We start from the raw sequence: 56929 nt of genomic DNA, 5'->3' as shown, positions 1-56929 counted from the left end.
GGACAAGGCCGGCGAGCGCGTCATGGAGGCGGCCGCGCGGCATGTGGCCAGCGTGCCCGGAGCGGTCAAGCTGCAGCTCTACAAGAACAACGTGGACGGTAAGGGGGCCTCCTACGGCACCCACGAGAACTACCTGATGAGTCGGCACACGCCGTTCTCTTCGGTGATCGCCGGACTCACACCGTTTTTCGTGTCCCGCCAGGTGATCACCGGCTCAGGCCGGGTCGGTATCGGCCCGTCAGGGGACGAACCGGGTTTCCAACTCTCCCAGCGCGCCGACTACATCGAGGTCGAGGTCGGCCTGGAGACCACGCTCAAGCGCGGCATCATCAACACCCGGGACGAGCCGCACGCCGACGCCGACAAGTACCGCAGGCTGCACGTCATCATCGGGGACGCCAACCTCGCCGAGACGTCCACCTACCTCAAGGTGGGCACCGCCTCCCTGGTGCTCGACCTCATCGAAGAGGGCCCGCGCCACGGTCTCGACCTGTCCGACCTGGCGCTGGCCCGGCCGGTGCACGCCGTGCACGTCATCAGCCGCGACCCGTCGCTGCGCGCGACCGTCGCACTGGCCGACGGTCGCGAACTGACCGCTCTTGCGCTGCAACGTATCTACCTCGAGCGGGTGGCCAAGCTGCTGGAGCACCGCGATCCGGATCCGCGCGCGAACCATGTCGTGCAGACCTGGGCCGAGGTGCTCGACCTGCTGGAGCGCGACCCGATGGAATGCGCGGAGATCCTGGACTGGCCGGCCAAGCTGCGCCTGCTGGAGGGTTTCCGGAACCGGGAGAACCTGTCCTGGTCGGCTCCACGGCTGCATCTGGTCGACCTGCAGTACTCCGACGTGCGCCTGGACAAGGGCCTGTACAACCGGCTGGTGGCCCGCGGCTCGATGAAACGCCTGGTCAGCGAGCAACAGGTGCTCGATGCGGTGGACAATCCACCGACCGATACCCGGGCCTACTTCCGCGGTGAATGCCTGCGCCGTTTCGGGGCCGATATCGCCGCGGCGAGTTGGGACTCGGTGATCTTCGATCTGGGCGGGGATTCGCTCGTCCGGATTCCCACCCTGGAGCCGCTGCGGGGAAGCAAGGCGCACGTGGGCGCGTTGCTGGATTCGGTGGACAGCGCCGCCGAATTGGTGGAACAGCTCACCACGTAAGGCCTTGCTATACCGGGCAGGAAGCGTGTTGACCGGTAGTGTGAAAGAACCGATCGTGCAATCAGGAGGCGGCGATGGCTCAGGAACAGACCAAGCGTGGCGGTGGTGGCGGTGAGGATGAAGAGCTCACCGGTACGACGGCCGCCGGCCAAGAGCGTCGCGAGAAGCTGACCGAGGAGACCGACGACCTCCTCGACGAGATCGATGACGTACTGGAAGAGAACGCTGAGGACTTCGTGCGTGCGTATGTCCAAAAGGGCGGCCAGTGACGGCCCGGTTCGACAAATCCTTCACCGACCGTCTGGATCTCACTTCACCTCATTTCAACCTGTCGTCGTTCAGCGAGTTCCTGAGCCACCAGGCTCCGCACCTGCTGCCGACGGCGGGTGCCGGTGACCGCGTGATCAACGGCGGGGCGGACCTGCCGCACGGCACCACCATCGTGGCGCTGAAATTCCCCGGCGGCGTCTTGATCGCCGGCGACCGGCGCGCCACCCAGGGCAACATGATCGCCAGCCGCGACGTGCAGAAGGTGCACATCGCCGACGAGTTCACCGCCACCGGTATCGCCGGAACGGCGGCCATCGCCGTCGAGTTCGCCAGGCTCTACGCGGTGGAGCTGGAGCACTACGAGAAGGTCGAGGGCGTGCCGCTGACCTTCCGGGGCAAGGTGAACCGGTTGGCCACCATGGTGCGCGGCAATCTCGGTGCGGCACTCCAGGGTTTCGTCGCGCTGCCGCTGCTCGTCGGCTACGACGTCGACGACCCCGATCCGGTGAACGCGGGCCGCATCGTGTCCTTCGACGCGGCCGGCGGCTGGAACCTCGAGCAGGAGGGCTACCAGTCGGTGGGCTCCGGATCGCTGTTTGCCAAGTCTTCGGTCAAGAAGCTCTATCCCCATGTGACGGATGCGGATTCGGCCCTCAAGGTGGCCATCGAGGCGCTCTATGACGCCGCCGACGATGATTCGGCCACCGGCGGTCCCGATCTGGCCCGGGGTATCTACCCGACCGCGGTGGTGCTGCGCGCCGAGGGTGCCGAGGAAGTCAGCGAGGAACGTATCGCCGGCCTGGCGCGCGAGGTCATCGCCGCGCGGACCCGTGAAGGTGGTGTGGGCTGATGAGCTTCCCGTATTTCATCTCGCCCGAGCAGGCCATGCGCGAGCGCTCCGAGCTTGCGCGCAAAGGCATTTCGCGGGGCCGCAGCGTGGTGGTGCTGACCTATGACGGTGGTGTGCTGTTCGTCGCCGAGAATCCTTCGCGCTCGTTGCAGAAGGTCAGCGAGCTCTATGACCGGGTCGGGTTCGCCGCGGTGGGCCGGTTCAACGAATTCGACAAGCTGCGGGTGGGCGGTATCCAGTTCGCCGACACCCGCGGTTACGCCTACGACCGCCGCGACGTGACGGGCCGGCAGCTGGCCAATGTGTACGCCCAGACGCTGGGCGCCATCTTCACCGAGCAGGCCAAACCGTATGAGGTGGAACTCTGTGTGGCCGAGGTCGAGCACTTCGGCGAGCGCAAAGCCCCCGAGCTGTACCGGATCACCTACGACGGGTCCATCGCCGATGAGCCGCATTTCGTGGTGATGGGTGGCACCACCGAGCCGATCTCGACCGCGCTCAACGAGTCCTTCACCGAGAACGCCGCTTTGGCCGATGCCGTGACGATCGCCGTCGAGGCACTGCACGCCGGCGGCGACGAGCAACGCGTGCTCGACCCGTCGACCCTGGAGGTGGCAGTGCTGGACGCCAAACGTCCGCGCCGCGCGTTCCGGCGGATCACCGGCACAGCGCTGGAGGCGTTGCTTCCGTCGGCAAGCACTTCGGAATAGCGGGTCACCCACACCGGCCATATCGCCTGCGAGCGGCCGGTTTCGCGGTGATAATCACTTTCGACCCCGCAGGGTCGTAGTGACCTCGAAAAGGGGACCCGCACCGATGAGCACCACACGTACGCAGGCATCGGCGTCGTGGGTGCGGCGGTTCGCCCGCACCACGCCCGGCGCCGTCAGCCTCATCGTGATCGTGGTGGTCGTCGGAGCACTGGTAGCCGCGGCGATCTCGGCGGCTCAGCTCGACGGCCGGATCGCCGAGCGCAACGCGATCCTGGAACGCTCCGAGCCGCTGGCCTACGCGGCGCACAACCTCTACGCGGCGCTGTCGGCGGCCGATGCGGCCGCGGTGTCGGCCTTTTTGTCCAGCGAGATCGACACCGGTCCGATGCGCAAGCGCTACCAGCAGGCGCTGGCCGACGCCTCGTCGGCGCTGGCCGACGCGACCGCCGGAGTCACCGACGCCGACACCAGGAAATCGATGGCCGAGATCTCCGCGCAGTTGTCGGCCTATACCGGGTTGGTCGAGGCGGCACGCGCCAACGATCGGCAGGGGTTCCCGGTCGGTTCCGGTTATCTGCGTGAGGCGTCGTCATTGATGCAGACCGGCCTGCTGCCGGCCGCCGAGCGCATTTACCGCAACGATGCGGCGACCGTCGACGACGATCAACGCGCCGTCGGGTCGCTGCCGGTACTCGGCCTGGTGCTGATGGCGCTGGGACTGTTGGCCATCGTGGCCGGGTCGGTGATCCTGTACCGCCGGACGAACCGGGTGTTCAACATCGGACTGGTGGTCGCGGCCGTCGCGGTGCTGGCGGCGGCCGGCTGGCTGGTGGTGGCCACCCAACTGGCCGCGGTGGACATCGGACAGAGCCGATCGGCCGGCACGGCGAGATTCGCCGCGCTGGCCAAGGCCCGGATCCTGGCCCTGCAGACCAGGACCGGTGAAACCCTGCAATTGGTCGCGCGCGGCGATATCAACGCAAGCAACACCGCCTTCGACAAGAACATCGCCGAGCTGACGGATCTGCTCCACGACGGGCCGGCCGCAACCGTCGACGGCGTCACGAAATGGACTGCCAGCCACCGCAAGCACACCGACCGCTATGCCGCCGGTGACTATCCCGGAGCGGTGGCCCAGGCCATCGGCGGTGATTCGGTGGCCTCGGCGGCGCAGTTCGACATCGTGGACACCAGCCTGCGTGCCGAACTGGAGAACACCCGCGCCACCCTGCGCGGCGAGGTCACCAGTGCCGGTCAACGGCTGGCGTGGAGCCCGACCGGAACACTGGTCCTGCTGATCGTCGCGGCGACCGCCGCGATCATCGGTCTGTGGCCGCGCCTCAAGGAGTTCCTGTGAATCCGCGAATGATGCTGGCGCTGACGGTAATCGGCCTGGCCGTCGGGTGCGGGACGGTCAGCGAGCCGGTGTCGGTCGGCGTCGCGCCGGTCGATGCCCGCCCGGCCGGTGTCACGCAGGTCGACGCCGCGCCGGCGGCCGGCAGCAACGACTGCGACAAGGAAGCCAGCCTGCGCCCGCGAGGCGAGCCCGCGCCCGGCGCGATGCCCCCGGGTTCGACCATGGCCGCCATCGCGGCCCGCGGCCGACTCATCGCCGGGGTGGACCAGAACCAGTTCCTGTTCGGATTCCGTGACCCGGCCACCGGCAGGCTCGAGGGCTTCGACATCGACATCGCCCGCGAGATCGCCCGCGCCATCTTCGGCGACCCGAACCGCGTCGAATTCCGTGTCGTGGAAGCCGGCCAACGGGAATCGGTGCTGCAGTCCGGCGAGGTGGACGTCGTGGCGCGCACGTTCTCGATCAACTGCGCGCGCAAACAGAACGTCGCGTTTTCCACCGTGTACTTCAACGCCGACCAACGCATCCTGGTGCGCAAGGGTTCCGGAATCGATTCCGCTGCAGCGCTCGCCGGTAAGCGGGCGTGCGCGGTGTCGGGTACCACGTCCTTGGCCAAGCTCTACGGCCTCGATCCCCGGCCGATCGTGCTGGGGGCACCCACCTGGACCGACTGTCTGGTGATGCTGCAGCAGGGTCAGACCGATGCGATAGGCACCGATGGTGTGGTGCTGGCCGGCTTGGCCGAGCAGGATCCCAATGTCGAGATCGTCGGCGCCAGCCTCGGCGTCGAACCGTATGGCGTCGGGATCAAGAAGGAGAACGAGGATCTGGTCCGGTTCGTCAACGCCGTGCTCGAGCAGATTCGCGCCGACGGAACCTGGCAGCGCATGTACGAGGCCGGCCTGCAGCCCTTGGGGCCCTCACCCGGACCACCCCCGGCGCGGTATCAGGATTGACATGGCCGCACTGACCACCGAGGCGATCGACAACGAACTTGCCATGCGCACAACCGAAATCGCCGCGATATCGGCGACCATGGTCGAGCTCGACAGTCATCCGGGGTTGGCGCATGTGCGGCTGTATCCACCGACCGGGGCGACCGCGCGCCGGTGGACGCCGGTGCGGGACTCGGTCGCCCTGCTGTGGGAGGAGCTGGGCCGGATGACCTCGATCCTGGACTCCGCGCGAGCGGTCCGGGCCCGCCGGTCCAAACCGTCGGACGCCGATCGCGAGGAGCTCACCCATTGGCTGCGGGAGCGGCCGCTGGAGGTGTCGCGCCAACGCGTCCCGTTGGCGCAGCGCTCGCTCACCGGTGCGGGCGAGTCGGTGCAGTACGCCGGTCTGGCCGACACGGCGGAGCGGATGCGTGCGGCCTATCCGGCGGTCGCCGAGTTCCTCGACGAGGTGGACCGGGTCAACACCCTGGTCGTGGAACGCCTTGCGCCGGTCCGGGACCGGGTGCAGGCTGTGGGTGCGCCCGAGCCCGACGGTATCGCCGAGCTGCTGGCGATCGCCGCAACCGATCCACTGTCGCTGACCGCCGACATCATCGACGCCAGGGTGCGCGCCATCACCGTCGCCGTTGAGGCCTGCGCCACCGAATGGGCCGATCTGGCCGACCTGCGCGCGAACTGGGCTGCGGCGGTGCAGGAGACGATCGCCATGCTGGACGCGCTCCGCGACGCGACGACCGGCCTGCGCCAGGTGCGTGAGCGCGCCCAGCGGCACGTGCTGTCCGCTCCGCTGCCCGTGCACCCGGATGCCGAGCCGGGATTGCGGGCCGAGTTGGCGGCGCTGAGCGCCGCCGACGCCGGTGCATTGCGGTCCTTGCGGCACCGGATCGCCTTGGCACAGCGCACCGTCGACTCCGACGAGCGGATGGCCCAGGGTCTGCTGGACCGCCGCGCCGAACTGGCCGGGCGGCTCGAGGTGTATCAGAGCAAGGCCGCCCGGCTGGGTCTGGGGGAGGATCGCGAGCTGCTCGCGTCCGGCCGGGTCGCCGCGGATCTGCTGTCCATGCGGCCCTGCGACCTGCGCCGGCTGACCCGGGCGATCTCCGACTACCAACAGATGCTCGTCCAGAAGCGGGAGGCGGCCAGATGAATTGCGCCGAACCGGGTTGCGCCGGCACCGTCGTCGACGGTTACTGCGACACGTGCGGCACCGCCCCCGAGCCCGCCCCGGCAGCTCGGGAACCGGCGGCGACCGCCGCGGTAGCGCCGGGCGGCACCGCCGCGGTAGCGCCGGGCGGCACCGCCGCGGTAGCGCCGGGCGGCACCGCCGCCGCGACCCGGGGAAGTACCTCCACCCGGTCGGCACGCACGGCCCGCACCGGGTCATCGCGATCGGCGAGCGCGCGTGGCCGGTTGGGTGCCGGTGTGGTCGCCATGCCCCGGATCCCCAAGGGTGATCCCGCGGCGGCCATCATGGTCGACCCGAAGGTGCCCGAAGGCAGCCGATTCTGCGGAAACCCCGACTGCCACAAGCCCGTCGGGCGGGGGCGCGACGGCGCTCCGGGCCGGCCGCAGGGTTTCTGCACCGGCTGCGGGGCGCGGTACTCCTTCGTGCCGATGCTGTCCCGCGGCGATCTGGTGGCCGGGCAGTACGAGGTGCAGGGCTGCCTGGCGCACGGCGGGCTGGGCTGGATCTACCTGGCGATCGACCGCAATGTGCACAACCGCTGGGTCGTGCTCAAGGGCCTGCTGAATTCCGGCGACAAGGACGCGATGGCCGCCGCGGCCGCCGAAGTCCTGGCGCTGGCCGAGGTCGAGCACCCCAGCATCGTGCGTATCTACAACTTCGTCCAGCATCCCGATCCGTCCGGAGTGCCCGTCGGATTCATCGTGATGGAATACGTCGGCGGCACCTCACTGAAACAGATCCGCAAGGCCCGCAACGGGCCGCTGCCACCGGACCAGGCGGTGGCCTACATCGTCGAGATTGCGCCCGCACTGGATTTCCTGCACGGCCAGGGGCTGGCCTATTGCGACTTCAAGCCCGACAACGTGATGCAGACCGATGAGCAGCTCAAGCTCATCGACCTCGGCGCGGTCATCGCCATGGATGACCAGGAGAGCGCGATCTACGGCACCGTCGGCTACCAAGCGCCCGAGATCGCCCACACCGGACCGACCGTGGCCAGTGACGTCTACACCGTGGGCCGCACGCTGGCCGTGCTGGTGATGGACGTGCCGCAGCAGAACGGGCATTTCGTCGCCGACCTGCCCGGCGCCGACACCGTACCGGTGCTGGCCGAACACGAGTCGCTGCACCGGGCGATCCTGCGCGCCACCGACACCGATCCGGACCGCCGGTTCTCGTCGATGGCCGAGCTGGCCGACCAGCTCACCGGGGTACTGCATGAGATCGCCGCCGCCGAGGGACAGGGCGCCGCGCCGAGGGTGTCGCTGAACTTCAGCCAGCAACGCGGCGCGTTCGGGATCGGCCGGGACGCCCTGACCGACCGCTCGGAGGTGATCGCGGCGCTGCCGGTACCCATCGTCGATCCGGCCGATCCCGGCGCCGCCGTGCTGGCCACCACCAGCGGCACCCCGCCCGCTCAGCTGGAGCAGGCGCTCGCGCTGGCCGGCGGCGGCGCAGCCTCGGTCGAGATCCCGCTGCGGCTGGCCCGCGCGAACCTGGAGATGCGTGCGCCCGCGGCCGCACGCAAGCGCCTGGCCAAGCTGGAAGCGCTCATCCCCGGTGATTGGCGGCTGTCGTGGTACCGCGGCCAGGCCGCCTTGCTGGAGGGCAACTTCGACCATGCCGTGGCCGAATTCGACACCGTGCTGGCAACGCTTCCCGGAGAGCTGGCACCCAAGCTGGCGCTGGCCGCGGTCGCCGAGCTGAGCGGCGCACTCGACGGCACCGCGGCCCGGTATTACGACACGGTCTGGCGCACCGATCACGGCTACGTGAGCGCCGCCTTCGGCCTGGCCCGCCGCCGGGCCCGCGCCGGGGACCGGGCCGGGGCCATCCGCGCGCTCGACGAAGTCCCTTCGGCCTCGGCATATTTCACCGCCGCCCGGGCGACGGCCATCGAGATTCTGCTGGACGGGCGGACCGCCGAAAAGCTGGACGAGCAGACCCTGGTCGACGCGGGCGACCGCGCGTCGGCATGTGCGGTGGAGTCGTCGACCAAGCGCGCGCTGATCGACCTGCAGGTGCTCGGCAATGCCCTGGACTGGCTGGCGGCCGGGAACTCACCGGCCGCACCCAAGCTGCTCGGGCATCCGTTCGACATGCCCGGGGTACGAACCGGGATGGAGCGCTGTTACCGGGACCTGGCGCAGGCCACTCACGATATGTGGGAGCGAATAGAGTTGGTGGAGAAGGCGAACACGATCCGGCCCAGGACGCGGGTATGACCACCTGCCCGCGCTGCGCGCAACCCGTCCAGACCGCCGACCGGTTCTGCGAGAGCTGCGGTGCGGCGCTGGCCGGCATGTCCACCGTCGCGATCCCGCGTCCCGGCCGGGGCGGAGGTCCCTGCGCCGACTGCGGCGGCCCGGTGGCCGCCGACGGGTATTGCTCGGTGTGCGGGCACCTGCGGCCCGAACCGGATCGCGACGAGGCGCAGCTGGGTGAGATCGCCGTGGTGACCGATCGCGGTCTCGAGCACGCCGGCAACGAAGACGCCGCCGCTGCGGGCGTTCTCGCCGCTGCGGACGGTCGGCCACACGCCATCGCCGTTGTGGTGTGCGACGGCGTGTCGTCATCGATCAACCCCGAAGTGGCGTCCGCGGCCGCAGCGCAAGCGGGGGTGGCCGCCATCCTGGGTGCTCTGTCGGTTTCCCGTGATCCCGCCGCCGCCATGTACACCGGGCTGGCAGAAGCGACCCGGGCGGCCGCGCAACCCGAACCGCGATCCGGTATTGCGGGATCCTGCACACTCACCGCGCTCATCGTGATCCCGACGGGTGTCGACACTGCCCAGGTCACCGTCGGCAATGTCGGGGACAGCAGGTCCTACTGGCTGCCCGACCCGCCCGCGGTCGCACACCAGCTGACCATCGACGACTCCCTGGCCCAGGAACTGATCAGCGCCGGCGCAGCACCGCAGTCCGAGGCGGTGCGGCGTGGCGCCCACACGCTGACCCGCTGGCTGGGCGCGGACTCCGAGCCCACGCCGTGGGCCGAGAACAGTGTGCGCACCCTCACGGTGACCGGACCGGGAGCGCTGGTGGTGTGCAGCGACGGACTGTGGAACTACCTGCCCGACGCCGGCGCCATCCGGGAATTCTGCACCGGGACCGACGCGGTGTCAGCGGCACGGGCGCTCACCGAGTACGCATTGCGGTCCGGCGGCCAGGACAACATCACCGTCGCGGTGATCCCGATCGGAGGTACCCCATGAGTTCGGCTGAGCAGCAACAGATCACCGTGGACGTCGACCACAACCACTACATCGCCGAGGGTTCCGGACTGGTGGACGCCATCGTCAGCGTGACGGTGCCCGAGAACATCTCGGTGACCGGTGCCACCGACCGGGTCGAGGCCATCATCATCGACTGCTCCACCTCGATGCGGTCCCCGGCGAGCAAGTTCGACGAGGCCAAGCGCGCCACCGCGGCCGCCATCGGCGAACTCGTCGACGGCACCTACTTCACCATCATCGCCGGAACCGAACGGGCCACCTACGCCTACCCGGTGGACGGCTGGCCGGTCCCGGCGTCGGCGGCGACCAGGGCCGAGGCACTACGGGCGGTCGACGCGCTGCGACCCAAGGGCGGCACCGCAATGGGCACCTGGCTGGCCCACGTGCGCGGTGTGGTGGTGCAGCATCCCGGCGCCCTCATCCACGCGATCCTGCTCACCGACGGCAAGAACGAGCACGAGACACCGGAGGCGCTCGGTGAGCAGATCGGCTTGGCCGAAGGCGAATTCACCTGTGACTGCCGAGGTGTCGGCACCGATTGGCACGTCGAGGAACTGCGCGCGATCTCATCGGCATTACTGGGCAGCGTCGACATCGTGGCCGATCCGGGGGATCTGGCCGATGATTTCGCGTCGATGATGCGTTCCTCGATGAGCAAGTCGATTCCCGGGCTGACCCTGCGGTTGTGGACACCGGCCGGCGCCAGGGTCGTCTTCGTCAAACAGGTGGCGCCCACCGTGGCGGACCTCACCGAGCGCAGGGTCGCGGCCGGCCCGCAGATCGGTGAGTATCCACTGGGATCATGGGGCGCCGAGGAGCGCGATTATCACATCCAGGTGGAGGTCGAACCCGCGGACGCCGGCCGGGAGAAACTCGCCGCGCGGGTGAGTGTGGTTGCCGGCGAAGATATTTTGGGGCAGGGCTTGGTCAAGGCGGTGTGGACGGCGGACACCGCGCTGTCGGCGGTGATCAGCCGGCGGGTGGCGCACTACACCGGCCAGGCCGAACTGGCCCAGGCCGTGCAAGAGGGGTTGACCGCCCGCAAGGAGGGTGACTTGTTGACGGCCACCGCACGGTTGCAGCGCGCCATGGATCTCGCGGTGGAGTCGGGTAACACCGGGACGGCGAAACTGTTGCGGGGCGTGGTCGAGGTGGACCAGCGCACCGGCACCGTGGCGCTGCGCCGCGAGGTGGCCGCGGCGGACGAGATGGCCCTCGATGCGCGGTCCACCAAGACCGCCCGGGTGCGTAAAGATGCGGGGGAGAGCTGATGCCGATCTGCGTGGACGGGCATCCCTCCGTGGCCGCCGACTTCTGCGATGTGTGCGGCTCGCCCATCGGTGACCCGATTGCCCCTGCGGCCCCGGCGCAGCAGTGCCCGGCGTGTGCGGCGCCCATCAGCGGCCGGTTCTGTGAAGCGTGCGGGCACGATTCGGCTCTGCCACCACCGGCGGAGGTGCCCGCACCGGCTGCGACCTGGACCGCCGTGGTCGCCGCGGATCGCGAGTTCCATCAGCGGGTGCTGGCCCGGGAAGGTCCTGACACCGTGGACTTTCCGGAGTACTTCCCGGAACGCCGCATCGCGCTCGATCAGGAGGTCACGCTGATCGGCCGGCGCAACCCCGACAAGGGGGTGGATCCGCAGATCGACCTCGCCCTACACCCCAGCGATCGCGGAGTGTCCACCCAGCACGCGGTGTTGCGCCTGCGTAACGCCGGTCTGACCATCACCGATATCGGGTCCACCAACGGCACCAGCCTCAACGGCAGCGACGACCGGTTACCCGAGGGCCAGGAGACCCCGCTGTCCGACGGTGACCGCGTCCACATCGGCGCGTGGACGACGATCACCGTCGTGCGGGGTTAGCCGTTCAGCGCGTTCACCACTGCCTCGGCCTCCGTGCCGCCGCCGAGTTGTTCGCCGAACGCGGTGTCGACGTCCCACTGGAGGAGATGCCCGCCGGGCGGGCGTCAGCATCGGCCCGTTGTACAACAGTTTCCCAACCGCGGGGCCCTGCTGGACGCCGTGCTGCGGGCCGATTTCGGCCCTGCCGACCTGGCCACCCTGGTCGGGGCGATGGCCCTGTCATCGCCGGCTCCGGGGGCGATGACACGGTGTGGCGACGCCACCTGGGCTTCGTGCTGGACGGCCTGCGGGTGAGCTGACACCGCTGGACACGTCGATATCTGCGCCGGCTTGCCCACCGATACCGATACCCAACCCGTAAGCTCGACTGTGTGCAGCGACGAATCATGGGTATCGAGACCGAATTCGGCGTGACCTGCACCTTCCATGGTCACCGTCGACTGAGCCCGGACGAGGTCGCCCGCTATCTGTTCCGGCGGGTGGTGTCGTGGGGCCGCAGTTCCAACGTCTTTCTCCGCAACGGCGCCCGGTTGTACCTGGACGTGGGGTCACACCCCGAGTACGCCACCGCCGAGTGCGACAACCTCGCGCAGTTGGTCACCCACGACCGCGCCGGCGAGCGGGTGCTCGAAGATCTGCTGATCGACGCCGAGCAGCGGCTGACCGACGAGGGCATCGGCGGTGACATCTACCTGTTCAAGAACAACACCGACTCCGCCGGTAACTCCTACGGCTGCCATGAGAACTACCTGATCGTGCGCGCGGGGGAGTTCTCCCGGATCTCCGATGTGCTGCTGCCCTTCCTGGTCACCCGCCAGCTCATCTGCGGTGCGGGCAAGGTGCTGCAGACCCCCAAGGCGGCGACGTTCTGCCTCAGTCAGCGCGCCGAGCACATCTGGGAGGGTGTCTCCAGCGCGACCACCCGGTCACGCCCGATCATCAACACCCGCGACGAGCCGCACGCCGACGCCGAGAAGTACCGTCGCCTGCACGTCATCGTCGGCGACTCGAACATGAGCGAGACCACCACCATGCTCAAGGTGGGTACCGCATCGCTGGTGCTGGAGATGATCGAGGCGGGTGTGGCCTTCCGGGATTTCTCCCTGGACAACCCGATCCGGGCCATCCGCGAGGTCAGCCACGACCTGACCGGGCGCCGGGCGGTGCGACTGGCCGGCGGTCGTCAGGCCAGCGCGCTCGATATCCAGCGCGAGTATTACGGCCGAGCCGTGGAATACCTGCAGACGCGCGAATCCAACCCGCAGATCGAGCAGGTCGTCGACCTCTGGGGCCGCCAACTCGACGCGGTGGAGAGCCAGGATTTCGCGAAGGTGGACACCGAGATCGACTGGGTGATCAAGCGCAAGCTGTTCCAGCGCTACCAGGATCGCTACGACATGGAGCTGTCCGACCCCAAGATCGCCCAGCTGGACCTCGCCTACCACGACATCAAGCGTGGCCGCGGCGTGTTCGACCTGCTCCAGCGCAAGGGTCTGGCCACCCGCATCACCACCGACGAGGAGATCGAGGCCGCGGTGAACACCCCGCCGCAGACCACCAGGGCCAAGCTGCGCGGCGAATTCATCAGTGCCGCACAGGAAGCCGGCCGCGACTTCACCGTCGACTGGGTGCACCTCAAGCTCAATGACCAGGCGCAGCGCACGGTGCTGTGCAAAGACCCGTTCCGGTCCGTCGACGAGCGGGTCAAGCGGTTGATCGCGAGTATGTGAGCCCTGCCGGTTCGCTGTGAATCGGCCGGCTGGTGTTAGCGCCTGGTCCACGCCGGGTACATAGGTTGGGTCAATCCAACCGAGAGGATCCCGCCATGTTGCACTCAGTGATTCTGGCCAGTGCTGACGTTCCGATGGCAGCGGGATTCATCCTGCGGGGTATCAAGGGGATCTTCGTCCTGATCGGCAGCGTGATCGCGGCCATCATCTGCGCGGTCATCGCAGGCACCAAGGGGCGCAGCGCAATCGGCTGGGGCATACTCGGGTTGTTCTTCTCCCTCCTGACGTTGATCGTCGTGATCGTCATTCCCAGCAAGAAATAACGCGCGCGCCGCGACTCGGACGGGCGGTGACGGGATCGAGCCGCGTGACCGCTTAAGCTCGGTCGGTGGCTACGTCCAAGGTCGAGCGATTGATGAATCTCGTCATCGCACTGCTGGCCACCCGCAATTACCTCACCGCGGAAAAGATCCGCAGCTCAGTGGCCGGCTACGCCGACAGCCCCAGTGACGAAGCGTTCTCCCGGATGTTCGAGCGGGACAAGAACGAACTGCGCGATCTGGGCATCCCGTTGGAGACCGGCCGGGTGTCCGCACTCGACGGCGTCGAGGGCTACCGCATCAACCGGGAGGCCTACGCGTTGCCGCCGGTTCAGTTGACCGCCGACGAAGCCGCCGCCGTGGCGGTCGCCACCCAGCTGTGGCAGTCCCCGGAGTTGGTCACGGCCACCCAGAGCGCCCTGCTCAAACTGCGGGCCGCCGGTGTGGACGTCGACGCCGATGCCGATGTGGCGATCACCTCGACGGCCAGCCTGCCCGGGCTGCGCGGTTCCGAGGAGGTGCTGCGAGTTCTGTTGTCCGCCATCGATTCCGGGCATGCGGTCCAATTCGAGCACCGGCCGGCGCGCAGCGAGCCGTTCCGGATCCGCACCGTCGAGCCCTGGGGCGTGGTGACACACCGGGGCCGCTGGTATCTGGTGGGGCACGACCGCGACCGCGACGACACCCGGACCTTCCGACTGTCCCGGATCGGTGGCTTACCCGCGCTGGTCGGCCCGGCCGGTGCGGTGCACAAACCCGGTGGGGTGAATCTTCGCGCGGTGGTGGCTCGAGTGGTCGCCGAGGTTCCGACGGGGGAGCAGGCCCGGATCTGGATCGCCGACGGCCGGGCCACCGCACTGCGCCGCCAGGCCTCGGGCACCCGGGCGCAGATGATGGACGGCCGCGCGGGCGAGGTGATCACCGTGGACATCGGCATGTCCGATCGGCTGGCCCGGGAGATCGCCGGCTACGGCGCCGACGCGGTGGCACTGGAACCGGCCGCCCTGCGCGAGGACGTGGTGGCCAGGCTGCGGGCGCAGGCGGTGCCATCGTGACCCAGGTTTCCGACCGATTGGTCCGGCTGCTCAACATGGTCCCGTATTTCAAGGCCAACCCGAAGGTCACCCGCTCGGAGGCCGCGGCCGCGCTCGGTGTGACACGTAAACAACTCGACGCCGACATCGCGCAACTGTGGATGTGCGGCCTGCCCGGTTACAGCCCGGGTGACCTCATCGACTTCGACTTCACCGATGACACCGTCGAGGTGACGTTCTCGGCAGGGGTCGACCAACCGTTGCGGTTGACCTCCCCGGAAGCCACCGGCGTGCTGGTCGCCCTGCGGTCGCTGCTCGACGTGCCCGGCATGGTCGACCCGCAGGCGGCCCGCAGCGCGATCGCCAAGATCGAATCGGCCGCCGGGGCGCAACTCGCGGGACCGGACGAGCACGCGGACCCCGCACCGGTCGAGAGCGCCACGGCCGCGGCGGTCCGCTCGGCGACGCGCGACGGGCGCGCCCTGTCGCTGGAGTACCACTCCGCGTCGCACGACGCCGTGTCGGTACGCGTCGTCGACCCCATCCGGGTCGTCCTGGTCGGCGACAACAGCTATCTGGAGGCCTGGTGCCGGGCCGCCGAAGGGGTGCGGCTGTTCCGGTTCGACCGGATCGTCAGCGCCGAAGTCCTCGACGAACCATCCACCCCACCCGAGCCCGCCGTGGCGGCCGAACCCGACACGTCGCTGTTCGACGCCGACCCGGCCCTGCCCGCGGCGACGCTGCTGATCGACCGCTCGGCGTCCTGGATGTTCGACTACTACCCGTTGCGGGTGCTGCGCGAACTGCCCGGCGGGGCGTTCGAGGCCGCGATGACCTACGCCTCCGAGGCCTGGATGGCCCGGTTCGTGCTGGGCTTCGGTGCGGCGGTCCGGGTGCTGGAACCGGCGGCTCTGGCGGCGCGGGTGCGCGAGTCGGCGACGGCCGCCCTGCGCGCCTACGAAGACGGGTAGACTCGGGCTCAATCTTTCGGAGGTGACTGAATGGGCGGTCTTCAACCCTGGCATTGGTTGATCGTCATCGCGGTGTTCGTCCTGCTGTTCGGCGCCAAGAAGCTGCCGGACGCGGCGCGTTCGCTGGGCAAGTCGATGCGGATCTTCAAGTCGGAGATCAAGGAAATGCAGGCCGAGTCGCATGGCGACTCCGCCGAAGCGGCCAAGCCGATCACGTCGGAGCGCGTCGACACCCCCGCGCCCGAGCAGACCTCCGACAAACGGCCGGCCTGACATCACCGAGCCCGTTCGCCGCGGCGTGATGCCGCGGCGTTAGGGCGCGTCCAGACACATGCCCGGAATCTTCAAGAAGCTCGACCCGCGGCGACGCCGCGCCCGAGTCAATCCCGACGGCACCATGTCGCTCGTCGACCACCTGGCCGAACTGCGCAACCGGCTGCTGATCGCGATGCTCGCCGTCGTGCTCACCACCACCCTGGGCTTCTTCTGGTACACCAACGGCTTCTTCGGTTTTCACAGCCTGGGCGAGTGGTTGCGCGGACCGTACTGCGCGCTGCCACCGTCGGCGCGGGCCTCGATCTCCGCGGACGGCGCCTGCCGGCTGCTGGCGACGGCACCCTTCGATCAGTTCATGCTGCGGCTCAAGGTCGCGCTGACCGCCGGTGTCGTGCTGGCCTGCCCGGTGTGGCTGTACCAGGTGTGGGCGTTCATCACCCCGGGCCTGTACCGGAAGGAACGCCGCTTCGCGATGCTGTTCGCGGGGTTCGGCGCGACCCTGTTCATCACCGGCGCGGTGCTGGCCTACGTGGTGCTGGCCAAGGCGCTGAGCTTCCTGCTCACGGTCGGCAGCGACGTCCAGGTGACCGCCCTGTCGGGCGACCAGTACTTCAGCTTCCTGATCAACCTGCTGCTGGTGTTCGGCATCAGCTTCGAATTCCCGCTGCTGATCATCATGCTGAACCTGATCGGGGTGCTCACGTATGCACGGCTCAAGGCGTGGCGGCGCGGGCTGATCTTCGGCCTGTTCGTCTTCGCCGCGTTCGCGACGCCGGGGTCGGACCCGTTCTCGATGCTGGCGCTGTCCTGCGCGCTGACGCTGCTGCTGGAGTTCTCCATCCAGATATCGCGCCTGCACGACATCCGCAAAGCCCGGCGCAGTGCCCTCGAGGACGTCCCCGACGACGAGGCGGCCCCCATCGGTGCCACCGAACCGATCGAGCCGCCGGCCGCGGTGTCGTCGGGAACCTCAGATACCCCGTCGCTTCGCTCACCCTCACCGGTCGATGACGACGCCACCTGAGCTGAGTGCGTTCGCCGCACAGTTGCCGTTCCCACTCGACGGTTTTCAGATCAAGGCCTGCACCGCCCTGGAGGCGGGGCACGGTGTGCTGGTGTGCGCACCGACCGGCGCGGGCAAGACGGTGGTCGGTGAGTTCGCCGTGCATCTCGCGCTGGCCTCCGGTCACAAATGCTTCTACACGACGCCGATCAAGGCGCTGAGCAACCAGAAACACGCCGACCTGGTGCACCGGTACGGGCCGGAGAAGATCGGACTGCTCACCGGGGACCAGTCGATCAACGGCGACGCGCCGGTGGTGGTGATGACCACCGAGGTGCTGCGCAACATGTTGTACGCGAATTCTTCGGCGCTGCACGGTCTTTCCCACGTGGTGATGGACGAGGTGCACTTCCTGGCCGACCGGATGCGCGGCGCGGTGTGGGAGGAGGTGATCCTGCACCTGCCGGAGGAGGTCCGGCTGGTCAGCCTGTCGGCGACGGTCAGCAATGCCGAGGAGTTCGGCGGCTGGATCCAGACGGTGCGGGGCGACACCACCGTGGTGGTCGACGAGCACCGGCCGGTCCCGTTGTCGCAGCACATGATGGTCGGCAAGCGTCTGTTCGATCTGTTCGAGGGCACCAACCACACCCTCGTGGCTCCGGAACTGCTGCGGCATATCGCGCACCGCCGCGAAGCGGACCGGCTGACCGACTGGCAGCCCCGCGGGCGGGAGCACCGGTCGGGCGGCGGCAGAGGACGGCCACAGAGCCGGTCCAGTCTCAGCCGGCCGCCGACCCGTCCCGAGGTGATCAGCACGCTGGACGCCGAAGGCCTTTTGCCGGCAATCACTTTCGTGTTCTCCCGGGCAGGTTGCGATGCCGCGGTGAAGCAGTGCCTGCGCTCATCGCTTCGGCTCACCGACGACGAGCAGCGGGACCGCATCGCCGAGGTCATCGACCGCCGGTGTGCTGATCTGGCCGAGGCCGATCTGGTGGTGCTCGGCTACCACGAGTGGCGCGAGGGGCTGCTTCGCGGCCTGGCCGCCCATCATGCCGGCATGCTCCCGGTGTTCCGGCACACCGTCGAGGAATTGTTCACCGCCGGCCTGGTCAAGGCGGTGTTCGCCACGGAGACACTGGCATTGGGCATCAACATGCCGGCCCGCACCGTCGTGCTGGAACGACTGGTCAAGTTCAACGGCGAGCAGCACGCGCCGCTGACGCCGGGGGAGTACACCCAACTGACCGGCCGGGCCGGGCGACGCGGCATCGATGTCGAGGGGCATGCGGTGGTGTTGTGGGACCCCCGGGACAGCTCGGCCGAACCCGCCGAGGTGGCCGGGCTGGCCTCCACCCGCACCTTCCCGCTCAAGAGTTCGTTCGCACCGTCCTACAACATGACCATCAACCTGGTCGGTCAGCTCGGCCCGGCCCAGGCCCGCAAGCTGCTAGAACGGTCCTTCGCGCAGTTCCAGGCCGACCGCTCGGTGGTCGGGCTGGTGCGCGGGATCAGCCGCGGGGAGAAGATGCTCGGCGAGATCGCCAAGGAGCTCGGTGGACCGGACGCGCCCATTCTGGAATATGCCCGGTTGCGGGCGGACATCTCGGCCAGGGAACGCGCCCAGACCCGAGCATCTCGGCTGCAGCGCCGCAGGGCCGCCGACGAGGCGCTGGCCGACCTGCGCCGCGGGGACATCATCACCATCAGCCAGGGTCGGCGCGGCGGCCTGGCCGTCGTCCTGGAGCCGGCCCAGGACAGCGATGACCCGCGGCCGCTGATTCTCACCGAACACCGCTGGGCCGGCCGCATTTCGTCATCCGACTACTCGGGTGCCTCCGAGCCGCTGGGCTCGATGAGCCTGCCCAAACGCGTCGAACACCGCCAGCCCCGGGTGCGCCGGGATCTCGCGTCGGCGCTGCGTTCGGCCGCCGCGAACCTGCGGGTGCCCTCCGGCCGGCGGACACCGCCGGGGGAACGCGATGTCGATCCCGAATTGGCCGGGTTGCGCGACGAACTGCGCCGCCACCCCGTGCACTCGGCCTCCGATCGGGAGGACCGGGTCCGGGTGGCCGAGCGCTACCTGCGCATCGAACGGGAGAACGCGCAGCTGCAACAGAAGGTCTCTGCCGCGACGAACTCGCTGGCGCGCACCTTCGACCGGATCCTGGTGCTGCTCACCGAACGCGGTTTCATCAAAGGCCGCGACGAGCAGACCACCGTCACCGACGACGGCCGGCTGCTGGCCCGGATCTACAGCGAGAGCGACCTGCTGGTGGCCGAATGCCTGCGCAGCGGGACGTGGGCCGGGCTGGATGCCGCCGAACTGGCCGGCGTGCTCTCGGCGGTGCAATTCGAGACCAGGGGTGACGGCCCGACACCGCAAGGGTTCGCCGTGCCGACGGCCGCGCTGCGCCGAGCCCTGACCGCCACCCGTCGCATCTCCTCGACCCTGCGCGCCGACGAGACCCGGCACCGGATCGCGCCCAGCCGGGAAACCGACGAAGGATTCGTCGCCGCGATCCACCGCTGGGCCACCACCGGCGATCTGGCCGCCGCGCTGATGGCCTCCGACGTGAACGGCAACGGATCGCCATTGTCGGCGGGCGATTTCGTGCGGTGGTGCCGCCAGGTGCTCGACCTGCTGGACCAGGTGCGCAACGCGGCGCCGGATGCGGCACTGCGCACCGTCGCCAAACGCGCCATCGGTGATATCAGGCGCGGCGTCGTTGCGGTGGATTCGGCGTGACGTCAGGGCAGATCGGGCGGCCGCGCTCTCTGCCGGTTCCGCCTGCTCACCGACCCGGAACGGTACTCTGTTGCCAACGGACCTCAACCAAGGAGAACAATGAGCGGACCGCAGGGATCTGACCCGACGCAGGCGTGGCCGGGTCAGCCGCCGCAGTCCGGCGGAGCGCAGCCGCCGAGCGAGCAGCATGCTTGGCAGCCGCCGTCCACGCCCGAGCAACAACCCACCACCGAGGCACCGGCCTGGCAGCCGCCGGCCTACCAGGCGCCGCAGTACCCGCAGTATCAGCAGCCGGTACCACCGCAGTACAACCCGCAGCAGTACCCGCCCCAGCCCGACCAGTACGGTCAGCCCGCGGCGTACGCCCCGCAGGGCTACCCGCAGCAGTACGGGCAACCGCAGCAGTACGACCCGTCGGCCCAGCAGTACGGGCAGCCGCAGCAGTACGGACAGCATCCCGGACAGTACGACCCGAACAATCAGCAGTTCTCGCCGTACGGCGCGCCGGTCCCGGCCGAGGCGGGTTCGAAGAAATCGCTGGCCGTCATCGGCGGCGTCGTCGGCTTGCTCGCTGCCATCATCGTCGCCGTGGTCCTGGTCCTGGGCTTCTGGAAGCCGGGCTGGTTCGTCACCACCAAGCTCGATGTGAGCGCGGCGCAGACCGGTGTCCAGCAGATCCTCACCGACGAGGCCAACGGCTACGGCGCCAAGAATGTCAAGGACGTCACCTGCAATGACGGCAACAGCCCGACGGTGAAGAAGGGCGACAGCTTCAACTGTGTCGTCAGCATCGACGGCACCAAGCGTCAGGTCACCGTGACCTTCCAGGACGACAAGGGCACCTACGAGGTCGGTCGACCCAAGTAGCGAGTACCCCGCCAGCAGACGCAGACTGCCGCATTCCCGCCCCGGGTATGCGGCAGTCCGCGTCTGGTCGCCTAGAGCAAGTCCAGGGCCTTCTGCAGCCTGGCGATCGACGACGTCACCCCGAACTCCCCGGCCAGTTCGGCCACCCGGGCGGGGTCGGCCGCGGCCAGCGGCAACGCGTCGGTCGGGGTGGACATCCTGACGTCCGCATCGGTGGCCACCCGCACCACCGGCTCCGCCGCGATGATGTAGTCCGCCGCCGCGAGCAGTTTCTTGCGCTGGGCGCCCGGCAGTTTCGACGACGGGTCCGCCGCGGCGGCCACGATCTCGGCCAGCGAGCCGTACTGGCCCAGCAGTGTGGCCGCGGTCTTCTCGCCAATGCCCGCCACCCCCGGCAGCCCGTCGGAGGCGTCACCGCGCAGCAGGGCGAGTTCGGCGTACGCAGGCCCGGCCCGATCGATCGGCACTCCATAGCTGTCGGCCACCTCGGCCGGACCGAACAGGGTCGCCTTCGCCAGACCGCGGCCGATGTAGAACACCCGCACCGGCACCGGGTCGTCACCGACGAGTTGCAGAAGGTCGCGGTCGCCGCTGACCACGATCACCGGGTCGCGCCGTTCCCGGGTGGCCAGGGTGCCCAGCACGTCATCGGCTTCGAAACCGGTCGCACCGGCGGTGGCGATGCCGAACGCGTCCAGCATCGCCATGATCATGTCGACCTGGGGGGTGAGGTCGTCGGGGACTTCCTCGATGTCGGGCTCACCCACCGGCTCCTCGACCGCCACCCGGTGCGCCTTGTAGGACGGGATGAGATCCACCCGCCATTGCGGTCGCCAGTCGTCGTCGCGGCACACCACCAGTCGGCCCGGCCGGTGGGCGGTGACCAGGGCGGCGATGTTGTCCAGAAAGCCGCGCAGGGCGTTGACCGGCCTGCCGTCGGGAGCGGTGATCGAGGACGGCACCCCGAAGTACGACCGGAACCACATGCTGGCTCCGTCGAGCAGCAGAACCGGGCCGTTACCGTCGTCGCGCAGCATGGCCCGACAGTAGCGTGAGGTATGACTTTCGCCGTCGATCGCATCGACCACATCGTGTTGAACTGCCGCGACACCGAAGCCACCGTCGACTGGTACGTGCGGGTGCTGGGCATGCGCCGCGAGGAGTTCGGTGCCGGCCGGACCGCGCTGACCTTCGGCGGGCAGAAGCTCAATGTGCGCCCCACCGGGGCGCCGAACTGGGTGACCGCGGCCGCCGATGTGCCGGGCTCGCAGGACCTTTGCTTCATCGTCGACGCCGAGGCGGCTGCGATCGGCGCGCATCTGCGGGCGTGCGGGGTCGAGGTCACCGAGGGACCGGTCACCAAGACCGGAGCGCTGGGCCCGATGACTTCGCACTATTGCCGGGACCCCGAAGGCAACCTGGTCGAGGTCGCCACCTACCGGGGGCACGGTTAATCTCGGTCCCATGCAGACCAGCCGATTCAGCACCGACGTGTACGCGCGACGCCTGCGGACTGCCGCCACCGGCGCCGCCGAGGCGGGGCTGGCCGGTCTGGTCATCACGCCGGGGTACGACCTGCGCTACCTGGTGGGGTCACGGGCGCAGACCTTCGAACGGCTCACCGCCCTGGTGGTGCCCGCGGACGGATCGGCGCCGACGGTGGTGGTGCCACGCCTGGAGCTGGCCGCGCTGAAGGAATCCGCGGTGACCGAAATCGGTGCGGCGGTCCGGGATTGGGTGGACGGTGAGAATCCGTACCAGCTGGTCGCGCAGGCACTGCGGGGATCGGGCACGGCACCGGTGACGGTGGCCGTCACCGATTCGATGACGGCCCTGCACCTGCTTCCGCTGGCCGACGTCCTGGGTGCGGTGCCGGTGCTGGCCACCGACGTGCTGCGCAGGCTGCGGATGATCAAGGACCCCGCCGAGATCGACGCCCTGCGCAAAGCGGGTGCGGCCATCGACCGGGTCCACGCCCGGGTGCCGGAGTTCCTGGTGCCCGGACGTACCGAAGCCGACGTCGCCGCCGATATCGCAGAAGCCATTGTCGCCGAAGGGCATTCGGAGGTGGCCTTCATCATCGTCGGTTCCGGGCCCAACGGCGCCGACCCGCACCACGAATGCTCCGACCGGGAACTGCGGGCCGGGGACATCGTCGTGGTGGATATCGGCGGGCCGTACGAGCCGGGCTACAACTCGGACTCCACCCGCACCTACAGCATCGGGGAACCGGATCCCGAGGTCGCCCGGCGGTACGCGGTGCTGGAGCGGGCGCAGGCCGAGGCGGTGGCCGCGATCCGGCCCGGGATGAGCGCCGGGGCGGTCGACGCGGTGGCCCGCGACGTGCTGGCCGCGCAGGGTCTGGCCGAGGTGTTCGTGCACCGCACAGGGCACGGGATCGGCCTGTCGGTACACGAGGAGCCCTATATCGTCGCGGGCAATGACCTGACCCTGGAGCCGGGGATGGCGTTCTCGGTGGAGCCGGGCATCTATTTCCCGGGCCAGTGGGGCGCCCGCATCGAGGACATCGTGATCGTCACCGCGGACGGGGCCGAGTCGGTCAACAACCGCCCGCATGGACTCGTGGTGGTGCCGGCCTGACCCGACACGCCCGTCGAGAAGCCGGCCGCCGATACTGGCCGAAGGTCTAGGCGGTCTCGCCGCGGTCCAACAGCCCGGAGGAACCGAGCACCCGCTGCACGCGTACCTCGATGACCACCCGGCGCGGATTCACCCGCGGGGTCCGGTAGCGCTGGGCGTACCGCAGCTCGGCGTCGCGCACATCGTCGGGGTCGGCGCTGACGGTGGCCGCACCTTCCAGCGAGAGCCAGCGCGCGCCGTCGACCTGGCTGAGCACCGCGACACCCCGCTCGCCGGCGTTCACGGCCTTCTGTGAACCGCCGGTGGTGATGACGCGCGCGATATGCGTCTTGGGGTCGAAGGTGAAGCCGACGGCCACCACGTGCGGCGAATTGTCGCCGCGCAGGGTGGTCAGCATGGCCAGATGCCGTTCCGTGAGGAACGCCATTGCGTCGTTGGTCAGCCGGGTGGTCGCCTTGCGACCCGATGTAGCCATCGGGGTCCACGCTAGCGCAGGACATAATCGCTGCCATGAAGGACACACCGGGGGGCCGGAGCGCAGCGACCGGGGGGAGCACACCCGGCCCCGTGGTGATCTTCGGTGGGCGCAGCGAGATCGGCCTGGCCTTGGCCGAACGGCTGGCACCCGGGAACACGGTGGTGCTGGCCGCCCGGCGGGCCGACCGGCTGAGCGCGCAGGTCGCGGCGCTGCGGGCCGCGGGTGCGGCCGACGTGTTGGTCCGCGAGTTCGACGCCGACGACACCGCCGCGCACCCGGCGCTGATCGCCGCCATCGAGGCGCAGGCCGGTCCCATCGGGACGGCGGTGCTGGCGTTCGGCATCCTCGGTGACCAGGAGCGTGCCGAAGCCGATCCGGCGCACGCCGTCGCCGTGGTGCACACCGACTACGTCGCCCAGGTCAGTCTGCTCACGGTGCTCGCCGCGTCCATGCGGACCCGCGACAGCGGGCGGCTGGTGGTGTTCTCCTCGATCGCCGGCGCCCGGGTACGTCGGGCCAATTATGTGTACGGGTCGGCCAAGGCGGGCCTGGACGGGTTCGCGTGCGGTCTGGCCGATGCGCTGCACGGCACCGGGGTCCGGCTGCTGATCGTCCGGCCGGGATTCGTCATCGGCCACATGACCGAAGGCATGGATCCGGCACCGTTGTCCAGCACCCCCGACCAGGTGGCCGAAGCGGCGGCGCGGGCGCTGGCCCGCGGTAGATCGGCAGTGTGGGTGCCGTGGCCGATCCGGCCGTTGATCTTCGCGACCAGGTTTGTGCCGCAGGCGATCTGGCGGAGGATGCCGCGATGAGCAGAGGACCGGGCGGGATCGTGGTGGTGGGCATCGGCGCCGACGGCATGGCCGGCCTGTCGCCGCGCTCGGCCGACGAATTGCGCAGCGCCACAGTGATCTACGGTTCGCCGCGGCAGCTCGCGTTGCTCGACGACAGCGTGACCGCGCAGCGCCGGGAGTGGCCGTCGCCCATGCTGGCGGCTCTGCCGAAGCTGTTCGACGAATTGCCCACCGTGCACGTGGTGGCCTCCGGGGACCCGATGCTGCACGGCATCGGCGCCACCCTGGTCCGGGTCTTCGGCACCGACGCGGTCCGGGTGCTCCCGCACGTGTCGTCGGTCGCGCTGGCATGCGCCCGGCTGGGCTGGTCGGTGCAGGACACCGAGGTGATCAGCCTGGTGATCGCCGACCCGGTGAGCGCGGTGCGCCGAGGTGGGCAGGCAGTGGTGCTGTCCCGCGACGGTGGCACGCCGGCGACGCTGGCCCGGCTGCTCGCCGAAACCGGGCGCGGCTCCTCGGAATTCACGGTGCTCGAGCACCTCGGCGGCCCGGGGGAACGGGTGCGACGAGGTCGTGCCGATGAGTTCGATGAGGCCGTCGACGATCTCAACGTCATCGCGGTGCGCTACCTCCCCGACGACCGACGCTCGCACGCGCTGCCCGACGCCGAGTTCGCCCACGACGGACAGATCACCAAGCAGGGCATTCGGGCCGTCACGCTGGCTGCACTCGGGCCACGGCCGGGGGAGTTCCTGTGGGATGTGGGCTCGGGGTCCGGCAGCGTCGCGATCGAGTGGTGCCGCAGTGCGCCGGGCTGCGGGGCGGTCGCGTTCGAGCGTGACGCGGAACGTCGGCTGCGGATCGCCGACAACGCGCGCGCGTTCGGCGTCCGGGTGGACGTCCAGTTCGACGCCCCGGAGTCCTTCGACTTCACACCGCCGCCGTCGGCGATCTTCGTCGGTGGCGGCGTGACCCAGCCCGGCCTGTTGCAATCCTGTTTCGACCGGCTGCCCGCGGGCGGGCGGATGGTCGTCAACGCCGTCACGGTGGAATCGGAAGCTCTTTTGACTCAGTGGTATTCGGAGAAAGGCGGCGAGTTGCGGCGCTATCAGCACTACCAGGGCGGCGCAGTGGGCGGGTTCACCGCGTTCCGCCCGGCCTACCCGGTGACGCAGTGGTCGGTGAGCAAGCCGTGACGGTCTATTTCATCGGTGCCGGGCCAGGGGCCGCCGACCTGATCACCGTGCGGGGCCAGAATCTGCTGCAGCGCTGCCCGGTCTGCCTGTATGCGGGTTCGATCATGCCGCAGGATCTGCTCGCACTCTGCCCGCCGGACGCGAAGATCATCGACACCGGCCCACTCACCCTGGCCCAGATCATCGACGAACTGGTCGCGGCCGACCGCTCCGGCCTGGACGTGGCTCGGCTGCATTCCGGCGATCCCTCGATCTACAGTGCCCTGGCCGAGCAGTCCCGACACCTGGACGCACACGGCGTGCGTTACGAGATCGTGCCGGGGGTACCGGCTTTCGCCGCCGCCGCGGCGGCGCTGGGGCGTGAACTGACCGTGCCCGGGGTCGCACAGACGGTCACGCTGACGCGGGTGTCGACGCTGTCGACGGCGATGCCCGAGAAGGAAACGCTGACGGCATTGTCGATGCCCGGCAACACGCTGGTGCTGCACCTGGCCGCGGCGCAGATCGACACGATCGTCGAGGATCTGACCGCCGGCGGGTTCACCACCGAAACACCCTGTGCCGTCGTCGCGTTCGCCAGCTGGCCGACCCAGCAGGTACTGCGCGGCACCCTCGGTGACGTGGCCGGTCAGATGAAGGACGCCGGGATCACCAAGACGGCGGTCATCTTCGTCGGTGATGTGCTGGCCGCGGAGGGCTTCACGGACAGTTACCTGTATTCCGCCGGGCGCCGGCGCGGGAGCAGGCACTAGTGCGCGTACTGCTGTTGGGCGGCACCGGGGAGGCCCGGACGCTGGCGGCGCGCTTGCACCCCGGCGTAGATGTCATCAGTTCACTGGCCGGCCGGGTGCCCGACCCGGCTTTGCCGGTGGGTGAGGTGCGGATCGGCGGGTTCGGCGGGGTGGCCGGGCTGACCCGCTGGCTGCGCGACTCGCACGTCGATGCCGTGGTCGATGCCACCCACCCGTTCGCCGCCACCATCACCGCACATGCCGCGCGGGCCTGCGCCGAGACCGGGCATCCGTATCTGGTGCTGGCCAGGCCCGCCTGGCCCACCGGGCGCGCCATCGTGGTGGGATCCGACACCCGGGCCGCCAACTCGGTTGCCGAGCAGAACTTCTCCCGGGTCTTCCTGACCACCGGGCGCACCGGCACCGCGGCATTCCAGGCCGTCGACGCGTGGTTCCTGATCCGTGCCGTCACCGCCCCGGAGCCGCACACGCTGCCTCCGCGTCATCGACTGCTGCTGTCCCGCGGACCCTATGACTACGAGGGTGAGCTGTCGCTGCTGCGCGAGTACGCGATCGACGCGCTGGTCACCAAGAACAGCGGCGGCGCGATGACCGAGGCGAAGATCAGAGCCGCAGAGGCCGCGAACGTCCCGATCATCATGGTGGACCGCCCCCCGTTACCCGCAGGGGTGCGCACGGTGGCCACGGTGGATGAGGCGGTCGACTGGCTGGCAGCGCTGCCATCAGTCCGGCATGCGCCGCACCAGGGTTGAGGTTCGCTCGAATCCGTCGTCCGACAGCGAGAGCGACAACATTGCCGGCGCGTTGGCGGCATTGAGGCGGGTGAGAACGTGACCCGGCAGGAGTTCGATCGCCGTTGTCACGCCGAGTTCCGGGGCCAGCCGGGTGGCGTCGTACCACTGCACCGGCCGTGCCACGGACTTCGCCAGGTCGTCCAGCACGGCGTCCGCGGTACGCACGGACCGGCCGCCGATATTGGTCAGATACCGGGCCGATGGAACGCGCCGGGGTAATTGCGAGAGATGGTCCGCCATCCGGCGCGCCGTGCCGGCCTGCACCGGGCAGTGGGAGGCGACCGCCACGTCGAGCATCTCGAAATCGGCCGCTCCCGCGATTTCGGCGGCGGCAGCGGCGTCGCCCAGCGCGGCGCGCGAACCGGCCAGCACCGTCTGGGTGGCGGTGTTGACGTTGGCCACCCACACCTCGGTGTGCAGCCGTTCCGTCAGCTGACGGACCGCCCGGGTGGGCAGACCGATGACGGCTGCCATACCCCAATCGCCTTCCGCACAAGCCACTTTCATCAGGTCGCCCCGCAACCTCACGGCCGCGAGGGCCTCCGGCAGCGTCAACACCCCGGCGCAGACCGCCGCGGCGAACGCCCCGACCGAATGCCCTGCCACCACCTGGGGTCTGAGCTCGTAGTCGTCGCCGAGGGCGCGCGCGCAGGCGACGCCGGTGATTAGCAGGGCGATCTGGGTAGCTGTCGTGTCCCGGAGAACGGCTGCGTCGTCGAGGTTCACCGGCAGACCATGGGCGTCCACCCAGGCCAGTGCTTCGTCGAGGACGGCTTGTGCCGAAGAGCATGCCGGGAGTTCGCCGAGCATGCCGCAACGCTGGGATCCCTGTCCCGGGAAGAGGAATGACAGACTCACCACATCACCGTGGATCGCGGGACCAACCGCGGTCCGCCGGCCGTACGGATCAAGACATCGTCGCCGCCGGTGACCAGTTCTGCCAACGCCACGGCCCCCGAGTGGGTCTCGACCTGGCAGTCGACCCTGACGTTCAGGCGGCTCAACTGCTCATGCACCTCCCGGAGCCGGCCCGGTGGCAGCACCTGGCCCCTTGCCGGGCGTACCACCACGTCCAGGTCGCTGCTGGACGTCACGACGGGACTGCCGGTAGCCAACTCGAATCCCACGCTGCCGGTCGGGCCCCACTCGAGGTCCCCGAAGATCGATCGCACAGCCGGCACGGCCTGGAGAGCCGCCACCTGGCGGACCGGTGTCGCCGCCGAGAGTGCCTGAGGCGTCACGGTTTCGGATGCCATGCACCACGGAATGGTCCAGGCGTGACGCTGTGACCGGTCGGTGCCGCGGATACCCACCGCGATGCGAGCCGCGGGCACCTCGGCCCTGCGCACCACGACCCACGGCACGCCGGTTATGGCCCGCACCGCCCACGCCGGTGCCTCGGCCGGCAACAGCTCTGCCGCACCGGGGCTCAGCCGGAGCAGATCGTGGGGGAGTGCCGAGGTCAGTTGTTCCACTGCGCGTCCAGTGCCGCGCGGACGGCGCGCGATGCCCGGCGTGTGGTCGTCGCTGTTACCGAATCGAGTCGGTTGGCGAGGTCGCGGCCGCCCGCTCGGGCGCGTGCGACAGCGTCGTAGACGGCTGCCGCCACTGTCGCAACATCGCTCGGTGTCGGATCGTCGGCATCGCCTACGGGCAGCAGACCGTCACAGAAACCCAGGGTGGCCCAGTCCGCGATGCGGTAGCTCAGCGGCGCGATCGTGGTGGCGAGCTCATCGAGCTCGCCGACCGTCCGCATGGTGATGCGTGCCGCGGCCTCCTTGTGCATCGCGTGGATTTCGACTCCCGGGTCGTCGAGCGCGAGGATCTGATCGGCCTGCAATCCGTGTGTCAGAAACCCGCCCGACAGAGCGGTTCCGACCACGAGCGCCACGATGGGATGTCCTGCGGTGCGGGCGCTGTGATAGGCGTCGACGGCCGCCGCCATGGCTTGGTGCAGACCTGCCATCTCTTCGACACGGCCGTAAGCCTGGCTCGGCAGATCCACCACCGCCACGATTGCGCGTTTGGCGGTGTGCGCACGGTCTTGTCCGACGATTTCGCGCACCGCCTGTGCCAGCGCCAACGATTCGGTGAGTCCCACTTGTCCCTCGCGAGCGCGGTGGTAGGGATTGCCCGGATCGGGGACCACCGCCAGATAGCACGCGGTCGGCGTCGCCGCCGACAGGACCGACGGGATGACCTGGTGCGGTGCGACAGTGCCGCTGAGCGCGGCCAACCACGTACGGCCTCGAGTAGCCGGGCCGGTGCGCCGCCCCGGCGCGCGGGTGTGCCCTGGCACGGTCGCATATGCGCTGCCCCAGAGTTCGCGCAGCGCAGCAGGTTGCGGTGGGTGCGCAAGGTCCAGGGTGGCCAGCCGTGAGCTCAGGACGTCGAGGCGTTGGCTGCGGTGGCTGCCGGGTGTTCCCACACCGTCGGCGATCGCCTCGATCACCTGGCGGCGTATCAGGGCGACATCGTCGGGCACCAGGGTATCGGCCAGGCCCGTGCCGACGCGTTGCTCACCACCGTCGACCGCCCAGATCAGGGCGTGGTCGCGGGAATCGAATTCGGCGACACCGCCTTCCTCTTCGATGACGGCGGGACCGTTGAGTCCGATCCGGGATTGTGGTGTGACGATGAGACGGGTGCACAGTCCCGCGGCGATGCTCATCCCGCCGAACGAGCCGACGGTCCCGGCGACGACTCCGATGACAGGGGCCAGTGGCCGCAGATCGAGTACGGCCGAGCAGATCTCGGCCACGGCGTTGAGTCCCAGGTTGGCCTCCTGGAGCCGGACCCCACCGGTCTCGAACAGGACGACGGCAGCGGTCGGCGTGCCGGCGCGGGAGTCGGCGGCAGCGTGCAGCAGAGCTTGGGAGATCTTGGCCCCCGACACCTCGCCGATGCCTCCGCCCTGGAAGCGTTGATCGATCGCGGCGACCACGGCTGGGTGACCGTCGACACTGCCCTTGACGATCACCACACCGTCATCGGACTGGGGCGTCACCCCCTGGGGTTCCAACCACGGCGACTCGAGGCGATCGAAGGGGCCGGCCAGCACGCGCGCTGTTCCCGGGTCGAGGAGTTCGGTAGCACGGTTCAGCGCATCGAGTTCGATGAAGCTGCGCCGGGCCAGCAGTTGTTGCCAGGTCTGCCCGACCAGCACGGAGGTGCCGTTCACGACGGTGCACCATCGGCGGCTGCCGCCTCGGCGGCCTGGCGCAGACGCAGGTTCACCACGCCCGGGGTGGCACCGAAGTCGTTGAGTTCCCAACGCCCGCCCAACTGTGCGCGGGTGAAGAACCGCTCCAGCACGTCATGCCACACTGCATCGAAACCGTTGACGCTGGTGCGAACCCGCACCACCGCAACATCGGCGGGGTCGTCGCCGGCCGGCGGTTGCAGCAGGATCTCCAGATCACCGGACGCGACCACCCCGACGTGCACATCGTGTGAAGGGACGCGCGTGGTGCCGAACCGGTAGGTCACATTCTGCATGGTGTTTCGGTCCTTTCCCGCATGCCATCGAGGAACAGCGCGGCGGACAGCAGATCCGCGCTACCACCGGGCGACAGCCGGCGGTCCCGGCACATCCGATCCAGTTCGACGAAGTGCCTGCGGCCCGCGGCGGTACGAATACCGCCGGCCGCAAGCACGGCGCGGGCACTCGACTGCACGGCGTACAGGCCACCGGCGCCGCCACGGTGCAGGATGCAGGTGTCATCCAGTTCGGCCATCAATGCCAGTAGGGCCTCCAACCGTGCGGTCTGCTCGTCGGCACCTGCCGCCCGCGCGGCCAGCAGGGCCGGCAGCGCATACCGAACGACGTTCGGAAACCCGTTCTTCGCTTCGCCTTTCGCCCCGGTGACGCCATAACGACGGCCGGCTGCCGCACCATGGGAGGGTGTGGCGATGAGATCCCGGTCGGGCAGTGCCGCCAACTTCGCGGCCACGGCAGCCGGGTCGCGACGGTCCGCGGCGACACCCGCGCACAGCAGGCCGAGCGCCCACAGGGCACCGCGGTGGGTGTTCACCCCTCCGGTGGCGGTGAGCATCGCGGTCTCTCCGGCCCGCCCGATGGCCCCGATGCGGGTGCGCAGGTCGACGTCGATGGCGACAGACCGTGCGGCCTGGGTACACGCGGTGAACGCAGCGCGCAGCGCTTCGGCGGAGACGTGCAACATCGCGAGGTTCATGTCCGTGTGCGCACCGGGTCCGCGCCGGTCCACCAGTCCCGGCTTCGGGGTCAGGTCGGCCTCGGCACTGATCGCGCCGACCGCGAGATCGGCGATCGCTTCATCGGTGAGAGGGGTTGTGCGGCTCGCTGTTTCCACGGTCATGACGGTCACCAATCCCGGAACTGTGCGGGCGGGTCGTACAACCCACCGGACCAGGCGACCAGATCTTCGATGCTCCGGGCCGCCAGGAGCGACCTGTCGGCGAGGCGCGTCTCGACCTTGAGGTCTTCGGGTAAGGCCACCAGGCCATCCCTGCGCAGGTCCTCGACGCGGCGGGCATCGACGGTGCGACCCACTGGCGTGACCCCGGCGACCGCAGCCAGCGCCGCCCGGCGGTCCTCCAGCGAGGCGGCCTTGTACAGGTAGGCAACGCCCTCCTCGGTGACCACGTGGGTGACGTCGTCCCCGTAGATCATCACCGGCGGCAGCGGCATTCCGGCCTGCTTCCCGACATCGATCGCGTCGAGGCTCTCGACGAACGTCGGAACACCACCGGCCCGGAAGGTCTGGGCCATCTGCACCACGAGTTTGCGGCCGCGTCGGCCGGCGCCCTCGCCGTGGGCGAGGTCCAGCCACGCCGCCGAGGAGTGCCGGCGACCGTGCGGATCGTGGCCCATGTTCGGGGCGCCCCCGAAGCCGGAGAGCCGGCCGTCGGTCACCGTGGACGAGTTGGCATCCCGATCGATCTGCAGGGATGACCCGATGAACATGTCGATCGCATATTGACCGGCGAGCTGGGCGAGCACACGGTTGGAGCGCAGCGACCCGTCGGCGCCGGTGAAGAAGACATCGGGTCGTGCCGCCGCATAGCGGTTCATACCGGACTCGCCCCCGAAGCTGTGGATCGAGGCCACCCATCCCGATTCGATGGCAGGTATCAACGTGGGGTGTGGGTTGAGCACCCAATGCCGTGCGATGCGGCCCTTGAGCCCGAGCTGTTGGCCATAGGTCGGCAACAACAGTTCGATCGCCGCGGTGTCGAATCCCACGCCGTGGTTCAGCGAGACCACCTGGTGCCGCTCGTAGACGCCTCGGATCGCGATCATCGCTTTGAGGATCTCCACCGGCCCGATGTGGCGGGGGTCGCGGGTGAACAGCGGCTCCAGGTAGAACGGCCGGTCGGCCTGCACCACGAAGTCCACCCAACTTCCTGGGATATCCACCCGGGGAAGCGCATCGCGGTCGACGATCTCGTCGGCCTGGACGATCACCACACCGTCGTGGAACGCGGCAGCCTCGGCGATGGTCGGGGTGTCCTCGGTGTTGGGGCCGGTGTACAGATTGCCGTCCGCATCGGCGGCCGACGCACACAGCAACACGACATCGGGTGTGAGGTCGACGAACATGCGGGCGTAGAGCTCCACGTAGGTGTGTATTGCGCCGATGGTGACCGCGCCGTCTTCGACCATCTGGGCGATGCGCACACTCTGCGGGCCCGCGTACGCCAGATCGAGTTTGGTGGCGATACCACTTTCGAAGAGGTCGAGATGCTCGGGTCGTGATACCGAGGAGATCAGCATGTGCAGGCCGTACAGCCGCGCCGGATCGCATTGGGCCAGGGTCCGGGACAGAAAGTCGGCCTGCTTCTGGTTGTCACCTTCCAGTGCCACCCGGTCGTGCGGCCGGATGACCTCGTGCAGGACATCTTTGAGACGTTCTGCCTTGATCACTTTGCCGACGGCATGCGCGGCGCCCGCGCGTAGCCGGACGGCCTTCGCGGCCCGGCGGGTGTCCCAGTCACCCACCGGCGGTGTGGTGTTCATCCGGTCACCGAATCGGCCGCGGCGACGATCACGGCTGTCACCGCATCAGGATGGGAGATCAGGGTGAGGTGCGAACCACCGATGAAATCGGTGACGACGGACTTGGCGCGGGCCGCCATCGCGTGCTCGGAGGTGGGCGTGATGATCTGATCGCCGGTGCTGATGAAGTACCACGACGGGATCGTCTTCCACGCCGCGTAGCGCGCAGGTGTGTCGAACGCGGCGGTGGAAGCGGCGCGCTGCGTCGCCCAGAGCCGATGTGCGATATCGGCCGGCAGGTCGTCGCCGAAGTGCTTCAGGAAGATGTCCTCCTTCAGGTACAAGTTTGCCGCTCCCGGCGGCGCACCGGGATAGGCGACCTTGTCGAAAAGGTCGTTCGCCGGTTGTTGATTGAGGGCTGAGTCGGCCCCACTGAGCGAACCATTGGTCTCGCCGACGTCCGGAGCCGCCGCGTCGACATACACCAGCGCTTTCACATTGGGCATCCCCTCGGCGGCCTCGGTGATCACCGATCCGCCGTAGGAGTGTCCCACCAAAACGACCGGACCGCTGATCGATTTCAGGAAATCAGCGACGGATTCGGCGTCGGTGGTGAGGTTTTCGAGCGGGTTGGCGATGGCCCGGACGGGATAGCCACGTTGTCGCAGTCCGGTGACCTCACCGTCCCAGCTCGATGTATCCGCCCAGGCGCCGTGCACCAGCACGATCGTCGGTTTTGGTTCGGTGGGCTCGGCGGCCGCCGGGATCGCGGATGTCACTGCACTCACCAGCATTGCGCCGCCCAGGAGAGCGGCGAGCCTGCCGGTGCGGCGTACGGTTCCAAACATCAGGTTCTCTCCGATCCGGTGCGGTGTCATCACCAGGGGACCGGGCCGTGTGCCGAGAAGTACCCACCGGTGGGTCCGTCGGGGGAGATCTGCGCCATCTCGACGATGATCCGTGCCCCCTCCTGCACCGTCTGAGTTCCGGTGTGGCCGTTGAGGTCGGTGTCGGTGTAGCCCGGCTCGACGGCGTTGACGCGCATCCGGGGGAACTGCTTGGCGAATTGGGTGGTGATCATGTTCACCGCCGACTTCGACGCGGGGTAGGCGACCCCGGGATAGAAGTAGGTCGGACTGTCGGACGAGTTCGCCAGGCTCAGCGATCCGAGGCTGCTGCTGACGTTGACCACGACGGGCGCCGAGGACCGACTCAGTAGCGGCAGGAACGCGTGCGTCACTCGTACGATGCCGAAGACATTGGTGTCGAACACTTCTCGCATATCGGCGGCCGTTACGTCGGGGGCACCGACGATCCCGTTGTCCGGACCGCGGCCTTCGATTCCGGCATTGTTGACAAGGACGTCGAGGCCTCCCAGCTCCGCGACGAGGTGTGCAGCAGCACTGACCGATTCGTCATCGGTGACGTCGAGTTGCACGAGTCGCGCGCCGAGCCGCTGGGCGGCGTCCTGGCCGCGTTCGGCGTCTCGGCTGCCGATGTACACCGTGTGGCCCGCCTCGATGAGCTGGCGTGCGGTCTCATATCCCAGCCCCTTGTTGGCGCCGGTGACCAGTGTGGTGGTCATGGTTGAATCTCCTGTTCTGGAGTGGCATGCAGCCAGTGGAACGCCTCAGCAAGCAGCGCGTCGACCGATGCCGGCCGGTCTTCGCCCGGCATGTCCGGGTTGACGTCGTATCCGTTGGTGTCGAAGTAGTAGGCCAGCATCCGGTAACTGGCCGGTAGTGCTGCCAGCTTGTGACGATCGAGGGGTATCACGTCACCCGGTATCACGGGCGTCAAGGTGTCCCGTTCGTAAATCGTTGACAGATCGCATATTCCGAATCGTCTGTCCCGCCGTTCCAATCGGTAGATGCCGCGAGCGAAACTGACGAGGTCAGCGTCTGTGCCGTGCAGCGTGATACGGAACTCGATCGCCATGGGCATCGATACGACCGCGCGGGAACCGTTGCGGTACACGGTGGGTACCGAAAGTCGGTGGCGGGACCGGTCGCCGCGGGATGCCATGTCCCGGGACGCTACGGTGAAGTCGCGACCGCTGCCGGTGAACCACATCGAACGCACCCACGAGTCGCCGTGGTAGCAGTCGGCCATCTGATCCCACCAACCACGATCGCGCCCTTCCCGCTCGCGGGCCACAACCTGAACGACGTCTGTTTCCACGACGACCTCCTGTTCGCCGGCGCTCCGACGGTCGGGTGCGCCGCACTCAAGTCTGGAAGGCCCTGCGCGGATACGGGTACGTCCACCCCATCCTGGGTACTGGCAAACCCAGTCTTGGCTATTCTGTGCGGATGACCGGCCAGAATGCGCTCGGCGAATACCTTCGGCTTCGGCGCGGCCGGGTCAGACCCGAAGACGTTGGACTCGTACCGGGGCCTCGGCGACGGGTCGATGGGCTACGCCGCGAAGAACTCGCAGCGCTGGCCGGTGTCAGCGCCGACTACTATCTGCGGATCGAGCAGGGCCGCAATGCCAACCCGTCCTCGCAGATCCTGGACGCGTTGGCCCGCGCGTTGCGCCTCGACGCTGCGGCCACCGCGCACCTGCACGGCCTTGCCCGTGATGATCGCCGCACCCAGACAGGTCCTGAGGTGGTCGGTGACGATGTCGTCACGTTGCTAGACCAACTGTCGGTGCCGGCGTTCGTGGCGGGTCGGTGTCTGGACTGCCTGGCGTCCAATGCGCTGGCGCAACAACTCTCACCCAACTTCGTGCCAGGACACAATCTGTTGCGTCAGCTGTTCACCGATCCCGCCGAACGGGAACTGCACATCGATTGGGACGATGCCACCGCCGGCGTGGTCGGCGGACTGCGCCAAGGCGCCGGCGGTGAGTCGATCGACCCGCGGATGCAGTCGCTCGTCGACGAATTGTCGGAAAGCAGCGAGCGGTTCCGGATCTTGTGGGCGCGAGCCGATATCGGCTATCGCCGGGCCGGGACCAGTCACCTGCGTCATCCCCGGGTCGGCGAACTCAATCTGCGTCGCAATAGATTCGGCATACCCGACTCAGACGGTCAGCACCTGCAGACCTATCACGCCTTGCCGGGTACCGAAACCGCCCGAAGGCTGGCAATGCTCGCCGGCCCCGCCACGCCCCACTAGATCAGCGCCAGCGTGTCCAGTTCGCGGATGGCCGCACACGAGCGCTTGGCCATCGCCAGCATCATCTCGTCACCGCGGTCGGTCGAACTGGCGAACGCCGTCCCGAACGCGATGATCAGCGGGGCTTGCACCATACCCAGTCGGTAGTCGCGCCAACATGTTTCGCGGTCGTAGCCGGCGACACCGAGCGTGACCAGCTGCTCGTGGTACACGTCCACGAGCTGCGCTTCGGTCTCCGCTCGGATCCGCGGGTCCAGGCTCGTCGCGGTGAAGTAGGCCAGGTCCCGGGCCGGCAGCCCGGACCCCAGCGTCTGCCAGTCCACGATGGTGATCGCGGTGTGGCCGGGATCGAAGAGCATGTTGTCCAGCCGGTAATCGCCGTGCAGCAGTGCGAACCGGTCGGGTTCGGTCAGCAGCCACGGTGTCACCACGGCCAGCGACGCAGCCAGCGTCTCGCGGTCGGCCGCGGTCATCCGGTCACCGAGTTTGTCCAGCGTGATGCCGCTGGCCATCTTGGCCACCGCGCCCATCCCGGCCGCCGTATCGGCATCCGGTCGCGGCATCGCGATGCCGGGGAAGTCGGACCATTTGTGGTCACACCAACTCGGCGCGTGCAGGCCGGCCAGCGCGCGCGCCGCGAGCAGAGCGTCGGCCGCCGAGCAGCCGGCGATCTGGTCACCCTGCTGGGCGGGCGCCAGGTCGGCCAGCAGCAACGCGAATTCCGCGCCGTCGTCTTCGATCTCGCAGAAATAGCTGTGCGGCAACGGTATCGAGACCAGATCGGCGACGTCGTTGTAGAAGGCGTGCTCGGACCGATAGCCGATGGCGACGCGGTCGCGGACGGTGTCGTCCTGGGATGGCAGCTTGATCGCGAAGCTCGCGGGCAGGTCTGCCTGGGACGCCGCGTCGTCGTAGCCGACCGAAAGCCGGTAGGTCGCACCGGTCTGGCCGGTGCCGATCGGGCTCACCTCGACGGTGCGCACCTGAGCGCCGAGCACCGAACCGAGCCAGGCCGCCGTCACGTCATCGGGATTCCGCGGGATCACGAGCGGACAGTAAACCGGCTACTGACACATGTCAACGACTGTCGACAAGCGTCAGCCAGGGTAGTAACGCGGTGTGAAGACCCGGTCACCGTGCCACTGCGTCTGAGACGAGCCGATGATCAACATGCACCGCATGTCCACCTCGGCCGGGTTCAGCTCGCCCAGCGTCACGACGCGCACGTTCTCCTGCGGTCCCGCCACATCCCGGCCTATCACCACCGGAGTGCCCGGATCGCGATGCTCGAGCAGCAGCTCCCGCATCGCGCCCACCTGCCAGGTCCGGGTCTTTGAGGCCGGGTTGTACACCGCGATGGCCATATCGGCGGCCGCCGCCGCGCTGATCCGTTTGGCGATGATGTCCCATGGCTTGAGCCGGTCGGACAGCGAGATGACCGCATAGTCGTGTCCGAGTGGCGCGCCGACCCGGCTGGCCACCGCTTGGGCGGCGGTCATCGCCGGAATCACCCGCACCGGCACGTCGGGCCAGGCCTTGGCCTCCTCCAGCACCGCGGTGGCCATGGCGAACACGCCCGGGTCGCCCGAGGAAACCACCACCACCGCCCGGCCCTGCTGGGCCAGTTCGCAGGCCAGCCGGGCCCGCGCCGGTTCGTCGGTGTTGTCACTGGGGTGCCGGGTTTGCCCGGCGCGGGTGCCGACCCGGTCCAGGTACGGGGCGTAACCGATCAGGTCCGTGGCGCCGGCCAGCTCGCGGCGCGTCTGTGGGGTGATCCAGTCCAGATCGCCGGGCCCGAGCCCCACCACCGCGACGCTGCCGCCCGGGCGGGGCGCCGCCGCCTCGCCGGGCAGCATCACGATCGAGAAGTAGGGGACCGAGGCCTCGTCGACTTCGCCGGCGCCGAGCACCCGCTGCTGATCGGTGCTGGCACGCTCCACGTAGAACGCCCGGTCCAACCTTCGGGTAGCCGAAAGTGCTTGCCGGACTTCCGGATACGACTTGCCCAGCTTCATGATGACGGCGGCGTCGGTATCGGCGAGGCGGCGGGTGAGCTCTGCGGCGGGCAGGGTGCCGGGCAAGATGGTGAGCACCTCGTCGCCCTGCACCAGCGGGATCCCGGTGGCGGCCGAAGCCGCACTCACCGACGTCACCCCCGGCACGATGACGGCGTCGAAGCGCTCGGTCAGCCTGGTGTGCATATGCATGTACGAGCTGTAGAACAACGGATCGCCCTCGGCCAGCAGCGCCACATCGCGTCCGGCGTCCAGATGCACGGCGATCCGCTCGGCGGCCTCGGCGTAGAAGTCCTCCATCGCACCGGCGTAACCGCCCGGATGCTCGGTGGTCTCGGTGGTCACCGGGTAGACCAGGTGCTCCTCGAGCTGACCGGGGCGCAGGTACGGTTCGGCGATGCGGCGCGCGATGCTGCGGCCGTGCCGGGCGCTGTGATAGGCCACCACGTCGGCCGCACCGATCAGTCGAGCCGCCTTGACGGTGACCAACTCCGGGTCACCGGGGCCCAGGCCGACGCCGTACAGGGTTCCTTTGTTCAGCACTCGCGTTCACTCGCAATCGCATTCACCGCGGCGGCCGCCATCGCGCTGCCGCCCCGCCGGCCCGTCACCACCAGATAGGACATCCCCCGCGGCCGAGCTATCAGTTCGTCCTTTGACTGCGCCGACCCGACGAATCCGACCGGGCCGCCCAGCACCGCGGCCGGTACCGGGGCGCCTTCGTCGATCAGCTCCAGCAGCCGGAACAGGGCCGTCGGTGCGTTCCCGATGGCCAGCACCGCGCCGCCGAGGCGGTCGGCCCACAGGTCGACCGCGGCCGCCGACCGGGTGCTGCCCAGCTCGGCGGCGAGTTCCGGTGCCCGCGGATCGGCGACCAGTGACACCACCTCATTGCCGGCGGGCAGCCGGGACCGGGTGATACCGGCGGCCACCATCGACGAATCGCACAGCACCGGAGCGCCTGCGGCCAGCGCGGCGTGGGTGCGGGCCACCACGTCGGCCTGGAACGCGACGTGCTCGCCGAGATCGACCTGCCCGCAGGTGTGGATCAAGCGCACCACCATCCGTGACACGTCGTCGGGGAAGCGGGTCAGATCCGCTTCGGCACGAATGGTCGCGAACGATTGCCGGTAGATTTCCGCGGCGTCGCGGACGTAGTCGAGCACCCGATCACCCTACGGTCGGCGTCCCACATAGCCGCTGCCGGTGGCCACCAGCACGTCGGCCCCCGACGGGCTGCCGCAGGCCCGTGGGCAGCCGACGTAATGCCGATGCCGCCCTGCCGTGCCGTCATCGAGCGCCGCCGTGGCGTCGGCGCGCACATCGGAGAGAGATTTGTCACACCCGGGGGAGCCGGTGCAGGCGCTGATCCGCAGCCACGGCGAGTTCTCGTCGAATACCAACCCCAGCGGCGCCAGCACCCGCAGCGCGGTATCGGCGACGCCGTCATCGAGATCGCAGATGAGCACCGAACGCCACGGGGTGATGATCAGCGGCGCCTCGATGGCGGCCAGGTACTCGGCGACCCGTGCCCGCAGCACACCCAGCGGCACCACGGCGCCCAGGCTGATCCGGCCGTCGTCCTGGCCGATCCAGCCGACCGGTGGTGTGCCGATGGCAGGGAACGGCGCGCCGGTGCGCGCACCGTCGAGCAGCACGGTGGGATGGCCGAGTTCGGCCACGCGCCACGCGGTGCCCCGGATCCGGACGAACCGGCGGGCGACCGCCAACAGCGTCGACACCACCTCGCCGATCGGGATGCGCACCCCGCTGTCCCGACCGGCCAGGATCACGGCAAAGTTGTCGGCACCGACGGCGTGCACCCCGACATCGGGCGCCAATCCGGCGACATCACCCCTACCGTCGTCGAGAGCAAACAGAAACCGCCCCGGCAGTGCGGCCAGCTCGGGAGCCGCGCACAGGGCCGCATCCAGTTCGGCCACCTGGGCCCGGATATCGATGCGGCCGCCACTGCGTCCGGCCAGTGGTGATGCCACGATATTGCGCACCCGCTCGTGGGTGGGCGACGGTAACAGCCCGGCCCGGGCCACCGCGTCGGCCACCGCGCCGGCATCGGTGACGGCGCGGATCTGGATGTTGCCCCGCGAGGTGAGTTCCATTGCCGGCGAACCGAACTGATCGGCGGCCTGGCCCAGGGCGGTGAGCGCGGCCGGGGTGATCATGCCGCCGGCCAGCCGTATCCGAACCAGCGCGCCATCGGCGGCCCGGTGCACCTGGAGTGCACCGGGACACGCGTCGTCGTCGCGGATCCGGGCCATCCTCCTACCGTACGACGTAGGTACCCCGGCCGGAGTCAGCTGGCCAGCCGTACCGGGCTGACCACCTCCGAGTAGCGCGAGGCGTCCCCGGCCACCGCCCGGCTGGACCGGCCGGACACGTCGACCGGGATATCACCGGCCAGCGTCACCCGGCTCAGGTACCTGAACTGGTCGTCGTAATCGGCGACGGCGTAGTGCTGGGTGGCCCGGTTGTCCCAGACTGCCAGGTCGCCGGGCGCCCACGTCCACCGAACGGTGTTCTCCAGCTTGGTGACCCGGGCCTGCAGCAGGTTGAACACAGCGGCCGACTCGGTGGTGCCCAAACCGAGGAAACGCTTGATGAAGTGCCCGAGCAGCAACACCCGCGCTCCGGTCTCGGGGTGCACCCGCACCACCGGATGCTCCGTCTCGAAATACTCGGAGACGAACTCCTCGCGGTATTCGCGGGTGTTGTCCGACAGCTTGTCCAGGTCGGCAGCGGCGTCCGACGCGTAGTCGTACTGGTTGGTGTGCACCGCCCACAGGTTGTCCACTAGCGCCCGCAGCGGGACGGGCAGCTGCTCGTAGGCGGCCTGCGTGTTCGCCCACACGGTGGTGCCCCCGTACTCGGGCAAGGTGACCGCGCGCAGCAGGGACGCCTTGGGGATCCGGTCCACGAAGGTGACATCGGTATGCCAGCTGTTGGCCTTGTCGTAGCGCGAGTCGATCGGCAGGATGTGCGCGCCGCGCGAGGTCACGGTGGGATGCGCACCGGTCGGGGTGCCCAGCAGCCCGGCGAACGCGAGCTGGCCGGCGTCGTCGAGGTGGTCCTGACCGCGGAAGAAGATCACCTTGTGCGTCAGCAGCGCATCGTTGATCGCCGAAACGGTGGCGTCGTCCAGGTCGGGGGACAGTCGGACGCCGTCGATGCGGGCACCGATATTCGCACCCAATTTCGTGACAGTGATCGAATTGCGAGGGCTCATATCTCTATTGCGCCAGCCGCCGGACTTCGCGTAAATGGTTTGGCTAGCGCAGATCGGAATGACCCACGCGGCCGGCGAAGCCCCAGTTCAACGGCGCACCAGTCGACACGGATGTGAGGTGGATCACTCGCCCGGAATGTTGTCTGGTGCCGCACAGAATGCCGACGGACCCCAATTCGGGACGTAGATTTCAGCGAGAAGAAAGGGGTGACCAAAATGGTTTCACTCATCGCCATCGGAATCGGCGTCGCGCTGGTGTTCGGTGCCCTCGCCACGCCGTATCAGGATTCGTGGTACGGCCGCTGGAGCCGCTCGGAGCGCTGATTGCCCCTCAGGTCCGGGCCCGGATGGGCGCCGACCCGACAGCGCAGGTCGTGCGGTACGAATAGACCGTGCCCACCGTACTGCTGCTGTCGACGTCCGACACCGACCTGATCACCGCCCGCGCCTCCGGCGCGGACTACCGGTGGGCCAACCCGTCCCGACTGCTCGAAGACGAGCTCGACGCCGAGCTCGCGGGCCTGCTCGACGGGGTGGACATCGCGATCGTGCGCATCCTCGGCGGCTACCGCAGCTGGCAGCGCGGGATCGATGCCGTCATCGCCGGCGGTGTCCCGGTGATCGTGCTGTCGGGGGAGCAGACCCCCGACGCCGAACTGATGCGGCACTCCACCGTGCCGGCCGGGGTGGCGGTGCAGGCGCACATCTATCTGGCCCAGGGTGGCACCGAGAACCTGCGCGGCCTGCACGCCTTCCTCTGCGACACCCTCCTGATGACCGGGTTCGGCTTCGAGCCGCCGGTCACCATTCCCACCTGGGGCGTACTGGAACGCCCTGACACATCGTCGGGCCCGACCGTGGCGGTGCTGTACTACCGGGCCCAGCACCTGGCCGGAAACACCGGCTACGTCGAAGCGCTCTGCGATGCCATCGACGGAGCCGGCGGAAAGGCCCTGCCGGTGTACTGCGCCTCGCTGCGCACCGCCGAGCCAGAGTTACTGGAACTGCTGGGCACCGCCGACGCCCTGGTCACCACGGTGCTCGCGGCCGGCGGAGCGGTTCCCGCGACCGTGGGCGCCGGTGGCGCTGATGACAGCTGGAACGTCGCACACCTGGCCGCGCTGGATATCCCGATCCTGCAGGGGCTCTGCCTGACCAGCTCGCGTGCCAGGTGGTCGGACAACGACGACGGCATGTCCCCGCTGGACGTCGCCACCCAGGTGGCGGTGCCCGAGTTCGACGGTCGCATCATCACGGTCCCGTTCTCGTTCAAGGAGATCGACGACGAGGGCTTGATCACCTACGCCGCCGACCCGGAACGCTGCGCCCGGGTGGCCGGGCTGGCGGTGCGGCACGCCCGGCTGCGCCACATCGCCCCCGCCGACAAGCGGGTGGCGCTGGTGTTCTCGGCGTATCCCACCAAACACGCCAGGATCGGCAACGCCGTCGGGCTGGATACTCCGGCCAGCGCGGTGGCCCTGCTGCGCGCGATGCGCGAGGCCGGCTATCAGATCGGCGAGGTTCCCGGCGTCGACGCGCAGGACGGTGACGCGCTGGTGCACGCGCTCATCGAACGCGGGGGACAGGACCCCGACTGGCTGACCGCAGAAGCCCTGGAGGCCAACCCGATCCGGGTCTCCGCGGCCGACTACCGGGCGTGGTTCGCCACCCTGCCCGCCGATTTCTCAGCCGCCATCGTCAAGCACTGGGGCCCGCCGCCCGGTGAGCTGTTCGTCGACCGCAGCCGTCACAAGGATGGCGAAATCGTCATCGCCGCAATGCAATCCGGAAACACCGTGCTGCTGGTGCAACCGCCGCGGGGGTTCGGTGAGAATCCGGTGGCGATCTACCACGATCCGGATCTGCCGCCCAGTCATCACTACCTGGCGGCCTACCGCTGGTTGGACGACGAATTCGGCGACTCGTTCCACGCGGATGCCGTTGTACACCTGGGCAAACACGGCAACCTGGAATGGCTGCCCGGCAAGACGCTCGGCCTGTCCGCCGGCTGCGGGCCCGACGCCGCGCTCGGTGATCTGCCCCTGATCTATCCGTTCCTGGTCAACGATCCCGGCGAGGGCACCCAGGCCAAACGCCGCGCCCACGCCACCCTGGTCGACCACCTGATCCCGCCGATGGCGCGCGCCGAAACCTATGGCGACATCGCCCGGCTGGAGCAGCTGCTCGACGAGCATTCCAACGTCTCGGCGCTGGACCCGGCCAAACTGCCCGCCATCCGGCAGCAGATCTGGACGTTGATGCGCGCGGCGAAGATGGATCACGACCTGGGCCTGGAGGACCGCCCGGACGAGGATTCCTTCGACGACATGCTGTTGCACGTCGACGGCTGGCTGTGCGAGATCAAGGATGTCCAGATCCGCGACGGTCTGCACATCCTGGGCCAGGCCCCCACCGGGGAAACCGAACTCGACCTGGTGCTGGCCATCCTGCGCGCCCGCCAGCTCTTCGGCGGCGAGCACACCGTGCCCGGTCTGCGCCAGGCACTGGGACTCGCCGAGGACGGCAGCGCCGACAAGGCGACCGTGGACGCGGCAGAGGCGCGCGCCCGCGAACTCGTCGCTGCGCTGCAGCGCAGCGGTTGGGACGCAGCGCATGTCGACACCATCACCGATGATCCGACGGTCGCGGCCATCCTGCGGTTCGCCGCGGAGGAGGTGGTACCGCGGCTGCGCGGCACCGACGGCGAGATCGACGCGGTGCTGCGGGCCCTGGACGGCCACTACATCCCGGCCGGGCCGTCCGGCTCACCGCTGCGCGGGCTGGTCAACGTGCTGCCCACCGGGCGCAACTTCTACTCGGTGGACCCCAAGGCCGTGCCGTCCCGGCTGGCCTGGGAAACAGGTGTGGCGATGGCCGATTCACTGCTGGAGCGCTACCGCACCGACCATGGGCGCTGGCCGGCCTCGGTCGGCCTGTCGGTGTGGGGCACCTCGGCGATGCGTACCTCCGGCGACGACATCGCCGAAGTCCTTGCGCTGCTGGGTGTCCGGCCGGTCTGGGATGATGCGTCGCGGCGGGTGGTGGACCTGGAGCCGATCGCGCTGACCGAACTGGGCCGGCCCCGTATCGATGTCACCGTCCGGATCTCGGGGTTTTTCCGGGACGCCTTCCCGCACGTGGTCACCATGCTCGACGACGCGGTGCGGTTGGTCGCCGGCCTCGACGAGACCCCCGAAGACAACTACGTGCGGGCCCACAGCCAGGCCGACCTCGCCGAGCATCGCGACGAACGCCGCTCCACCACAAGAATTTTCGGCTCCAAACCGGGCACGTACGGGGCCGGTCTGCTGCAGCTGATCGACAGCCGCAACTGGCGCGACGACAACGACCTCGCGCAGGTCTACACGGCCTGGGGCGGGTTCGCCTACGGCCGCGACCTGGACGGAGCGCCCGCCGCCGACGACATGAACAAGGCGTATCGCCGTATCGCGGTGGCGGCCAAGAACACCGACACCCGCGAGCACGACATCGCCGACTCGGACGACTACTTCCAATACCACGGCGGCATGATCGCCACCGTGCGGGCGCTCACCGGGGCGGACCCGGCGGCCTATATCGGCGACAACACCCGGCCCGACGCGGTGCGCACCCGGACCCTGAGCGAGGAAACCACCCGGGTGTTCCGCGCCCGGGTGGTCAACCCGCGCTGGATCAACGCCATGCGCAGGCACGGCTACAAGGGGGCCTTCGAAATGGCGGCCACCGTCGACTACCTGTTCGGCTACGACGCCACCGCCCATGTGATGGCGGACTGGATGTACGAACAGCTGTCCGCCTCGTACGTGCTGGACCCGGAGAACCACAAGTTCATGGCCGAGTCCAATCCGTGGGCGCTGCACGGCATGGCCGAACGGCTGCTCGAGGCGGCCGGCCGGGGCATGTGGGCCGCGCCCGAGGCCGACACCCTGGCGGGGCTACGCCAGGTGCTGCTGGAAACCGAAGGCGATCTCGAAGGCTAGATTCACCTCTATGGCTCTCACGTTCGCCGATATCGCCAAGGCCGAGTACATCCTGCTGACCACCTACACCTTGGACGGCCGGCCCAAACCGACCGCCATCTGGGCGGCGCCGGATGGGGACCGGCTGCTGGTCGTCACCCAGGCGAAATCCTGGAAGGTCAAGCGGATCCGCAACACCCCGCGGGTCACCGTCGCGATCTGCGATCGCGGCGGCAAACCCAAGAGCGAGGCTGTCGAGGCCACCGCAGCGATCCTCGATCAATCCCAGATCGGCCGCGTCTACGACGCCATCGGTGACCGCTACGGCCTGCTCGGCAAGACCTTCAACTTCTTCTCCAAGCTGCGTGGCGGTATGAAGAACAACGTCGGCCTCGAGCTCAGTGCGGCCGTCTAGCCCGGCGCCCGCGCGCCACACGGATATCGGCCGGCTGCTGCTGACCTGCCCGGACCGCGCGGGGATCGTCGCCACGGTGTCGACCTTCTTGACCGAGTCGGGCGCCAACATCATCTCGCTGGATCAGCATTCGACCCAGCCCGAGGGCGGAACGTTCCTGCAGCGCACCGTCTTTCATCTGCCCGGCCTCACCGCCGCGGGCCCCGAACTGGAACAGCGATTCGCCGCATTGGCCGCGGAATTCGACATCGAGTACCGGTTCACCGAGGCGGCCAAACCCAAGCGGGTGGCCATTATGGCGTCGACCGCCGACCACTGCCTGCTCGATCTGCTGTGGCGCAACCGCCGCGGCGAACTCGACATGACGGTGGTGATGGTGATCGCCAACCATCCTGAGCTGGCCGAGCAGGTCCGCGCGTTCAACGTGCCGTTCGTCTACATCCCGGCCACCCGCGACACCCGCGCCGAGGCCGAGCAGCGGCAGCTGGAGTTGTTCAAGGGCAATGTCGACCTGGTGGTGCTGGCCCGCTACATGCAGATCGTCACACCGGAGTTCCTCGATGCCGTCGGCACCCCGCTGATCAACATCCACCACTCCTTCCTGCCGGCGTTCGTCGGCGCCAACACCTACCGCCGCGCTCGGGAACGCGGGGTGAAACTGGTCGGCGCCACCGCGCACTATGTGACCGCCGACCTCGACGAGGGCCCGATCATCGAGCAGGACGTGGTGCGGGTGGACCACACCCATACCGTCGAGGATCTGGTGCGCCTCGGCGCCGACGTCGAGCGCGCGGTGCTGTCCCGCGCGGTGCTCTGGCATTGCCAGGATCGGATCCTCCGGCACGGCAACGAGACGGTTGTCTTCTGACCAGTGGCCCCGGGCCTTCGAGGACGTCTACCGCGAGAAATACCTGCTGCAGACCGGGGCGTTCGGCAAGGTCAAGGGCGACCCCGTCGAGGCAGTGGAACCGACCGGTTGCCGAGGAACCAGATCGCCGTGTCGCACGTTGTCCCGGCATGGCAATGCGACTGTTCCTCGTCTACGTTCTCGTCGAACTGGCGGTGGTCGTGGGTCTGGTGTCGACCATCGGATTCGGGTGGACGGTGCTCGCGCTGCTGGCCGCCTTCGGGCTCGGGCTGGCACTGGCCGGCGCCCAGCTCACCCGGCAGCTGGCCCGGCTGCAGAGCGCACTGAGTACCCGACGGGGTGACCCGTCGCTGGCCACCGACAGTGTGCTGGTCGCCGTCGGCACGATTCTGGTGGTGGTGCCGGGCCTGGCCAGTTCGGTGGTGGGTGCGCTGCTGTTGCTCCCGCCGACCCGGCGCGCGGCCCGGCCGCTGGCCAACGGCCTGATCAACCGCCAACTGAACCGCGCCGTCCCGGTGATGGTGTTCAGCAGCACCACCTCGAGTCAGCCCGGCCGTGGCGACTATGTGGACGGTGAGGTCATCGACGTGGTGGACGAAGTCATCACCCCGGCCCCGCTGGACCACCGGCCCAACTGAGCGCCGACTATTCTCACTGCCTCGTGACCACTCTGCTGTTCAACGGGCGCGTGCACAGCCCGGTCGCTCCGGACGCCACGGCGATGGCGGTGCGCGACGGCCTCGTCGTCTGGCTCGGGTCCGACGACACCGCCCGTACCGAGTTCCCGGACGCCGACGCGGTCGACCTGGCGGGCGCCTTCGTCGCCCCGGCGTTCGTCGACAGCCACATCCACACGACGGCGACCGGGCTGGCGCTGACCGGACTGGACCTGCGCGCCGCCCGGTCCCGCGAGCACTGCCTGCGCCTGATCGCCGACCACGCCGCGGCTCATCCCGACGGCATCATCTGGGGCCACGGCTGGGACGAGACGGCCTGGCCCGAGGCCGAGCCACCGGCCACCGCCGACCTCGACGCCGTGCTGGGCGGACACGCCGCCTACCTGAGCCGGGTAGACGTGCATTCCGCCGCCGCGTCCACCGGCCTGCGCTCCGCCGTCGCCGGCCTGCCGGCCCTGGCGGGCTTCCACCCGCAACGGCCGCTGACCGCCGCTGCCCACCACGCGGTCCGGGCCGCCGCCCGCGATCTGCTGACGCCGGCCCAGCGCCACGACGCGCAGCGCGCCGCGCTCGACGGGGCGGCCGCGCTCGGTATCGCCGCCGTGCACGAATGCGCCGGACCCGATATCGGCGGTCTGGACGACTGGCATGCGCTGCGGGCGCTCGACCACGGCGTCGAGGTCATCGGCTACTGGGGCGAGGCCGTGCGCAGCGCCGAGGCAGCCCGGGCGCTGACCGAGAGCACGGGCACCCGCGGGCTGGCCGGCGATCTGTTCGTCGACGGCGCCCTGGGGTCGCGGACCGCCTGGCTGCACGAGCCCTACGCCGACGCCCCGCACACCTGCGGTAACAGCTATCTGGACGCCGACGCCGTCACCGCGCACCTGCTGGCGTGCACCGAGGCGGGGGTGACGGCCGGTTTCCACGTGATCGGCGACGCCGCCGTCGCCACCGTCGTCGATGCCTTGCAGGTCGTCGCCGACCGTTTCGGCGGGCCTGCGGTCGCACGCTGTGGGCACCGGCTGGAACATCTGGAGATGGTGGATCCGGAGCAGGCCGCGCGGCTGGGCTCCTGGGGTGTCATCGCCAGCGTGCAACCCAACTTCGACGACCTCTGGGGCGGCCGGGACGGGATGTACGCCCAGCGTCTCGGGGTTGACCGAGCCGGCAAACTCAACCCGTTCGCGCTGTTAGCATCCCAAGGCGTGCCTCTCGCCTTCGGCTCGGACAGTCCGGTCACCGGACTGGACCCATGGCAATCCGTGCGCGCCGCCTCCGAACATCGCAGCCCGGGCAGTGCCGTGTCGGCGCGCGCGGCGTTCGCCGCCGCCACCCGCGGGGCCTGGCGAGCGGCGGGTGTGCGCGACGGTGTCACCGGCACGCTGGTGCCCGGGGCGCCCGCGTCCTACGCCGTCTGGGACGCCGGCGATCTGGAGGTGAGCGCACCGGCCACCGAAGCCGTGCAGCGGTGGTCCACCGATCCGCGTTCCCGGGTGCCCGCCCTGCCGAGGGTGACGCCGGACCGGTCGCCGCGCTGTCTGCAGACCGTGCACCGTGGCGTGGTCCTTCATGGCTGATACCGAACCCGACCTCGAACCCGAGACGGCGCCCGCGGCCGAACCGGTGGAGCCCGGCCGGCTGGCCCGGTTCGGTGCCCGGCTGACCAGGGCCGTCCTGCCGCGCCTGGCCCGGCTCGCGGTGTCGGTGTCGGCCGGCCTGCTGATGTGTGCGAGCTTCCCGCCCTGGGGCTGGTGGTACTGCGCGTTCGTGTCGCTCGCGCTGCTGGGCTGGGTGCTGACCCGGACCACGACCACCCGCGCGGGTGGATTCGGCTACGGCCTGCTGTTCGGGCTCGCGTTCTACGTCCCGCTGCTGCCGTGGATCGGAAATCTGGTCGGCACGCTGCCGTGGCTGGCCCTGGCGCTGTTGCAAGCACTGTTCCCGGCGCTGTTCGGGCTGCTGGCGGTGCTGGTGCGGGGGTTGCCCGGCTGGCCGGTGTGGCTTGCCGCGCAGTGGGCGGTGTCCGAATGGCTGAAATCCGTGGTGCCGTTCGGCGGCTTTCCATGGGGTGTGGTCGGCTTCAGCCAGGCCGGCAGCCCACTGCTGCCGCTGGCGCAGCTCGGTGGCGCGCCCCTGGTGTCGGTCGCGGTGGCGCTGGTCGGTTTCAGCCTGACGGCGATCGGCCTGGAGATCGTGCTGTGGTGGCGGCGCAGCCATCCCGATCATGTCGGAGCGAGCACCGACGCCGCGCGACCCGAGGTCGTCCTGCCCGGGGTGTGCATCTGCGTGGTGCTGCTGGGCACTGCACTGGTGTGGCCCGCAGTTCATCGCGCCGGTGCCGGTTCCGGTCAGCACCCGTCGGTGACCGTGGCCGCGGTGCAGGGCAACGTGCCCCGGCTGGGACTGGACTTCAACGCCCAACGCCGCGCCGTGCTGGACAACCATGTGGCCGAAACGCTGCGGCTGGCCGCCGACGTGCAGGCCGGGCGGGCGCCGCAGCCGATGGTGGTGATCTGGCCGGAGAACTCCTCGGATGTCGACCCGCTGATCAACGCCGATGCCGGGGCTGAGATCGCCCAGGCCGCCCGTGCCATCCGGGCTCCGATCCTGGTCGGCACGGTGTTACGGGCCCCCGGTTTCACCCCGGAGAACCCGGTGGCGACGAACACGGTGTTGGTGTGGGACGACGTGACCGGGCCAGGGCAGCGCCACGACAAGAAGATCGTCCAGCCGTTCGGTGAGTACCTGCCGTGGCGCAGCTTCTTCCGGCACATCTCGTCGTATGCCGACCGCGCCGGCTACTTCGTCCCGGGCGAGGGAAACGGTGTGGTGCAGGCGGCCGGCATCCCCATCGGTGTCACCACCTGCTGGGAGGTCATCTTCGACCGGGCCGCCAGGGAGGCCGTACTCGGCGGTGCCCAGCTGCTCACGGTGCCCGCCAACAACGCGACCTTCAACGAGGCGATGAGCGCGCAGCAGCTGGCCTTCGCCCGGTTGCGCGCCGTCGAGCACGATCGCTATGTGGTGGTCGCCGGGACGACCGGGATCAGCGCGTTCATCGCCCCCGACGGGCATGTGCTGGCCCGTACCGCGTTCTTCGAACCGGCCTACCTGGATACCGCGGTCCGGCTGAAGTCCGGTCTCACCTTCGCCACCGAGTGGGCGCCCGCGGTACAGATCGGGCTGATCGTGATCGGCCTCGGCGCTGTGATCGCGGCCATGCTGCACAATGGGAGTTTCGTGCGCAGGCGCCGGGCCGCGGGGTCCGGCGAAACGGATTTGCCGCCCAGCGGGGGCAGTGCAGACAAGCCCGACCCGGGCAGTGAGGACAAAGGAAGCACATGACCACTCCTGGAACAGGAGCGGAGCGACCGGGCAATCCGGCGTCGCCGAGCCGGCGGACGCTGGTGATCATTCCGACCTACAACGAGCGGGAGAACCTCCCGCTGATCGTGGGCAGGGTCCATGCCGCCCGGCCCGACGTACATGTGCTGATCGTCGACGACGGAAGCCCCGACGGCACCGGACGGCTCGCCGACGAGTTGTCCCTGGCCGATCCCGACCGGGTGCACGTCATGCACCGGATCAGCAAGGACGGGTTGGGCGCGGCGTACCTCGCCGGGTTCGCCTGGGGGCTCGGCCGCGAGTACTCGGTACTGGTGGAGATGGACGCCGATGGCAGCCACGCACCGGAGGAACTGAGCAGGCTGCTCGAAGCCGTCGACGGCGGCGCCGACCTGGCGATCGGCTCGCGGTACGTCCCGGGTGGGACGGTACGTAACTGGCCGTGGCGCAGGCTCGCGCTGTCCCGCACCGCGAACACCTATTCGCGGGTGCTGCTCGGGGTGGACATCCACGACATCACGGCCGGTTATCGCGCGTATCGCCGCGAGGTGCTGGAGAAGATCGACCTCGGCGCGGTCGACTCGAAGGGCTACTGCTTCCAGATCGATCTGACCTGGCGTGCCATCAATGCCGGCTTCAAGGTCGTGGAAGTGCCCATCACGTTCACCGAACGCGAACTCGGGGTGTCGAAGATGAGCGGATCGAACATCCGCGAGGCGATGTCCAAGGTCGCCGAATGGGGCATCCGGGGCCGGCTGGACCGGGCCCGCGGGATCACCCGCTAACGAGCCGCGGCGCGGCGTGCGTGTCGGTCGCCGATACGCACGCCTGACGCCGGGCCGGCAGCTCAGGATCCGCGGCGGCGGGTCTTGATGATGTCCAGACGCTCCTTGAGCAGCTCGTCGAGTTCCTCGACCGAGCGGCGCTCCAGCAGCATGTCCCAGTGGGTGCGGGGCGGTTTCACCTTTTTCGGCTCGGGGACATCACCCTCGATGAGGGTGCCCTCGAGGCCGTTACGGCACAGCCAGGTGCCGGGGATCTCGGCGTCGTCGGCGAACGGAACATCGAATTCCTCGCCGTTGTCGGTGCGGTAACGCGCGACCTGACGGGGCGCCAGATCGTGGTTGCGGTCGGTCTCGTAGCTCACAGCTCCGAGGCGACTGCCTCTCAATACACGGTCTGCCATCGTCGACACTCCTCTTAACGGCTGAATTTCGTCCGCAACTTCAACGCGGACGGTGCCCGCGAAGTTCCTGACTCGACCATCAAGAATACCGCCAGATGCCGGGCTTGCCGCCCCCGCAGGTCTACAGTCGTGATTCGTGACCGCAGCCGTGCCTTCCCCGGCGTCCTCCTCAGTGTCGGCTCCGCCCCGACGCCGCTCCCGTCCGCAGCCGTGCCGCTGGTGCGGCCGTGAGGTCGCCGACGCCGGCATGGGGCGACGCAGGCAGTACTGCAGGCAGTCTTGCCGTCAACGTGCCTACGAGCAGCGCGCCCAGGTGAAGGGCACCTCTTTGGCGCCCGACGCGGTGGTGCTGACCGCCGACGAGGCCGCCGATCTGGCCGACCGGGTCTATCAGGTTCGGTGCGCAGCCGAGGACATCGCCACCGCCCTCAAAGAGGGCGCGCAAGGATCCGAACTGCACGAGCTCTGCGAGACGCTGATCCAGGCCGCCAAGGCAGCCGACGGCTGGCGCTGACCGCGACAGGGCCCGGTCGCTGTCGAAAAAGACTGGTGCGCAGGCTTTTCACTTTGATTCAAGCCGAACGGAACGCTTCCGGTGTGATGCCCCCGCGCGTAGCGTGGCGGGTCGATCTGCCCCAGTGAGGAGCTCGTGTTGTCCGGCAAGTTCTTCTGGTTCCTGCCCACCAGCGGTGACAGCCGATCCATCGTGGGCTCGTCGCACGCCTCCGCGCAGCAGCACGTGCCGCCGGGCTACCGCGAGCCGAGTCTCCGGTATCTGGGCGAGGTGGCCCGCGCGGCCGATCGCCTCGGCTTCGAAGGCGTCCTGACCCCGACAGGAACATGGTGCGAGGACGCCTGGCTGACCGCGTCGGCGCTCGTGACGGAGACGGAGCGGCTGAAGTTTCTGGTGGCGTTCCGGCCCGGACTGGTGCCGCCCACCCTGGCCGCCCAGCAGGCGGCCACCCTGCAGCGCTTCTCGGGCGGCCGGATCCTGCTCAACATCGTCAGCGGCGGCGACGATGCCGAGCAGCGCCGGTTCGGTGACTGGCTCGACCACGATGCGCGTTATGCCCGCACCGGTGAGTTCCTGCATCTGATCACCGCCATCTGGCGCGACGAATCGGTCGACTTCGACGGTCAGCACTATCGGGTCCGCGACGCGCGGGTGTCGGCTCCGCCGGATCCGTTGCCGCAAATCTACTTCGGCGGGTCGTCACCGGCCGCACTGCCGATCGCCGCCGAATACGTCGACGTCTACCTGACGTGGGGGGAACCGCCCGCCGATGCGGCCGCCAAGATCGCCCGGGTGCGGGAGCTGGCCCGGGCCCGTGGACGGACGGTGCGATTCGGTATCCGGCTGCACACCATCAGCCGGGACACCTCGGCGGCAGCCTGGGCGGTGGCCGAGCAGCTGCTGGCCGGGCTGAGCCCGGATCAGATCGCCAAAGCCACTGCGTTGCATGCCAAGTCGGAGTCCGAGGGACAGCGCCGGATGACCGCGCTGCACGGTGGACGGCTGGACCGCCTGGAGATCTACCCGAACCTGTGGGCCGGCGTCGGCCTGGTCCGCGGCGGCGCGGGCACCGCCCTGGTCGGCAGTCATGAGGAGGTGGCGAATCTGATCTACGAGTACTACTCGCTGGGTTTCGACGAGTTCATCTTGTCCGGGTATCCGCACCTGGAAGAGGCCTACTGGTTCGCCGAGGGGGTGCTGCCCCTGCTCAAAGCCAAGGGCGTCACCGGTTAGCAGGACAGCCGGATCCCGATGTCCGGCGGGGCCTGCGCGGGTGTGAGGCAGCCGAACCCGTCCACGCCCGCCGGACGCATCCGGGCTGCCGTCTGGTGCGCGTGGTTGGCGCAGACCACCGCGTCGCCGTCGGCGCGGCAGGCGAAGTCACCGAACTTCAGCGTCTCGCCGGCACCCAGTCGCGCGCCACTGCCGTCGCCGAACGGCCCCGGATCCCCGTGCAGCGAACCGATATTCACGCTGGTCCCGTCGAAATCCACCCAGTTGCCCTTCCACACGGTGTAGGCATCCGGCGGTTTCGGGGGCGGGTCGGTGAGCTTCACGAGACAGGCCAGGGCCCCGTCGTTGTAGTGCGCGCTACTGATACAGCTGACCGTGTCGGTGCTGAACGCCACCCCTTGCACATCGGTGCTCGCGCCGTCGCGGGTCACCGACCCGAATTTGTCCACCGGGACGGCCTTGCCTGCGGCCACCCACCGGGCGATGTCGGCGATCGGCGCACCCCGGGCCGGCGTGCCGGTGGGTACCGGCGCCGAGGTGCCCGGTGTGATCGCGGTCAGCGGCGGCGGCGCCGACACGGCGGCCCCCTTCATATCCTGTGCACACCCTGCCACCAGGGCGGACGCCATGACCAGCACTGCCATCCGCATGCGGCCAGGGTAGTCGTTCGCTACCGTCAGGCCATGCACGAACACACCGTCCGCGTGAAGATCAGCACCGGGACGATCGAGGGATTCACCAGCAACGGGGTGCACCGCTGGCGCTCCATCCCGTATGCGAAGGCGCCGGTGGGCGCGCTGCGGTACCGCGCGCCGCGTCCCGCCGACCCGTGGCCGGGGGTGCGGTACTGCCACGGATTCACCTCCTGCGCTCCGCAGCAGCGGATGTACACCATGCTCGGGATCGGCAAATACCAGCCGATGAGCGAGGACTGTCTGACCCTGAACGTGGTGGCCCCCGAAGAGCCGTCCCGCGACGGACCACTTCCGGTGATGTTCTTCATTCACGGCGGCGGCTACATCATGGGCAGTTCGGCGACACCGCTCTACGACGGCGTCGCCCTGGCCCGGCGCGGCTGCGTGTACGTCTCGGTCAACTACCGGCTTGGAGCGCTGGGCTGTTTCGACCTGTCCGCGTTGTCCACACCCGAGCACCCGATCGACGACAATCTGTATCTGCGCGATCTGATCCTGGCGCTGCGGTGGGTGCGCGAGAACATCACCGTGTTCGGCGGCGATCCGGACAATGTGACGATCTTCGGCGAGAGCGCCGGCGCGCACGCCGTCGCCACCCTGATGGCCGTTCCGCAAGCCGAAGGCCTTTTCGCCCAGGCGATTTCGCAGAGCGCGGCGAGCGGTATGGTACGCACACCGGATCAGGCCACCATGTTCGCCGAACAGTTTGCCGGCCTGCTCGGCGCCTCCCCGCAGGACGGCGCTCGGGCCGCGATGTCCGCACGGCCGGCTGAGCTGCTCGCCGCCCTGGACACCCTGATCGCCCGCGCCGGCAAGGAGATGCCCGGCGCCTTCCCGGTCGGGCCGACGGCGGGCACCGAGCTGCTGCCCGAGGATCCGGTGGCCGCCATGCGTGGCGGGCGGGCCCACCGGATACCGCTCATCGTCGGCAGCAACGCCGAGGAGGGCAAGCTGTTCACCCGGTTCATGCAGCTGTTGCCGACCACCGAGCAGAGCATCGAGATGCTGCTCGCGGGCACCGGCACCGAGACCAGGGACCGGGTCATCGCCGCCTACCCGGACTATCCGGCCAAGGCCGCGTGCATCCGGCTGGGCGGTGATTTCGCGTTCGGGACCGCCGGCTGGGACATCGCCGAGGCGCACAGCCGGCACTGTCCCACCTACGTGTACCGCTACGACTATGCGCCACGGATCCTGAACTGGTCGGGAATGGGCGCCACCCATGCCACCGAACTGCTCGCGGTGTTCGGCGTGTACCGCACCCGATTCGGCGGGCTGCTGACGGCTGCCGCCGACGGCGCCTCGGCCCGCAGGGTCAGCGGGGAAGTCCAGGGCCGCTGGGGTACCTTCGGCCGGACTGGCAACCCCGGCGAGGGGTGGCCGCGGTACGACCAGGACATGCGGGCGGTGCTGGTCTTCGACCGCAACACGCACCTGGAGTATGACCCCGCCGCCGAACGCCGCCGGGCGTGGGCGGGGTTCACGCTGGCAGTCGGGTAGAACGGCCTGCGGGGGACGCCGCGGTGTGCTTGCGTAGAGCGATGGCGCACCCGCTCGATCCCCTCGAATCCGACGACTTCGCCGCTGTCGCGGAGATCCTGGGCGCCCGGCACGGTGTGCGCGCGCCCGGCTGGCGCTTCGCTTCCATCGAACTCGTCGAGCCGACCAAGGACGAGTTGCGGTCGTTCGCCGCAGGCGGTGGTGCGCCGCCGCGCCGCGCACTGGCGGTCTGCCTGGAGCGCGCCCGCAACGCCACCTACAAGGCGGTGGTCTCGCTGAGCGACGCGACGGTGCGGTCCTTCGAACACATCCCCGGCGTGCAGGCCAATTTCACCGTCGACGAATTCGTCGAATGCGACCAGGTGCTGCGGGCGCACCCCGAAGTCATCGCGGCGCTGGCGCGGCGCGGTATCACCGACCTCGACAGCGTGTTCATGGACACCTGGACCTACGGGGATGCGGTGGCTCCGCCGGAGTTCCGGGACCGACGGCTGGGCTGGTCGGACACCTGGCGCCGGGACGCGCCCGGCGCCAACCCGTACGCGCACCTGATCAGTGGCCTGCACTGTGTCATCGACCTGAACACCATGGAGGTGTTGCGGGTGGAGGATTCGGGTCCGTTCGCCGAGGGTGTGCAGCCTCCGGTGGTGATGGGAGAGTATGTCCCGCGGCACATCCCGGACCGGATATCTGCTGCCTCCCAACGTGATCCACTCAGACCGCTGCACATCACCCAGCCCGACGGCCCGTCGTTCGGTCTCGAGGGTCGCCTGCTGACGTGGCAGAACTGGTCGCTGCGGGTGGGGTTCAACTACCGCGAGGGGATGACGCTGCACACCATCACCTACCGGGACGGTGACCGGATCCGTCCGATCGCGCACCGGCTGTCGTTCGCGGAGATGGTGGTGCCATACCGGGACGCCTCGGTGGACCATTACCGCCGCACCGCGTTCGATATCGGCGAATGGGGCCTGGGGTTCATGACGACCTCACTGACCATGGGCTGTGA

56 protein-coding genes (2 of these 56 running past the window's edge) are annotated in these 56929 nt (G+C 69.1%); 37 read left to right on the top strand and 19 right to left on the bottom strand.

Features of this window, described 5'->3' with window-relative positions; translation table 11 throughout:
• From dop to ACXPWS_RS17165, 7 genes are all read left to right on the top strand, one after another.
• Positions 1–1165, top strand: partial view of a depupylase/deamidase Dop gene (gene dop, locus ACXPWS_RS17195; RefSeq protein WP_458707825.1) — the 3' portion only. It extends 344 nt beyond the left edge of the window; 1165 of the gene's 1509 nt are visible here — the last part of the coding sequence; its start codon lies beyond the left edge, outside the window; the stop codon is at positions 1163–1165.
• Between the two features lie 74 nt (positions 1166–1239).
• Positions 1240–1434, top strand: coding sequence for a ubiquitin-like protein Pup (locus ACXPWS_RS17190; RefSeq protein WP_458707824.1), 195 nt, complete (start codon positions 1240–1242; stop codon positions 1432–1434).
• On the top strand, positions 1431–2285 hold the full coding sequence (gene prcB, locus ACXPWS_RS17185; RefSeq protein ID WP_458707823.1) for a proteasome subunit beta: 855 nt from the start codon (positions 1431–1433) through the stop codon (positions 2283–2285). Before ACXPWS_RS17190 ends, prcB begins: the two co-directional genes overlap by 4 nt.
• Positions 2285–2995 carry a proteasome subunit alpha gene (gene prcA, locus ACXPWS_RS17180; RefSeq protein ID WP_458707822.1) on the top strand — a complete coding sequence of 237 codons (711 nt, stop codon included), beginning with the start codon at positions 2285–2287 and terminating at the stop codon, positions 2993–2995. Before prcB ends, prcA begins: the two co-directional genes overlap by 1 nt.
• A 106-nt stretch (positions 2996–3101) precedes the next feature.
• Positions 3102–4355 carry a hypothetical protein gene (locus ACXPWS_RS17175; RefSeq protein WP_458707821.1) on the top strand — a complete coding sequence of 418 codons (1254 nt, stop codon included), beginning with the start codon at positions 3102–3104 and terminating at the stop codon, positions 4353–4355.
• A gap of 8 nt (positions 4356–4363) precedes the next feature.
• A complete protein-coding gene (locus ACXPWS_RS17170) occupies positions 4364–5311 on the top strand; it encodes a glutamate ABC transporter substrate-binding protein (RefSeq protein WP_458713570.1) in 948 nt (315 codons plus the stop codon).
• Between the two features lies 1 nt (position 5312).
• Complete coding sequence (locus ACXPWS_RS17165) at positions 5313–6458, top strand: hypothetical protein (RefSeq protein WP_458707820.1); 1146 nt, start codon at positions 5313–5315, stop codon at positions 6456–6458.
• Between the two features lie 40 nt (positions 6459–6498).
• Here ACXPWS_RS17165 and ACXPWS_RS17160 read toward each other — a convergent pair whose 3' ends face one another.
• Positions 6499–6744, bottom strand: a complete 246-nt coding sequence (locus ACXPWS_RS17160) for a hypothetical protein (RefSeq protein ID WP_458707819.1) — start codon at positions 6742–6744, stop codon at positions 6499–6501.
• Between ACXPWS_RS17160 and ACXPWS_RS17155 the strand changes: the two genes are divergently transcribed.
• The 12 genes from ACXPWS_RS17155 (at position 6743) to ACXPWS_RS17100 (ending at position 20546) form a co-directional block, all read left to right on the top strand.
• Positions 6743–8722 (top strand): serine/threonine-protein kinase, encoded by a 1980-nt coding sequence (locus tag ACXPWS_RS17155; protein WP_458713569.1) that lies wholly within the window; start codon positions 6743–6745, stop codon positions 8720–8722. The genes ACXPWS_RS17160 and ACXPWS_RS17155 overlap by 2 nt on opposite strands.
• Positions 8719–9711, top strand: a complete 993-nt coding sequence (locus ACXPWS_RS17150) for a protein phosphatase 2C domain-containing protein (RefSeq protein WP_458707818.1) — start codon at positions 8719–8721, stop codon at positions 9709–9711. Before ACXPWS_RS17155 ends, ACXPWS_RS17150 begins: the two co-directional genes overlap by 4 nt.
• On the top strand, positions 9708–11003 hold the full coding sequence (locus ACXPWS_RS17145) for a vWA domain-containing protein (protein ID WP_458707817.1): 1296 nt from the start codon (positions 9708–9710) through the stop codon (positions 11001–11003). Before ACXPWS_RS17150 ends, ACXPWS_RS17145 begins: the two co-directional genes overlap by 4 nt.
• Positions 11003–11599: an FHA domain-containing protein gene (locus ACXPWS_RS17140; RefSeq protein WP_458707816.1), complete on the top strand. Its 597-nt coding sequence runs from the start codon at positions 11003–11005 to the stop codon at positions 11597–11599. Before ACXPWS_RS17145 ends, ACXPWS_RS17140 begins: the two co-directional genes overlap by 1 nt.
• A 371-nt stretch (positions 11600–11970) precedes the next feature.
• Positions 11971–13329 (top strand): Pup--protein ligase, encoded by a 1359-nt coding sequence (pafA, locus tag ACXPWS_RS17135; protein ID WP_458707815.1) that lies wholly within the window; start codon positions 11971–11973, stop codon positions 13327–13329.
• Between the two features lie 95 nt (positions 13330–13424).
• The gene (locus tag ACXPWS_RS17130) at positions 13425–13652 is read left to right on the top strand and encodes a deoxyribodipyrimidine photolyase (protein WP_458707814.1); all 228 of its coding nucleotides are present in this window, start codon (positions 13425–13427) and stop codon (positions 13650–13652) included.
• A 65-nt stretch (positions 13653–13717) separates the two neighbouring features.
• Positions 13718–14704 carry a helix-turn-helix transcriptional regulator gene (locus ACXPWS_RS17125; RefSeq protein ID WP_458707813.1) on the top strand — a complete coding sequence of 329 codons (987 nt, stop codon included), beginning with the start codon at positions 13718–13720 and terminating at the stop codon, positions 14702–14704.
• Positions 14701–15654: a helix-turn-helix transcriptional regulator gene (locus ACXPWS_RS17120; protein WP_458707812.1), complete on the top strand. Its 954-nt coding sequence runs from the start codon at positions 14701–14703 to the stop codon at positions 15652–15654. Before ACXPWS_RS17125 ends, ACXPWS_RS17120 begins: the two co-directional genes overlap by 4 nt.
• 30 nt (positions 15655–15684) lie before the next feature.
• Positions 15685–15927 carry a Sec-independent protein translocase subunit TatA gene (gene tatA, locus ACXPWS_RS17115; RefSeq protein WP_458707811.1) on the top strand — a complete coding sequence of 81 codons (243 nt, stop codon included), beginning with the start codon at positions 15685–15687 and terminating at the stop codon, positions 15925–15927.
• Positions 15928–15985: 58 nt separating this feature from the next.
• Entirely contained in the window at positions 15986–16954 is a 969-nt protein-coding gene (gene tatC, locus ACXPWS_RS17110) for a twin-arginine translocase subunit TatC (protein ID WP_458707810.1), read from the top strand.
• Positions 16938–19679, top strand: a complete 2742-nt coding sequence (locus tag ACXPWS_RS17105; protein ID WP_458707809.1) for a DEAD/DEAH box helicase — start codon at positions 16938–16940, stop codon at positions 19677–19679. Before tatC ends, ACXPWS_RS17105 begins: the two co-directional genes overlap by 17 nt.
• 99 nt (positions 19680–19778) lie before the next feature.
• Complete coding sequence (locus ACXPWS_RS17100) at positions 19779–20546, top strand: DUF4333 domain-containing protein (protein WP_458707808.1); 768 nt, start codon at positions 19779–19781, stop codon at positions 20544–20546.
• Between the two features lie 71 nt (positions 20547–20617).
• Here the strand turns inward: ACXPWS_RS17100 and ACXPWS_RS17095 are convergent, their stop codons facing one another.
• Complete coding sequence (locus ACXPWS_RS17095; RefSeq protein ID WP_458707807.1) at positions 20618–21583, bottom strand: 5'-3' exonuclease; 966 nt, start codon at positions 21581–21583, stop codon at positions 20618–20620.
• Between the two features lie 21 nt (positions 21584–21604).
• Between ACXPWS_RS17095 and ACXPWS_RS17090 the strand changes: the two genes are divergently transcribed.
• Together ACXPWS_RS17090 and ACXPWS_RS17085 are read left to right on the top strand one after the other, a co-directional pair.
• Positions 21605–22000, top strand: coding sequence for a VOC family protein (locus tag ACXPWS_RS17090; RefSeq protein ID WP_458707806.1), 396 nt, complete (start codon positions 21605–21607; stop codon positions 21998–22000).
• 10 nt (positions 22001–22010) lie between these two features.
• Positions 22011–23147: a M24 family metallopeptidase gene (locus ACXPWS_RS17085; protein ID WP_458707805.1), complete on the top strand. Its 1137-nt coding sequence runs from the start codon at positions 22011–22013 to the stop codon at positions 23145–23147.
• A gap of 46 nt (positions 23148–23193) precedes the next feature.
• Here the strand turns inward: ACXPWS_RS17085 and ACXPWS_RS17080 are convergent, their stop codons facing one another.
• Complete coding sequence (locus ACXPWS_RS17080; protein WP_458707804.1) at positions 23194–23622, bottom strand: F420-dependent biliverdin reductase; 429 nt, start codon at positions 23620–23622, stop codon at positions 23194–23196.
• A gap of 35 nt (positions 23623–23657) precedes the next feature.
• Between ACXPWS_RS17080 and ACXPWS_RS17075 the strand changes: the two genes are divergently transcribed.
• The 4 genes from ACXPWS_RS17075 to ACXPWS_RS17060 are packed head-to-tail and all read left to right on the top strand — an operon-like array spanning position 23658 to position 27122.
• Positions 23658–24440, top strand: coding sequence for an SDR family NAD(P)-dependent oxidoreductase (locus ACXPWS_RS17075; protein WP_458707803.1), 783 nt, complete (start codon positions 23658–23660; stop codon positions 24438–24440).
• Positions 24437–25618, top strand: a complete 1182-nt coding sequence (cbiE, locus tag ACXPWS_RS17070; protein WP_458707802.1) for a precorrin-6y C5,15-methyltransferase (decarboxylating) subunit CbiE — start codon at positions 24437–24439, stop codon at positions 25616–25618. The genes ACXPWS_RS17075 and cbiE overlap by 4 nt, the downstream gene beginning before the upstream one ends.
• The gene (gene cobM, locus ACXPWS_RS17065) at positions 25615–26370 is read left to right on the top strand and encodes a precorrin-4 C(11)-methyltransferase (RefSeq protein ID WP_458707801.1); all 756 of its coding nucleotides are present in this window, start codon (positions 25615–25617) and stop codon (positions 26368–26370) included. The genes cbiE and cobM overlap by 4 nt, the downstream gene beginning before the upstream one ends.
• Entirely contained in the window at positions 26370–27122 is a 753-nt protein-coding gene (locus tag ACXPWS_RS17060; RefSeq protein WP_458707800.1) for a cobalt-precorrin-6A reductase, read from the top strand. The genes cobM and ACXPWS_RS17060 overlap by 1 nt, the downstream gene beginning before the upstream one ends.
• Here the strand turns inward: ACXPWS_RS17060 and ACXPWS_RS17055 are convergent.
• From ACXPWS_RS17055 to ACXPWS_RS17015, 9 genes are read right to left on the bottom strand one after another with little or no spacing between them, the layout of a single operon-like run.
• Positions 27093–28022 carry an ACP S-malonyltransferase gene (locus tag ACXPWS_RS17055; RefSeq protein ID WP_458707799.1) on the bottom strand — a complete coding sequence of 310 codons (930 nt, stop codon included), beginning with the start codon at positions 28020–28022 and terminating at the stop codon, positions 27093–27095. The two genes, ACXPWS_RS17060 and ACXPWS_RS17055, sit on opposite strands and share 30 nt — an antisense overlap.
• On the bottom strand, positions 28019–28639 hold the full coding sequence (locus tag ACXPWS_RS17050; RefSeq protein ID WP_458707798.1) for a malonate decarboxylase holo-ACP synthase: 621 nt from the start codon (positions 28637–28639) through the stop codon (positions 28019–28021). Before ACXPWS_RS17050 ends, ACXPWS_RS17055 begins: the two co-directional genes overlap by 4 nt.
• On the bottom strand, positions 28627–30345 hold the full coding sequence (gene mdcD / locus ACXPWS_RS17045) for a biotin-independent malonate decarboxylase subunit beta (protein ID WP_458707797.1): 1719 nt from the start codon (positions 30343–30345) through the stop codon (positions 28627–28629). The genes ACXPWS_RS17050 and mdcD overlap by 13 nt, the downstream gene beginning before the upstream one ends.
• Positions 30342–30662 (bottom strand): malonate decarboxylase acyl carrier protein, encoded by a 321-nt coding sequence (mdcC, locus tag ACXPWS_RS17040; protein ID WP_458707796.1) that lies wholly within the window; start codon positions 30660–30662, stop codon positions 30342–30344. The genes mdcD and mdcC overlap by 4 nt, the downstream gene beginning before the upstream one ends.
• Positions 30650–31504 (bottom strand): triphosphoribosyl-dephospho-CoA synthase, encoded by an 855-nt coding sequence (locus ACXPWS_RS17035; protein ID WP_458707795.1) that lies wholly within the window; start codon positions 31502–31504, stop codon positions 30650–30652. Before ACXPWS_RS17035 ends, mdcC begins: the two co-directional genes overlap by 13 nt.
• A gap of 5 nt (positions 31505–31509) precedes the next feature.
• Positions 31510–33165: a malonate decarboxylase subunit alpha gene (gene mdcA / locus ACXPWS_RS17030; protein WP_458707794.1), complete on the bottom strand. Its 1656-nt coding sequence runs from the start codon at positions 33163–33165 to the stop codon at positions 31510–31512.
• Complete coding sequence (locus ACXPWS_RS17025; protein ID WP_458707793.1) at positions 33162–33992, bottom strand: alpha/beta hydrolase; 831 nt, start codon at positions 33990–33992, stop codon at positions 33162–33164. Before ACXPWS_RS17025 ends, mdcA begins: the two co-directional genes overlap by 4 nt.
• A 29-nt stretch (positions 33993–34021) precedes the next feature.
• Complete coding sequence (locus tag ACXPWS_RS17020) at positions 34022–34729, bottom strand: SDR family NAD(P)-dependent oxidoreductase (protein ID WP_458707792.1); 708 nt, start codon at positions 34727–34729, stop codon at positions 34022–34024.
• Positions 34726–35325: a nuclear transport factor 2 family protein gene (locus tag ACXPWS_RS17015; protein WP_458707791.1), complete on the bottom strand. Its 600-nt coding sequence runs from the start codon at positions 35323–35325 to the stop codon at positions 34726–34728. The genes ACXPWS_RS17020 and ACXPWS_RS17015 overlap by 4 nt, the downstream gene beginning before the upstream one ends.
• A 131-nt stretch (positions 35326–35456) precedes the next feature.
• Between ACXPWS_RS17015 and ACXPWS_RS17010 the strand changes: the two genes are divergently transcribed.
• Entirely contained in the window at positions 35457–36269 is an 813-nt protein-coding gene (locus tag ACXPWS_RS17010) for a helix-turn-helix domain-containing protein (protein WP_458707790.1), read from the top strand.
• Here ACXPWS_RS17010 and ACXPWS_RS17005 read toward each other — a convergent pair.
• The 5 genes from ACXPWS_RS17005 to ACXPWS_RS16985 are packed head-to-tail and all read right to left on the bottom strand — an operon-like array spanning position 36266 to position 41528.
• A complete protein-coding gene (locus ACXPWS_RS17005; RefSeq protein ID WP_458707789.1) occupies positions 36266–37315 on the bottom strand; it encodes a phosphotransferase family protein in 1050 nt (349 codons plus the stop codon). The two genes, ACXPWS_RS17010 and ACXPWS_RS17005, sit on opposite strands and share 4 nt — an antisense overlap.
• Positions 37316–37366: 51 nt before the next feature.
• Positions 37367–38827, bottom strand: a complete 1461-nt coding sequence (locus ACXPWS_RS17000) for a precorrin-2 C(20)-methyltransferase (RefSeq protein ID WP_458707788.1) — start codon at positions 38825–38827, stop codon at positions 37367–37369.
• Positions 38821–39450: a precorrin-8X methylmutase gene (locus ACXPWS_RS16995; RefSeq protein ID WP_458707787.1), complete on the bottom strand. Its 630-nt coding sequence runs from the start codon at positions 39448–39450 to the stop codon at positions 38821–38823. The genes ACXPWS_RS17000 and ACXPWS_RS16995 overlap by 7 nt, the downstream gene beginning before the upstream one ends.
• Positions 39451–39459: 9 nt before the next feature.
• A complete protein-coding gene (gene cobG / locus ACXPWS_RS16990) occupies positions 39460–40563 on the bottom strand; it encodes a precorrin-3B synthase (RefSeq protein WP_458707786.1) in 1104 nt (367 codons plus the stop codon).
• 35 nt (positions 40564–40598) lie between these two features.
• The gene (locus tag ACXPWS_RS16985; protein ID WP_458707785.1) at positions 40599–41528 is read right to left on the bottom strand and encodes a TauD/TfdA dioxygenase family protein; all 930 of its coding nucleotides are present in this window, start codon (positions 41526–41528) and stop codon (positions 40599–40601) included.
• A gap of 392 nt (positions 41529–41920) precedes the next feature.
• Here ACXPWS_RS16985 and cobN point away from each other — a divergent pair, with 392 nt between their 5' ends.
• From cobN to ACXPWS_RS16950, 7 genes are all read left to right on the top strand, one after another.
• Positions 41921–45508 (top strand): cobaltochelatase subunit CobN, encoded by a 3588-nt coding sequence (cobN, locus tag ACXPWS_RS16980; protein ID WP_458707784.1) that lies wholly within the window; start codon positions 41921–41923, stop codon positions 45506–45508.
• 10 nt (positions 45509–45518) lie between these two features.
• Positions 45519–45902, top strand: a complete 384-nt coding sequence (locus ACXPWS_RS16975) for a PPOX class F420-dependent oxidoreductase (RefSeq protein WP_458707783.1) — start codon at positions 45519–45521, stop codon at positions 45900–45902.
• Positions 45889–46770, top strand: coding sequence for a formyltetrahydrofolate deformylase (gene purU, locus ACXPWS_RS16970; RefSeq protein WP_458707782.1), 882 nt, complete (start codon positions 45889–45891; stop codon positions 46768–46770). The genes ACXPWS_RS16975 and purU overlap by 14 nt, the downstream gene beginning before the upstream one ends.
• A gap of 149 nt (positions 46771–46919) precedes the next feature.
• On the top strand, positions 46920–47408 hold the full coding sequence (locus tag ACXPWS_RS16965; protein ID WP_458707781.1) for an FxsA family protein: 489 nt from the start codon (positions 46920–46922) through the stop codon (positions 47406–47408).
• A gap of 23 nt (positions 47409–47431) precedes the next feature.
• Positions 47432–49024: an amidohydrolase gene (locus tag ACXPWS_RS16960; protein ID WP_458707780.1), complete on the top strand. Its 1593-nt coding sequence runs from the start codon at positions 47432–47434 to the stop codon at positions 49022–49024.
• Positions 49017–50792, top strand: coding sequence for an apolipoprotein N-acyltransferase (lnt, locus tag ACXPWS_RS16955; protein WP_458707779.1), 1776 nt, complete (start codon positions 49017–49019; stop codon positions 50790–50792). Before ACXPWS_RS16960 ends, lnt begins: the two co-directional genes overlap by 8 nt.
• Positions 50789–51577, top strand: coding sequence for a polyprenol monophosphomannose synthase (locus tag ACXPWS_RS16950; protein ID WP_458707778.1), 789 nt, complete (start codon positions 50789–50791; stop codon positions 51575–51577). Before lnt ends, ACXPWS_RS16950 begins: the two co-directional genes overlap by 4 nt.
• A 62-nt stretch (positions 51578–51639) precedes the next feature.
• Here ACXPWS_RS16950 and rbpA read toward each other — a convergent pair whose 3' ends face one another.
• Entirely contained in the window at positions 51640–51978 is a 339-nt protein-coding gene (gene rbpA / locus ACXPWS_RS16945) for an RNA polymerase-binding protein RbpA (RefSeq protein WP_264022623.1), read from the bottom strand.
• 172 nt (positions 51979–52150) lie between these two features.
• On the opposite strand from rbpA, the gene ACXPWS_RS16940 reads away from it, so the two are divergent.
• Together ACXPWS_RS16940 and ACXPWS_RS16935 are read left to right on the top strand one after the other, a co-directional pair.
• Positions 52151–52492, top strand: a complete 342-nt coding sequence (locus ACXPWS_RS16940) for a hypothetical protein (RefSeq protein WP_458713568.1) — start codon at positions 52151–52153, stop codon at positions 52490–52492.
• A gap of 138 nt (positions 52493–52630) precedes the next feature.
• Positions 52631–53725, top strand: a complete 1095-nt coding sequence (locus ACXPWS_RS16935; RefSeq protein WP_458707777.1) for an LLM class flavin-dependent oxidoreductase — start codon at positions 52631–52633, stop codon at positions 53723–53725.
• Here the strand turns inward: ACXPWS_RS16935 and ACXPWS_RS16930 are convergent.
• Positions 53722–54375 (bottom strand): hypothetical protein, encoded by a 654-nt coding sequence (locus tag ACXPWS_RS16930; protein WP_458707776.1) that lies wholly within the window; start codon positions 54373–54375, stop codon positions 53722–53724. The two genes, ACXPWS_RS16935 and ACXPWS_RS16930, sit on opposite strands and share 4 nt — an antisense overlap.
• Positions 54376–54408: 33 nt before the next feature.
• Here ACXPWS_RS16930 and ACXPWS_RS16925 point away from each other — a divergent pair, with 33 nt between their 5' ends.
• The gene (locus tag ACXPWS_RS16925; protein WP_458707775.1) at positions 54409–55920 is read left to right on the top strand and encodes a carboxylesterase/lipase family protein; all 1512 of its coding nucleotides are present in this window, start codon (positions 54409–54411) and stop codon (positions 55918–55920) included.
• A gap of 41 nt (positions 55921–55961) precedes the next feature.
• Positions 55962–56929, top strand: partial view of a primary-amine oxidase gene (locus ACXPWS_RS16920; protein WP_458707774.1) — the 5' portion only. It continues 964 nt past the right edge of the window; 968 of the gene's 1932 nt are visible here — the first part of the coding sequence; the start codon lies at positions 55962–55964; its stop codon lies off the right edge, out of view.

This window comes from Mycobacterium sp. BMJ-28 (genome assembly GCF_054404835.1).
Note: the sequence above shows the minus strand (reverse complement) of the source record. Positions and strands in the feature narration are given on the sequence as shown.

Bases quoted from the DNA above. Each gene is read 5' to 3' on its own strand.
- ACXPWS_RS16985 (WP_458707785.1), bottom strand. From the start codon at position 41,528: ATGAGCCCTCGCAATTCGATCACTGTCACGAAATTGGGTGCGAATATC.
- ACXPWS_RS17130 (WP_458707814.1), top strand. From the start codon at position 13,425: ATGTTGCACTCAGTGATTCTGGCCAGTGCTGACGTTCCGATGGCAGCG.
- ACXPWS_RS16930 (WP_458707776.1), bottom strand. From the start codon at position 54,375: ATGCGGATGGCAGTGCTGGTCATGGCGTCCGCCCTGGTGGCAGGGTGT.
- ACXPWS_RS17035 (WP_458707795.1), bottom strand. From the start codon at position 31,504: ATGACCGTGGAAACAGCGAGCCGCACAACCCCTCTCACCGATGAAGCG.
- ACXPWS_RS17020 (WP_458707792.1), bottom strand. From the start codon at position 34,729: ATGACCACCACACTGGTCACCGGCGCCAACAAGGGGCTGGGATATGAG.
- ACXPWS_RS16975 (WP_458707783.1), top strand. From the start codon at position 45,519: ATGGCTCTCACGTTCGCCGATATCGCCAAGGCCGAGTACATCCTGCTG.
- prcA (WP_458707822.1), top strand. From the start codon at position 2,285: ATGAGCTTCCCGTATTTCATCTCGCCCGAGCAGGCCATGCGCGAGCGC.
- rbpA (WP_264022623.1), bottom strand. From the start codon at position 51,978: ATGGCAGACCGTGTATTGAGAGGCAGTCGCCTCGGAGCTGTGAGCTAC.
- cbiE (WP_458707802.1), top strand. From the start codon at position 24,437: ATGAGCAGAGGACCGGGCGGGATCGTGGTGGTGGGCATCGGCGCCGAC.
- ACXPWS_RS17165 (WP_458707820.1), top strand. From the start codon at position 5,313: ATGGCCGCACTGACCACCGAGGCGATCGACAACGAACTTGCCATGCGC.
- ACXPWS_RS16965 (WP_458707781.1), top strand. From the start codon at position 46,920: ATGGCAATGCGACTGTTCCTCGTCTACGTTCTCGTCGAACTGGCGGTG.
- tatC (WP_458707810.1), top strand. From the start codon at position 15,986: ATGCCCGGAATCTTCAAGAAGCTCGACCCGCGGCGACGCCGCGCCCGA.
- ACXPWS_RS17100 (WP_458707808.1), top strand. From the start codon at position 19,779: ATGAGCGGACCGCAGGGATCTGACCCGACGCAGGCGTGGCCGGGTCAG.
- ACXPWS_RS17090 (WP_458707806.1), top strand. From the start codon at position 21,605: ATGACTTTCGCCGTCGATCGCATCGACCACATCGTGTTGAACTGCCGC.
- ACXPWS_RS17075 (WP_458707803.1), top strand. From the start codon at position 23,658: ATGAAGGACACACCGGGGGGCCGGAGCGCAGCGACCGGGGGGAGCACA.
- cobG (WP_458707786.1), bottom strand. From the start codon at position 40,563: ATGGCCCGGATCCGCGACGACGACGCGTGTCCCGGTGCACTCCAGGTG.
- ACXPWS_RS17095 (WP_458707807.1), bottom strand. From the start codon at position 21,583: ATGCTGCGCGACGACGGTAACGGCCCGGTTCTGCTGCTCGACGGAGCC.
- tatA (WP_458707811.1), top strand. From the start codon at position 15,685: ATGGGCGGTCTTCAACCCTGGCATTGGTTGATCGTCATCGCGGTGTTC.
- lnt (WP_458707779.1), top strand. From the start codon at position 49,017: ATGGCTGATACCGAACCCGACCTCGAACCCGAGACGGCGCCCGCGGCC.
- ACXPWS_RS17160 (WP_458707819.1), bottom strand. From the start codon at position 6,744: ATGGCGACCACACCGGCACCCAACCGGCCACGCGCGCTCGCCGATCGC.
- ACXPWS_RS17080 (WP_458707804.1), bottom strand. From the start codon at position 23,622: ATGGCTACATCGGGTCGCAAGGCGACCACCCGGCTGACCAACGACGCA.
- ACXPWS_RS17175 (WP_458707821.1), top strand. From the start codon at position 3,102: ATGAGCACCACACGTACGCAGGCATCGGCGTCGTGGGTGCGGCGGTTC.
- ACXPWS_RS17155 (WP_458713569.1), top strand. From the start codon at position 6,743: ATGCCCCGGATCCCCAAGGGTGATCCCGCGGCGGCCATCATGGTCGAC.
- ACXPWS_RS16950 (WP_458707778.1), top strand. From the start codon at position 50,789: ATGACCACTCCTGGAACAGGAGCGGAGCGACCGGGCAATCCGGCGTCG.
- mdcA (WP_458707794.1), bottom strand. From the start codon at position 33,165: ATGAACACCACACCGCCGGTGGGTGACTGGGACACCCGCCGGGCCGCG.
- ACXPWS_RS17170 (WP_458713570.1), top strand. From the start codon at position 4,364: ATGATGCTGGCGCTGACGGTAATCGGCCTGGCCGTCGGGTGCGGGACG.
- ACXPWS_RS16925 (WP_458707775.1), top strand. From the start codon at position 54,409: ATGCACGAACACACCGTCCGCGTGAAGATCAGCACCGGGACGATCGAG.
- ACXPWS_RS17010 (WP_458707790.1), top strand. From the start codon at position 35,457: ATGACCGGCCAGAATGCGCTCGGCGAATACCTTCGGCTTCGGCGCGGC.
- ACXPWS_RS17190 (WP_458707824.1), top strand. From the start codon at position 1,240: ATGGCTCAGGAACAGACCAAGCGTGGCGGTGGTGGCGGTGAGGATGAA.
- ACXPWS_RS17105 (WP_458707809.1), top strand. From the start codon at position 16,938: ATGACGACGCCACCTGAGCTGAGTGCGTTCGCCGCACAGTTGCCGTTC.
- ACXPWS_RS17085 (WP_458707805.1), top strand. From the start codon at position 22,011: ATGCAGACCAGCCGATTCAGCACCGACGTGTACGCGCGACGCCTGCGG.
- ACXPWS_RS17140 (WP_458707816.1), top strand. From the start codon at position 11,003: ATGCCGATCTGCGTGGACGGGCATCCCTCCGTGGCCGCCGACTTCTGC.
- ACXPWS_RS17150 (WP_458707818.1), top strand. From the start codon at position 8,719: ATGACCACCTGCCCGCGCTGCGCGCAACCCGTCCAGACCGCCGACCGG.
- ACXPWS_RS17025 (WP_458707793.1), bottom strand. From the start codon at position 33,992: ATGTTTGGAACCGTACGCCGCACCGGCAGGCTCGCCGCTCTCCTGGGC.
- mdcC (WP_458707796.1), bottom strand. From the start codon at position 30,662: ATGCAGAATGTGACCTACCGGTTCGGCACCACGCGCGTCCCTTCACAC.
- ACXPWS_RS17145 (WP_458707817.1), top strand. From the start codon at position 9,708: ATGAGTTCGGCTGAGCAGCAACAGATCACCGTGGACGTCGACCACAAC.